This is a genomic window from Streptomyces sp. NBC_00523 (genome assembly GCF_036346615.1).
In the GTDB taxonomy this organism is placed as follows: Bacteria; Actinomycetota; Actinomycetes; order Streptomycetales; family Streptomycetaceae; genus Streptomyces.
The window spans coordinates 284,212-341,569 of record NZ_CP107836.1 but is presented as its reverse complement, the minus strand read 5'-3'; the positions used below and the strand labels follow the sequence as shown (position 1 = coordinate 341,569).

Annotated in this window: 47 protein-coding genes and 3 pseudogenes (2 of these 50 running past the window's edge); 22 read left to right on the top strand and 28 right to left on the bottom strand. The window is 70.7% G+C overall.

The features are described 5' to 3' along the window. Positions 1 to 116 carry the start of an NUDIX domain-containing protein gene (locus tag OHS17_RS01650; RefSeq protein ID WP_330310701.1) on the bottom strand. The gene continues 1,327 nt to the left of window position 1, outside the view, so 116 of the gene's 1,443 nt are visible here — the first part of the coding sequence; the start codon lies at positions 114 to 116; the stop codon falls past the left edge of the window. 38 nt (positions 117 to 154) lie between these two features. Next, the gene (locus OHS17_RS01645; protein WP_330310700.1) at positions 155 to 2,017 is read right to left on the bottom strand and encodes an ABC transporter ATP-binding protein; all 1,863 of its coding nucleotides are present in this window, start codon (positions 2,015 to 2,017) and stop codon (positions 155 to 157) included. Positions 2,018 to 2,349: 332 nt separating this feature from the next. On the opposite strand from OHS17_RS01645, the pseudogene OHS17_RS01640 reads away from it, so the two are divergent. Together OHS17_RS01640 and OHS17_RS01635 are read left to right on the top strand one after the other, a co-directional pair. Continuing rightward, positions 2,350 to 2,942, top strand: a pseudogene (locus tag OHS17_RS01640) (MSMEG_1061 family FMN-dependent PPOX-type flavoprotein); the annotation flags it as partial. A gap of 20 nt (positions 2,943 to 2,962) precedes the next feature. Beyond that, the gene (locus tag OHS17_RS01635) at positions 2,963 to 3,205 is read left to right on the top strand and encodes a hypothetical protein (RefSeq protein ID WP_330310699.1); all 243 of its coding nucleotides are present in this window, start codon (positions 2,963 to 2,965) and stop codon (positions 3,203 to 3,205) included. A gap of 26 nt (positions 3,206 to 3,231) precedes the next feature. Here OHS17_RS01635 and OHS17_RS01630 read toward each other — a convergent pair whose 3' ends face one another. Continuing rightward, positions 3,232 to 4,785 carry an alpha/beta hydrolase gene (locus OHS17_RS01630; RefSeq protein WP_330310698.1) on the bottom strand — a complete coding sequence of 518 codons (1,554 nt, stop codon included), beginning with the start codon at positions 4,783 to 4,785 and terminating at the stop codon, positions 3,232 to 3,234. A 275-nt stretch (positions 4,786 to 5,060) separates the two neighbouring features. Between OHS17_RS01630 and OHS17_RS01625 the strand changes: the two genes are divergently transcribed. Both OHS17_RS01625 and OHS17_RS01620 read left to right on the top strand, forming a co-directional pair. Beyond that, positions 5,061 to 5,705: a hypothetical protein gene (locus tag OHS17_RS01625; protein WP_330310697.1), complete on the top strand. Its 645-nt coding sequence runs from the start codon at positions 5,061 to 5,063 to the stop codon at positions 5,703 to 5,705. Positions 5,706 to 5,872: 167 nt separating this feature from the next. Then, on the top strand, positions 5,873 to 7,162 hold the full coding sequence (locus OHS17_RS01620; protein ID WP_330310696.1) for a hypothetical protein: 1,290 nt from the start codon (positions 5,873 to 5,875) through the stop codon (positions 7,160 to 7,162). Positions 7,163 to 7,185: 23 nt separating this feature from the next. Here OHS17_RS01620 and OHS17_RS01615 read toward each other — a convergent pair whose 3' ends face one another. The 3 genes and pseudogenes from OHS17_RS01615 to OHS17_RS01605 form a co-directional block, all read right to left on the bottom strand. Then, entirely contained in the window at positions 7,186 to 7,749 is a 564-nt protein-coding gene (locus tag OHS17_RS01615) for a dihydrofolate reductase family protein (protein ID WP_330310695.1), read from the bottom strand. Between the two features lie 57 nt (positions 7,750 to 7,806). Then, positions 7,807 to 8,427 carry a sigma factor-like helix-turn-helix DNA-binding protein gene (locus tag OHS17_RS01610; RefSeq protein ID WP_330310694.1) on the bottom strand — a complete coding sequence of 207 codons (621 nt, stop codon included), beginning with the start codon at positions 8,425 to 8,427 and terminating at the stop codon, positions 7,807 to 7,809. 124 nt (positions 8,428 to 8,551) lie between these two features. Further along, positions 8,552 to 8,653: pseudogene (locus tag OHS17_RS01605) on the bottom strand (sigma factor); the annotation flags it as partial. Between the two features lie 156 nt (positions 8,654 to 8,809). On the opposite strand from OHS17_RS01605, the gene OHS17_RS01600 reads away from it, so the two are divergent. The 3 genes from OHS17_RS01600 (at position 8,810) to OHS17_RS01590 (ending at position 9,822) form a co-directional block, all read left to right on the top strand. Further along, on the top strand, positions 8,810 to 9,313 hold the full coding sequence (locus OHS17_RS01600) for a lamin tail domain-containing protein (protein ID WP_330310693.1): 504 nt from the start codon (positions 8,810 to 8,812) through the stop codon (positions 9,311 to 9,313). A 106-nt stretch (positions 9,314 to 9,419) separates the two neighbouring features. After that, positions 9,420 to 9,587, top strand: coding sequence for a hydrophobic protein (locus OHS17_RS01595; protein WP_073969255.1), 168 nt, complete (start codon positions 9,420 to 9,422; stop codon positions 9,585 to 9,587). Positions 9,588 to 9,654: 67 nt separating this feature from the next. Beyond that, the gene (locus tag OHS17_RS01590) at positions 9,655 to 9,822 is read left to right on the top strand and encodes a hypothetical protein (RefSeq protein ID WP_330310692.1); all 168 of its coding nucleotides are present in this window, start codon (positions 9,655 to 9,657) and stop codon (positions 9,820 to 9,822) included. A gap of 78 nt (positions 9,823 to 9,900) precedes the next feature. On the opposite strand, the gene OHS17_RS01585 is transcribed toward OHS17_RS01590, so the two are convergent. The 9 genes from OHS17_RS01585 to OHS17_RS01545 form a co-directional block, all read right to left on the bottom strand. Continuing rightward, positions 9,901 to 11,175, bottom strand: a complete 1,275-nt coding sequence (locus OHS17_RS01585) for an alpha/beta fold hydrolase (RefSeq protein WP_330310691.1) — start codon at positions 11,173 to 11,175, stop codon at positions 9,901 to 9,903. Positions 11,176 to 11,223: 48 nt separating this feature from the next. Next, positions 11,224 to 12,291: a hypothetical protein gene (locus tag OHS17_RS01580; RefSeq protein WP_330310690.1), complete on the bottom strand. Its 1,068-nt coding sequence runs from the start codon at positions 12,289 to 12,291 to the stop codon at positions 11,224 to 11,226. A gap of 55 nt (positions 12,292 to 12,346) precedes the next feature. Next, a complete protein-coding gene (locus OHS17_RS01575; RefSeq protein WP_330310689.1) occupies positions 12,347 to 14,008 on the bottom strand; it encodes an OPT/YSL family transporter in 1,662 nt (553 codons plus the stop codon). Positions 14,009 to 14,147: 139 nt separating this feature from the next. After that, positions 14,148 to 14,981: an IclR family transcriptional regulator gene (locus OHS17_RS01570; RefSeq protein ID WP_330310688.1), complete on the bottom strand. Its 834-nt coding sequence runs from the start codon at positions 14,979 to 14,981 to the stop codon at positions 14,148 to 14,150. A gap of 155 nt (positions 14,982 to 15,136) precedes the next feature. Beyond that, complete coding sequence (locus tag OHS17_RS01565) at positions 15,137 to 18,226, bottom strand: alpha-mannosidase (RefSeq protein ID WP_330310687.1); 3,090 nt, start codon at positions 18,224 to 18,226, stop codon at positions 15,137 to 15,139. Between the two features lie 65 nt (positions 18,227 to 18,291). Further along, entirely contained in the window at positions 18,292 to 19,473 is a 1,182-nt protein-coding gene (locus OHS17_RS01560; RefSeq protein WP_330310686.1) for a glycoside hydrolase family 76 protein, read from the bottom strand. A gap of 66 nt (positions 19,474 to 19,539) precedes the next feature. Further along, complete coding sequence (locus tag OHS17_RS01555) at positions 19,540 to 20,370, bottom strand: carbohydrate ABC transporter permease (RefSeq protein ID WP_073865313.1); 831 nt, start codon at positions 20,368 to 20,370, stop codon at positions 19,540 to 19,542. Positions 20,371 to 20,372: 2 nt separating this feature from the next. Next, positions 20,373 to 21,311 carry a carbohydrate ABC transporter permease gene (locus tag OHS17_RS01550; protein ID WP_073865312.1) on the bottom strand — a complete coding sequence of 313 codons (939 nt, stop codon included), beginning with the start codon at positions 21,309 to 21,311 and terminating at the stop codon, positions 20,373 to 20,375. Next, entirely contained in the window at positions 21,308 to 22,624 is a 1,317-nt protein-coding gene (locus tag OHS17_RS01545; protein ID WP_330310685.1) for an ABC transporter substrate-binding protein, read from the bottom strand. The genes OHS17_RS01550 and OHS17_RS01545 overlap by 4 nt, the downstream gene beginning before the upstream one ends. A gap of 271 nt (positions 22,625 to 22,895) precedes the next feature. Here OHS17_RS01545 and OHS17_RS01540 point away from each other — a divergent pair, with 271 nt between their 5' ends. From OHS17_RS01540 to OHS17_RS01520, 5 genes are all read left to right on the top strand, one after another. Continuing rightward, a complete protein-coding gene (locus tag OHS17_RS01540) occupies positions 22,896 to 24,608 on the top strand; it encodes a class I mannose-6-phosphate isomerase (protein ID WP_330310684.1) in 1,713 nt (570 codons plus the stop codon). Then, positions 24,605 to 25,531 (top strand): ROK family protein, encoded by a 927-nt coding sequence (locus OHS17_RS01535; protein WP_330310683.1) that lies wholly within the window; start codon positions 24,605 to 24,607, stop codon positions 25,529 to 25,531. The genes OHS17_RS01540 and OHS17_RS01535 overlap by 4 nt, the downstream gene beginning before the upstream one ends. A gap of 55 nt (positions 25,532 to 25,586) precedes the next feature. Further along, the gene (locus tag OHS17_RS01530; RefSeq protein ID WP_330310682.1) at positions 25,587 to 26,603 is read left to right on the top strand and encodes a LacI family DNA-binding transcriptional regulator; all 1,017 of its coding nucleotides are present in this window, start codon (positions 25,587 to 25,589) and stop codon (positions 26,601 to 26,603) included. Between the two features lie 69 nt (positions 26,604 to 26,672). Beyond that, entirely contained in the window at positions 26,673 to 29,729 is a 3,057-nt protein-coding gene (locus OHS17_RS01525) for an alpha-mannosidase (RefSeq protein ID WP_330310681.1), read from the top strand. Positions 29,730 to 29,770: 41 nt separating this feature from the next. Continuing rightward, positions 29,771 to 31,006, top strand: coding sequence for a hypothetical protein (locus OHS17_RS01520; RefSeq protein WP_330310680.1), 1,236 nt, complete (start codon positions 29,771 to 29,773; stop codon positions 31,004 to 31,006). Between the two features lie 79 nt (positions 31,007 to 31,085). Here OHS17_RS01520 and OHS17_RS01515 read toward each other — a convergent pair whose 3' ends face one another. The 3 genes and pseudogenes from OHS17_RS01515 to OHS17_RS01505 all read right to left on the bottom strand — a co-directional run bounded on the left by OHS17_RS01515 (position 31,086) and on the right by OHS17_RS01505 (position 32,754). Continuing rightward, complete coding sequence (locus OHS17_RS01515) at positions 31,086 to 31,244, bottom strand: FG-GAP repeat domain-containing protein (RefSeq protein WP_330310679.1); 159 nt, start codon at positions 31,242 to 31,244, stop codon at positions 31,086 to 31,088. Between the two features lie 167 nt (positions 31,245 to 31,411). Further along, positions 31,412 to 31,480, bottom strand: a pseudogene (locus tag OHS17_RS01510) (hypothetical protein); the annotation flags it as partial. A gap of 491 nt (positions 31,481 to 31,971) precedes the next feature. After that, the gene (locus tag OHS17_RS01505) at positions 31,972 to 32,754 is read right to left on the bottom strand and encodes a calcium-binding protein (protein WP_330310678.1); all 783 of its coding nucleotides are present in this window, start codon (positions 32,752 to 32,754) and stop codon (positions 31,972 to 31,974) included. Between the two features lie 274 nt (positions 32,755 to 33,028). On the opposite strand from OHS17_RS01505, the gene OHS17_RS01500 reads away from it, so the two are divergent. Next, the gene (locus OHS17_RS01500; protein ID WP_330310677.1) at positions 33,029 to 33,634 is read left to right on the top strand and encodes a lytic polysaccharide monooxygenase auxiliary activity family 9 protein; all 606 of its coding nucleotides are present in this window, start codon (positions 33,029 to 33,031) and stop codon (positions 33,632 to 33,634) included. A gap of 64 nt (positions 33,635 to 33,698) precedes the next feature. Here OHS17_RS01500 and OHS17_RS01495 read toward each other — a convergent pair whose 3' ends face one another. Continuing rightward, a complete protein-coding gene (locus OHS17_RS01495) occupies positions 33,699 to 34,988 on the bottom strand; it encodes a haloacid dehalogenase-like hydrolase (RefSeq protein WP_383164252.1) in 1,290 nt (429 codons plus the stop codon). 102 nt (positions 34,989 to 35,090) lie between these two features. Further along, the gene (locus OHS17_RS01490; RefSeq protein ID WP_330310675.1) at positions 35,091 to 38,510 is read right to left on the bottom strand and encodes a CARDB domain-containing protein; all 3,420 of its coding nucleotides are present in this window, start codon (positions 38,508 to 38,510) and stop codon (positions 35,091 to 35,093) included. A gap of 336 nt (positions 38,511 to 38,846) precedes the next feature. Here OHS17_RS01490 and OHS17_RS01485 point away from each other — a divergent pair, with 336 nt between their 5' ends. Both OHS17_RS01485 and OHS17_RS01480 read left to right on the top strand, forming a co-directional pair. Next, positions 38,847 to 39,545, top strand: coding sequence for a TetR/AcrR family transcriptional regulator (locus OHS17_RS01485; RefSeq protein ID WP_330310674.1), 699 nt, complete (start codon positions 38,847 to 38,849; stop codon positions 39,543 to 39,545). 53 nt (positions 39,546 to 39,598) lie between these two features. Beyond that, positions 39,599 to 41,110, top strand: coding sequence for an FAD-dependent monooxygenase (locus tag OHS17_RS01480; RefSeq protein ID WP_330310673.1), 1,512 nt, complete (start codon positions 39,599 to 39,601; stop codon positions 41,108 to 41,110). A gap of 33 nt (positions 41,111 to 41,143) precedes the next feature. On the opposite strand, the gene OHS17_RS01475 is transcribed toward OHS17_RS01480, so the two are convergent. After that, on the bottom strand, positions 41,144 to 42,319 hold the full coding sequence (locus OHS17_RS01475; RefSeq protein WP_330310672.1) for an FAD-dependent oxidoreductase: 1,176 nt from the start codon (positions 42,317 to 42,319) through the stop codon (positions 41,144 to 41,146). 110 nt (positions 42,320 to 42,429) lie between these two features. Between OHS17_RS01475 and OHS17_RS01470 the strand changes: the two genes are divergently transcribed. After that, complete coding sequence (locus OHS17_RS01470) at positions 42,430 to 43,101, top strand: TetR/AcrR family transcriptional regulator (RefSeq protein ID WP_330310671.1); 672 nt, start codon at positions 42,430 to 42,432, stop codon at positions 43,099 to 43,101. Positions 43,102 to 43,139: 38 nt separating this feature from the next. On the opposite strand, the gene OHS17_RS01465 is transcribed toward OHS17_RS01470, so the two are convergent. Then, positions 43,140 to 44,741 (bottom strand): MFS transporter, encoded by a 1,602-nt coding sequence (locus OHS17_RS01465; protein WP_330310670.1) that lies wholly within the window; start codon positions 44,739 to 44,741, stop codon positions 43,140 to 43,142. A 128-nt stretch (positions 44,742 to 44,869) separates the two neighbouring features. Beyond that, positions 44,870 to 45,877, bottom strand: a complete 1,008-nt coding sequence (locus OHS17_RS01460; protein ID WP_330310669.1) for an NAD(P)/FAD-dependent oxidoreductase — start codon at positions 45,875 to 45,877, stop codon at positions 44,870 to 44,872. 86 nt (positions 45,878 to 45,963) lie between these two features. On the opposite strand from OHS17_RS01460, the gene OHS17_RS01455 reads away from it, so the two are divergent. Next, entirely contained in the window at positions 45,964 to 46,569 is a 606-nt protein-coding gene (locus tag OHS17_RS01455) for a helix-turn-helix domain-containing protein (RefSeq protein ID WP_330310668.1), read from the top strand. Positions 46,570 to 46,754: 185 nt separating this feature from the next. Here the strand turns inward: OHS17_RS01455 and OHS17_RS01450 are convergent, their stop codons facing one another. The 4 genes from OHS17_RS01450 to OHS17_RS01435 form a co-directional block, all read right to left on the bottom strand. Beyond that, entirely contained in the window at positions 46,755 to 47,306 is a 552-nt protein-coding gene (locus tag OHS17_RS01450) for a carboxymuconolactone decarboxylase family protein (protein WP_330310667.1), read from the bottom strand. A gap of 139 nt (positions 47,307 to 47,445) precedes the next feature. Beyond that, entirely contained in the window at positions 47,446 to 48,663 is a 1,218-nt protein-coding gene (locus tag OHS17_RS01445; RefSeq protein WP_330310666.1) for a putative PEP-binding protein, read from the bottom strand. Next, positions 48,664 to 50,565, bottom strand: a complete 1,902-nt coding sequence (locus tag OHS17_RS01440; protein WP_330310665.1) for an FAD/NAD(P)-binding protein — start codon at positions 50,563 to 50,565, stop codon at positions 48,664 to 48,666. 531 nt (positions 50,566 to 51,096) lie between these two features. Then, entirely contained in the window at positions 51,097 to 51,729 is a 633-nt protein-coding gene (locus OHS17_RS01435) for a DUF6221 family protein (RefSeq protein WP_330310664.1), read from the bottom strand. On the opposite strand from OHS17_RS01435, the gene OHS17_RS01430 reads away from it, so the two are divergent. From OHS17_RS01430 to OHS17_RS01420, 3 genes are all read left to right on the top strand, one after another. Further along, on the top strand, positions 51,728 to 51,952 hold the full coding sequence (locus tag OHS17_RS01430; protein WP_330310663.1) for a hypothetical protein: 225 nt from the start codon (positions 51,728 to 51,730) through the stop codon (positions 51,950 to 51,952). The genes OHS17_RS01435 and OHS17_RS01430 overlap by 2 nt on opposite strands. 82 nt (positions 51,953 to 52,034) lie before the next feature. Continuing rightward, entirely contained in the window at positions 52,035 to 52,526 is a 492-nt protein-coding gene (locus tag OHS17_RS01425) for a hypothetical protein (protein ID WP_330310662.1), read from the top strand. Between the two features lie 323 nt (positions 52,527 to 52,849). Continuing rightward, complete coding sequence (locus OHS17_RS01420) at positions 52,850 to 54,169, top strand: hypothetical protein (RefSeq protein WP_330310661.1); 1,320 nt, start codon at positions 52,850 to 52,852, stop codon at positions 54,167 to 54,169. A 401-nt stretch (positions 54,170 to 54,570) separates the two neighbouring features. On the opposite strand, the gene OHS17_RS01415 is transcribed toward OHS17_RS01420, so the two are convergent. Next, entirely contained in the window at positions 54,571 to 55,176 is a 606-nt protein-coding gene (locus OHS17_RS01415) for a helix-turn-helix domain-containing protein (protein WP_330310660.1), read from the bottom strand. A 143-nt stretch (positions 55,177 to 55,319) separates the two neighbouring features. Between OHS17_RS01415 and OHS17_RS01410 the strand changes: the two genes are divergently transcribed. Both OHS17_RS01410 and OHS17_RS01405 read left to right on the top strand, forming a co-directional pair. After that, on the top strand, positions 55,320 to 56,306 hold the full coding sequence (locus OHS17_RS01410) for an alpha/beta fold hydrolase (RefSeq protein ID WP_330310659.1): 987 nt from the start codon (positions 55,320 to 55,322) through the stop codon (positions 56,304 to 56,306). Positions 56,307 to 56,609: 303 nt separating this feature from the next. Further along, a protein-coding gene (locus OHS17_RS01405; RefSeq protein ID WP_330310658.1) for an FAD-dependent oxidoreductase crosses the window boundary here: on the top strand, positions 56,610 to 57,358 show its 5' portion. 112 nt of this gene lie beyond the right edge of the window; only the first 749 of its 861 coding nucleotides appear in the window; the start codon lies at positions 56,610 to 56,612; its stop codon lies beyond the right edge, outside the window.

Genomic DNA, 57,358 nt, shown 5'->3' with positions numbered 1-57,358 from the left:
GGATCGTCGGGGCCGTCCAGGAGGGACAGCAGCCCGGCGAGGGATTCTCGCTCGTGCGGGTGGCGCGCCAGGTACGCCTCGGTGGTGCTGCGGATGTGGGAGCGGGTGAGCGGCATGTCGTGACCTCGGGACGGCGGAAGGGGTGCGGGGCGGCTCACGCGGGGGCCTCGTGCTTGTCGTCGTCCGGTTCGGACGTGATCTGGTAGGACAGCAACTGCCGGAAGAGCCCGGGCTGTTCGGCGAGCTCGGCGTACGTGCCCTCCTGGACGACGCGGCCCCCGTCAAGCACCACGATGCGGTCGGCGACGGCCACGTTCGCGATGCGGTGGGTCACCAGCAGCACCGCCCGGTCCCGGGCCAGGGACCGCAGCCGCTGGAAGATGCGGAACTCGGCACGCGGGTCGAGATTGGCTGTCGGCTCGTCCAGCACCAGGAGTCCTGCCTGGCGGAAGAACGCCCTGGCCAGGGCGATGCGCTGCCACTGGCCGCCGCTGAGCTCCTCGCCGTTGAGCCATTCGCGGGCCAGGAGGGTGTCCAGACCCGCGCCCAGCTTGTCGACCACCTCGTCGGCGTCGGCCGCCTCGCACGCCTCGCGGACCGCCGCGTCGCCGCCGTCGGTGGGCTGCCCCTGGGTCACGTTCTCGCGCACGGTCAGCGGCCAGTGCGCGTAGTCCTGCGGTACGAGGGCGACGTGCCGCCACAGAGCCTGCGGGTCGGCCTCAGTGGTGGGGACGCCGTCCCACAACACCTGCCCGTCCGTGGGCAGATAGAGGCCGCTGACCAGCTTCGACAGCGTCGACTTCCCGGAGCCGTTGAAGCCGACCAGTGCGGTGACCTCGCCCCGGCGCAGGGTGAGGGACACCTCGGACAGGGCGTCGTGCTCCTTGCCCGCGTAGCGGTGCGTGACCGACTTGACCTCGATCGTCTCCGGCGGCGCGGGGTGGTGCCGGCCCCGGCGCATGCGGAAGCCGCCCGCCTTGTCGAGGAAACCGGTCCAGTCGTCCATGTACAGCCCCGTCCGCACGGCGCGCGCGCCGACCGCCACCAGGCCGCGGACCGCCATGCCGACGGTCTGCAGGGCGAAGACGGCCGTGCCCGCGTGGCCGACGCTGATCCGGCCGTTCGCGAGCAGCCACACGACCGCCGCCCACACCACTGCCGACCCCAGCCCCCCGCACACCGCTCCGGCCAGGGACATCCGCGCGCCCTGGTCGGCCGCGGCCCGGTCCTCGCGGTTGATACGGGCGACGGTGTGCCGGTACCGGCCGGACAGGAAGCCGGCCATGGTCCCCGCGCGGATCTGGTCGGCGGCGTCCTTGGTGTAGATGTGCCAGCGCAGCACGGACAGCATCCGGTTGTCGCCGTTGCTCCGGAGATTGGCCAGGTAGCGGACGCGCGCGGCGCTCACCTGGGCCACGGCCTGCGGCAGGCTCGCGGCGACGAGGAGCGGGAGCAGCACCCAGTGCACACCGGCGAGCACGACGGCCCCGGCGAGGAACGCGGCGGCCGAGGCGATCAGGTCCTGCCCCTCGTTGATCAGGTCGCCGGTGACCTGGGCGCCGCGGTCGGCGGCCTCGCGGTCACGGTTGAAGTCGGGGTCGTCGTACGCGCACAACTCGACCTCTGCGCAGCCGGTGAGCAGCATCTGCTCGGCCTCGCGGGACATCAGCGGACCCAGCCTGGAGGAGAGCCAGTTGACGGTGATCCCGAGGAGAGCGCGCACCCCCGCCGCCCCGGCGAGCAGGGCGACGGACGGCCACGCGTCGAGGAGCCGGTGGTAGACGTCCCCGTCGCGCAGCAGGGCCGTCAGGGTGCCCGCGATGGCGACCAGGCCCAGGGCCTGCATCACCCCGGTGACCAGTTGGCACAGCAACAGGCCGACGGTCGCCCGCCGGTCGACCCGCCACGCCAGGGCCAGCGAGCGGCGCACCAGCTGCGGCAGGCGACGGGCCATGTCGCGCATCCGGATCGACCGGCCGGCCGCCTCGCGGCTGCCGGTGAGATCGACGTAACGCATCTGCGGCTCGGGCTCGGGCGGTAAGGGGACGGATCGCGGTCCCGGAACGTCGCCGTTCGATTTCGGGAGGCTGTTGCGAGGGGGAGGGGTGGGGTGCATGGCGTTCCTCCGTCTGGGCGTCGATGTGGCACTGATGCTCTAAAAACGCGGTGGATCCGGTCCCGTAACGGCCGGATCGGAGGGCATTTTGTGAACGCAAGTTCTATTGGGGGATCAGGCCGTGGGGCCTCTGTGTCGTCGCCGCTGAAACTCGTTCGATCAGGTCGGGTCACCCCTGCGGGGGATTGCGGAGGCCCTGCGGCCGTCCGGGGCCCCACCCGTAAGGTCGCCGTATGACGACACTCTCCACGGGCAGCGCGTTCGACGCGCTCCGCGCCGACGCCGTACGCGATCACGAGGAGCTGCGCCGGACGTACGAACTCCCGAGGGACACGTCGCTGCGCAAGCAGACGACCGAACTCAACGAACAGACGAAGAAGTTGATCGCCTGCTCGGCACTGGTCCTGGTCGCCGGCGCGGACCCGGAAGGACGCTGCGACGTCTCCTCGCGCGGCGGGCCCCCCGGGTTCGTGGCCGTCCTGGACTCGTGGACGGTGGCGATCCCGGACGCGACCGGCAACAGGCGGCTGGACACCCTGCAGAACGTCATCGCCACCGGCGGGCCGGGCTGCTGTTCATCGTCCCGGGGCGCACCACGACGCTCCGGGTGAACGGCCGGGCATGCGTCGCCACACGCCCGGAACTGCTGGAGCAGCTGACCCCCGTGGGAAGGCCGCCGGCCAGTGCGCTGGTCGTGGGCATCGAGGAGGTCTACCCGCACTGCCCCAAGTCCCTTCTGCGCAGCGGGGCCTGGAAGCCGGAGCAGTGGCCGTCGGCGGACGACCAGCCGACCTCGGCCGAGGTGACGCTCGCCCAGCTGCGCATGGATGCGCGGTCTTCACCATCGTGACGTCGCCGTTGTACCTGTACTGGTCGGCTTTCGCATGGGCCGAGCACGGAGAATTCACCTCGTACAACAACGGGCTGCCCTACGGGGAAGACGGCTACAAGGACTGGGCCACGTACGACATGTCCGAGGGCACCATGGTGGGCCTGATCCTCCGCATCCTCGTGCTCCCCACCGTCGTGGCGACCGCCCTGTACGTGTCCCGGCTGACCGCGATGCAGCAGGCACGTCGCACCACCTGACGTCGGTGGCCCCCCGCGGATACAACTCAGGACATGTCGCCCCGGCACACCGTCCCCGGCGCCGGGGTGTGCCCCGTGCGGAGGTAGCGGTCGACCGCCTTCACGACGCAGCGGTTCTGCGGGTACGTCCCGTGGCCCTCCTCCCCGGCCGTCAGGAGCACGCCCACACCGTCGCCCAGTGCGCGGGCCATGTGCTGGGCCCCGCTGTACGGGGTGATCGGGTCACCGGTGCCGCCGACCACCAGGATGGGATCCGCGCCCTCGGCGTTCACCTGCGGGGTGACCCGCTCGCCGCCGAACGGCCAGTCGTAGCAGAGGTAGACGCCCGTGGACCAGGCCGCGCCGAAGACGGGCGAGGCGGCTTCGACGCGCTTCGCGGCCCTGTCGAGGCGGTCGAAGTCGGGGCGCAGGCTGGAGTCCGCGCAGGTGATCGCGGTGAGGGCGACGCGGCCGTTGTCGACCGGGGGCGCCGCCGGGTCGGCGGAGCCGGTGTGGTCCGAGCCCTTGTCCAGCGGGCGGCCGTCGTTGCGGTCGATCAGCGCGGCGAGCGCCTTGGCGAGGGGCTGCCACCCGTCCGTTCCGCGGGCGAGATGGTCGCCGACGTCGTACGCGAGGTCGTGGGAGTCGAGGGTCCTGCCGCCTCCGGCCGGGGCCGGTTTCCTCTCCAGGCGGTCCGCCAGCCGCGCCATGCGCCGGGCGGCCTCCGCGGGCCCGTCCCCGGTCGGGCAGTCGCGGATACGGGCCGCGCAGTGCACGGCGAACCGGTCGAACGCCGCCTGGACCGCTTCGGCCTGCGACACCTGCTCCTCGGCAAGGTCCTCGGTCGGATCGACCGACGCCTCCAGGACGAGCCGTCCGACGTGCGACGGGTACAGGTGGGCGTAGACCGCGCCGAGCGCCGTGCCGTACGAGACGCCGAAGTAGTGCAGCCGCTCGTCGCCCAGGAGGTAGCGCATCAGGTCGAGGTCGCGCGCGGTGTGCGAGGTGCCGATGTAGGGGAGGATCGCCCCGGAGTGCTTGGCGCAGGCGTCGCCCCCCTCGAATCCGGTATCGTCCGCCGTCTTCCCACAGCGCACGGGGATGGTCCGGCCCACGCCCCGCGGGTCGAAGGAGACCAGGTCGTAGCGGTCGCGCAGCGGCCCGTACTGGCGGAGGCGTGCGGGCAGTCCGCTCACGCCGGACACGCCGGGCCCGCCGAAGTTGAGGACGAGGGAACCGATGCGCCGGCTGTTCGGGCCCGTGGCCTCGAGACGTATCAGGGCGACGTCGATCGTCCGGCCCTTCGGCTTCCGGTAGTCGAGGGGGGCCTTCATGACGGCGCAGTCGTAGCCCTCGCGCGCGGCCGGCGGCGAGGTGCAGCGGGACCAGCGGAGGTGCTGACCGGTGGTGAGCGCGGCGGGCAGACCGGTGGGCGGGTTGGCCGCCGTGAACTCCGTACGCGGCTCCGCCTGCCGGTGCCGGGCGTCGCGCTGGATCCAGGCGCCGACGGCCCCCAACACGGCGAGGAGGAGGACCACGATGACGCGCGCACCGACCGAGAAGCCCGGTCCGCGGCTCCGTATCGGATGTGCGTCACTCATGGAAGCCCCCGCGTTCCGCCCCTGGGCGCCCGCCCCGTGCCGCACGCCCGAACTGATGTCCGTCGAATAAGCGCAGCGTACAAGCCGTCCACCCGCTCACAGGCGGCGCACAGTCGTCGCGTGGCTGTGCCGTCTCTGCGACGAGTCTGTGTCATTCCTGGCCCAGGGTGAGTAGGGCGTCGCGGCGCGCCTCATTGACGCGCTGCCGTCGCCGTGTTGCCCGGAACACCCTCCGGCTGCCGTACAACGCAGCTTCTACCGCGAGTTAGGTCAAAATGATACGTAAGGGACGCATCGTCACCGCAGTTGCCCTCACCACCCTGAGTCTCGGGCTCACGGCCTGCAACGATGACGAGGACCCGGCAGCGATGCCGGAATCGCCCTCGGCCTCCGCCCCGGCCTCGCCCGCCCCGAGCAGCGAGAGCCCGTCGGCGGACCCCAGCGACGACGCCGGCTCCAAGCCCAGTGGTGACGTCGCCGCACCCGGCACGAAGTTCAAGGTCGGTGACCGGGCGGTCGTGCCGTTCAAGTACGGGACGTCAAAGGAGGGCACGGTCGCCATCACGGTCACGGCGATCGAGAAGGGCACCGAGGCCGACATGGCCCCCTTCGGCGACAAGGCGAAGGGCATGACGCCCTACTACATCCGCATGAAGGTGGAGAACGTCGGCGGCACGGACCTCTCCTACTCGTCGCTGAGGCTGCGCGGCAATCTGGCGGGCGGCGCTCCCACGGGCGTCATCCTGATCGGCGACCTCCCGGGCAAGTGTGACAGCGAGACGGCCCCCCGCGACTTCACCACGAAGGGCGCCTCGTACGAGACCTGCTCCCTCAGCGCCACGAAGACCGACCCCATCGCGGTCGCGTCGTTCGAGGAGGGTGACGCGTACAGGGACAGCCCGGTCATCTGGAGCAACTGACCACCCGCTCCCACGACCGCGGGCCGGGCGTCCCGTCGCTGAAGGGGCGCCCGGCCCGAGAAGTGGTGTCACATCCATCATGACAGGTCAGAGGGCATTTTCGTAGGAGCAACGGCACAGCGGGCAAGCCTTGTTGGGCCCCTCCGGGAGCGCCCAGAATCTCCGCCATGAATCACTCGCGGAAAGTCGATCAGGACGACATCGTGCGAGCGCGGAATGTGCTGCTCGCCTCGGGGCGCCGCGCACCGCGCGAGGAAGTCGACGCCTACCGGGTGCTCGCTCAGGTCAGCCCCGCCTCCTACCTGCCGCGCCTGGCCAAGGCACTGCAGGCCCTGGGCTTCGAGAACGCCCACCGCCACACGCGTCCGGACCGCCTCGCGCTGTGCGAGGAGGCGGTCGCCGTGGCACGGTCCATCGACCCGGGCGAACCCACCCGTGCCGATGTTCTGTACGACGCTCTCGATACGTGCCAGAGAGTGCTGTACAGCCAGGGCCGACGCGAGGAAGGACTCGCCCTGCGCGCCGAGATGGTCGCCGTTGGCCGTGCACAGGCGGCAGTGAGTGGAAACCCCGTGGTCAGGGGGCTGGAAGTGTGGGCCCGCGGTCTTGCCGAGGAAGGCCGGTACGACGAAGCCGCCGATGCCCTGACCGAGTTGCTCATGGCGGACCGGCCCGAGACGCTGAACAGCGGGTCCCACGCCTGGTCACTCCTGGAGTGGATCGCCGTTCTCCACGACGCGGGCCGGTCCGGCGAAGCGCTCGCCGTGTTCGAGACACTCGTACGCATGGAACGGGAGGAAGTCGCGAACGACCGGGGAGCGATGGCCTGTTACCTCTACTCGCTCATCGGATACGCGCAGATGCTCGACACCCATGGCCGGGGCGAGCAGGCGGGCCTCGCCCGGCAGGAGGCACTCGCCCTGCTGACGGAGCTGGCCGACACCGGGGAGCGAAAGACATGGAGCGGCTATCAGAGGTCGTTCTGGGCCGTGTTGCTGTCCCTCCCCGGCGCTGAGGGCGACCGGCCCGCACCCCGAGGACCGCGTCCGCCCTCGGGCGCGGCGAACCTGCAATGGTCGCCCGATGTCAGGGAGCGCTACTTCGACAGCCGTCACGCCCTGCGCGAGGAGGTGGACGCTCTCGCTCCACTGGCCGCCGAGGATCCGGACCGGCACCTCGCCGACCTGGTCGGCCTGCATCGCGTCCTCACCATCCGCTCCGCCGTCCACGGGGAATCGCACCGTTGCCGGTACGCGGAGGATGTGCGCCACCTGTTCGACGAGGGAGTGGGGCTGGCCCGACGACTGGCCGAACACGCCCCGGCCGCCGGAACGCGGGAACTGGCCAGGGCCCTGATCGACCGGTCGACGTACCGCACCTCCGCCTTCCAGTACGGGCCCGCCCTCGATGACTTCCGCGAAGCGCTGAGCTGCCTGGGGACGGCCGGACCCACCTGATCCGCCCCCCCCGCCCCGGTCGGTCAGCGGCCGGCCCTGCGGTGGCGGGTCAGAACGGCGGCACCGGCCCGCTCACTGCCCAGGCACTCCAGGTCGGCGTGAGGCCCGTCCGCCGGGAACAGCGTCCGCCCGGTGCCCAGGACGGTGGGGAAGGTCAGCAGCCGGTACTCGTCCACCAGGTCCGCGGCCATCAGCTGCCGCACGACGCTCAGGCTCCCGGCGACGACCACGTCCCGCTGCTCGCGCTTGACGGCCTCGGCCGGATCGCCGTCGAGGAGGCGCGAGTTCGTCCAGACGGACATGTCGCCGGGGGCCAGGGAGCGGGAGGCGACCAGCTTGGGGACGGCGTTCATCCGTGCGGCGAACGGGTCGTCGCGGCCCGGCCAGATCCGCGAGAACAGCTCCCAGGTGGCGCGCCCGAGCAGCAGCATCCCGGCGTCCATGGTGCGGCCGAGCCGGAACTTGTCCCCGGCGACCGCCTCCGGGCCGTACCGGAGCGCCCAGCCGCCCAACGGCGTGGCCTGGGACCCGTCCGGGTCGGTCACGACTCCGTCCAACGTGATGAACTCGATGACGACGACGCTCACGATGAGACTCCTCTCGGTTCGGTGTTCACCGGTATCTACCGGCGGCCCCGCCCCGACTCATCGCTCCCGGTGGAGATTCTTCGCGGAAATCTCGCGCGGCAGGCCGAAGGCGTCGAAGACGCGCGGATCGGCGAAGACCACGTTGTGCGCGACTTGGCCGTCGATGACGGCGAAGACCTGCAAGGTGTGCAGCCGGTGCCCACCCCCGGGCTCCGGCGCGTACGCGGCGAGCGCGGGCTGCCCGTTGGCGGTGAGCTCCCGCACGGCCCAGCCGGTGCCGCGCATCGCGAAAACCCGCTCCATGAACCGGCCGTAGTCCCCGCTGCCCCGGTACCACAGCGGCACCGGCGGCATCTCCAGCACGGCGTCCTCGGCCAGCAGGCGAACCAGCGCGGGCACGTCCGCCGCCTCGAACGCCCGCACGTACCGCTGGACGACCGCCCGCACCCCGGGATCGTCCGGCTCGGCGACCGCACCGGCGTCGGCCACATCGGCGAGCGCGGCACGGGCCCGCTGCAGTGCGCTGTTGACCGCCGCGACCGTCGTCCCCAGCTGCTCGGCGACCTCGGCGGCGGTGAACGCCAGCACCTCGCGCAGCACCAGCACCGCCCGCTGCCGGGCCGGCAGCACCTGCACCGCCGCCACCCAGGCCAGCCGCAGATCGGCCCGCGCCTCCACGTCGAACCGCGCGTCGGGGAACGGCTCCAGCCACGGAACGTCCGACGCCGGACGGCAGCGGACGGCGCCCGCGCCCCTCCAGGGCGGTCAGGCACACATTGGTCGCGATCCGGTACAGCCAGGTCCGCACCGACGCGTGCCCCGGGTCGTACCGCTCCCGGGCCTTCCACGCCCGCAGCAACGTCTCCTGCACCAGGTCCTCGGCCTCGTGGAACGAGCCCGGCATGCGGTAGCAGTACGCCATCAACTCGCCCCGGAACGGCTCGAAATCCACGCCCCCATGATGCCGGTGTCCGCACAATCTCCTGGTTCCGTTCACCGTATGGTCACATTATCGGTAGGCTCTGGGGCGCTCCATCCGCACCACCAAGGGGGAACCGCCATGCGCACCCGTCATGCCCTGACCACCGCCGCAACCATGGCCTCGGTCGTCTCGCTCGGCCTTGTCGCCGGCACTCCTGCCCAGGCCGCCGAGTACTCCTCGGTCCTGAAGATCAAGGGCGTCCAGTACGACGCACCGGGGCGCGACTCCAACAAGTGCTCGGGCGGCAACGCGGCGAGCGAGTACCTGACGATCAAGAACTACTCGCGGACCACGACGGTCAACCTCAAGGGCTACGTCGTCAAGGACGCCACCGGGAACAAGTTCACCTTCACGAAGTCCCACACGCTGCAGCCCGGCGACTACGTGAAGCTCCGCGGCAACCGGGGCACCGACTCCGACGCCAGGAACGTCGTCTACCGCCAGAACTGCAACTTCATCTGGAACAACGACAAGGACACGATCTACCTCTACAAGCCCTCCGGCGCCCGCGCGGACGTCCACGCCTACACCAAGAAGGCCAACGACCGCGACGGCAACGGCTACATCACGTATCACGGGTGACCCGGATGCCCGCCATCGAGCGATCAAATCGCCCATAAAATTTATGTAAGCTCAGGCGAGTGAAGTCGAATCTCCGGGGCACAGGACGTCTCGGAGGTTGATAATCATGGTTCCTGTCATTCTTGTTCTGCTGCTCGCCCTGCTTCTCTTCGGTGCCGGATTCGCGCTGAAGGCCCTGTGGTGGATCGCCGTCATCGTGCTGGTGGTCTGGCTTCTCGGATTCGTGATCCGGCCGACGGCCAACGGTAAGCGCGGCCGCTGGTACCGATGGTGAATTCCCTGCTGACCGTTTCCGTTCCAACGGCGTAAGAGGAATTCCACTTCCACGAAAGGAGCTTGCCATGCTCGGCATAGTCGCTGCGGTGTTGTTCTTCATTTCCTTCCTGATCAACGCTGCGGACATCAGCACCAACGATGTCTTCTCCTCGACCAACGTGATGCTGCTGGGGCTCACGGCCCTGGCCCTCCACGTGGCGGGGATAGGCAGTGGCTGGTCCCGCAGGCGGTGACGTGCCGCCTCGCGTCCCTGGCCGTGGACGAGCCCTCGACTTCGCAGTCGGGGGCTCGTTCCGCGTCCGGCGGCTCCCCTACGACAGGGACAGAAGGCGGTCCAGGACCGCCGGGTCGGCCTTCACCCCGTCGTGCAGATGGGTCTCGGAGACCCAGGTACGCAGGCCCCGCACCCGGGACGCCGTGGTCAGCGCGTGGTCGTGGTCGACGTACATGTCCTGGCGGTACACCGCCGCGGCGACCGGCACCGTGTTGGCCGCGAGGCGGTCGAGGTCGTAGAGGGCGGGCCAGTCGGTGCGGTGGGCGAGCGCGTCCGCGGCCGCCTTCAGCGGGACGAGGGCCGGATCCTCGTCGAACATCCAGGGGTACATCATCTCGCCCGTGAAATGCAGCGGCCCGCCCGCGGAGGCGTCGAACTCGGGGAACTCCGTCCGGACCCGGTCGGCGGACCATGCCGTGGGACGGCCGCCCTGCGCGTAGATCGCCTCGTGCAGGACCGCGTACAGCGGACGCGGCGCGAGCGAGACGACGGAGTCGACGCCCCGCAGGAACGTGTCGGAGAGGACCGGCCCGCCGCGTCCGGGTACGAAGGCGCCCTCCAGCAGATAGTGCAGGGAGTCGAAGGCCGACGCGGTGCCGAAGGTGATCCCCAGCGTCTGGAACCGTCGTACCGACAGGCGTTCGCCCGACGGCATCCGGACGTCACGGTCGGCCAGATGGGCGGCGACCCGCCCGGCCAGGGCACGGTCATGGGGGTACCGCTCGAAGTAGCGGGCGTTGGCGGCGAGCGTACGCCGGTACGCCGCCCGGTACACGTCGTCGGCGTGCCCGGTGAGAGTGGGCAGACCACCGGTGATCAGGGCCCGGTCCAAGCCCTCGGGGGCGAGGCCGAGATAGCTGAGCGTGGCGAAGCCGCCGAAGCTCTGCCCCAGGACCGTCCAGGGCCGGTCGCCCTGCAGCCGGCGGCGCAGCAGCTCCGCGTCGCGGACGATCGAATCGGCCCGGAAATGCGTGAGGTACCGCGCCGCGTCGGCCCGGCCGGCCAGGGTGGTGCGGTCCGCCGGGGTGGACCGGCCGGTGCCGCGCTGGTCCAGGAGGACGACGCGGAACTCCTTCAGGGCGCGGCGCAGCCAGGCGCCCGCCGCGTTGGGACGTTCGGCGCGCCCGCCCGGCCCGCCCTGGAGCCAGACCAGCCGCGGCAGCTCACGGCCCTCCATGCCCTCGGCGACGACCTCCCGTGCGAAGACGGAGATGCCGGGCCCGTCGGGGCGGGCGTGGTCGAGTGGTACGTCGAGGGTGTGATCGGTGCAGACGAGGCCGCTGTGGCGGTACGTGATCTGGTCGTCGGTCAAGTCCGGCTCCTGGGGCGGGGTGTACGGGGGCGTGCGGGGGAGCGGCGGTCAGTAGCCGGCGACGCCCAGCTCGCGGCAGATCTCGACCAGCTCGGGGTGCACGTACACGCCGTCCTTCTCGATGCACTCGCCGTCGAGGAAGAGCGACGGGCCGAGGACCGAGCCGTCGGTGTGGGCGGCGGAGACCCACGGTTCGCCGCCGATCCAGGCACCCTTGGTGCCGATGCCCAGCTCCACGCAGCCGAAGACGCGCTCGTCCTCGACGATGCGGCCGGTCGGCGCCGGCACACCCGGGTTGAAGCCCAGGGACCAGTGGGCGACGCGGAACATGTTCGGGTCGTCCCAGGACTCCATCCAGCGGCGGAAGATCTCCGCGTCCTGCCCCTCGCCGTCGATCTTCGTGACGACGCCCTTCTCGACGGTGCAGCGGACCGGGGTGCGCAGCAGACCGAGCTGGTCCGGCGGCCACAGGGCGCCGTCGAAGACGAGCACGCCGTCCTGGGTCTCCTCCAGCGGGTTCCAGGAGATCTGGCCGGAGAGCATGACCGTCTCGCCGGGATTCTCGGCGGGCTTGCCCCGCAGGTTGATGGGGCGGTCGCCGTTGCGGCCGGTGATGTCGGTGCCGTTGGCCGAGGTGATGCGCACCTCGTCCGCCTGCTCCAGGAGGCGGACCAGCGCCTTGCCGAGCTTGATGACGCCCTCGAAGTCGGGGCGGCCGACCGTCGCGACGAGCATGTGCACGTCCATGGCGGTGAGGTTGGTGTAGCGGCAGCCGTTCGCCATCGCACGGCGGAACGCGTCGGAGTGCATCACGTACGAGACGGCGAACTCGATCCACACGTCGGCGTCGGCTATCGCACCGGCGACGGGGCGCGGCGGCTCCATGGAGGAGCTGGGCATCGTCTCGTACCAGACGACGACGGGGTGCGCCCCGGCCGCCGCGACGGCCTGGGCGGTGGCGTCCACGACCCGGCGGTCGCTGCTGGTGTCGCCGGTGAGGACGACGTGCTCGCCGGGCTTGACGAGCATCACCTGCTCCACGAGCTTGCGAGCGGCGAGGGCGAGTTCGTAGCTCAGGTACTCGGACCGGGGTTCGAGCCGGCTGAACATCTCCATGGATCTTCTCCTTGCGGTGGTGCGGGTGAGCGAAGGTGGTAATGGGGGAGCGGGGTCAGCTCGCCTTGATGATCTGGGCGGAGTCGCCCAGGGAGCTGCCCGCGATGAGGCCGGCGCCGACCAGGTTCAGTTCCTCGTCGGCGGCGGGGCCGCGCCACTTGCGGTAGCCGACGCGCACGGCGAGCGCGCCGAGGACCATCCAGCAGGCGTTCGGGGTGAGGATCAGCAGGCCGGTCGCGAGCATGACGCCCATCTGCCGCCTGGTGCCGCCGATCAGCTGGATGGCGGCGCCGGGGATGGCCCACAGCAGTAGGGTGCGCAGCACACCGGGCTCGCCCAGGCCGTTCTTGACGGTGTCGGCGTAGACCTTGGCGACGGGCGGGATCAGCCCCTGCCTGAAGTACGACTGCCACAGGACGGCGACCACGACGAGGGCCGCGGCGAAGCCGATGAGGGCGGCGCGGAACTGCTCACGGCGCCCCTCCCGCTCGTACGGGTCCCAGGGCCGGTGGTCGCGGCGCAGCAGCCAGCCGGCCTTGAGGTCGTAGCCCATGTCGGCGAAGGCGGGGCCGGTCGCCGACACGTAACCGACCAGCAGCGCGAGCGGCACCGACGGGATGCCGATGAGCAGCCCCAGGACCAGGAAGATCAGGGTGACGGCGAACGACGGGAACCAGCCGGACTGCATCGCTGCGAGCCCGACGATCAGCTCGTGCACCAGAGCCGCGAACGCGGCGAACAGTACCCAGCCGAGCAGCCCCAGCGGACTCATGTCACCGATCAGCCCACCGAGGACGGCGAGCAGCACGGCCCCGCCGACGAACAGGGCGTAACCGCGTACGAGCGACCGGCGCAGTCCCTTCTCGTCCACGGTGTACGAAGTCGTCTCGTCGTGCCCCGCCACGGTTGCCGCAGCGGGCTGCTGCGCGGAGCGGCGGCGGACCAGCAGCACGACCGCCTGGCCGAGGGCGACGACGCCCGCGCCGACCATCACGCCGTGCGGTACGTAGCCGGCGCCGAGGTCGGTGTGGAAAAGATCGGGGCCGAACTCGCGCAGACCGAGCCCCACACCGAACATGAGCAGCGCCCAGACGTTGCCGAGGAAGGCGACACCGGCGGCGGACAGCGGCAGGCTGAACAGGGTGCCGCCGAGCCCGACGAGCGTGCCCGCGCCGAGCACCAGGGCCCGCTTGCCGCCCTTGTCACCCGCCTTGATCGTCTCGGCGGCCGCCTGCCCGGGCGGCCAGGCCGCGTCGGCGGGCAGCAGCCGGGAACCGAAGGAGCGGTAGAGCACCCAGGTGTCGATGAGCAGGCCCACGAAGGAACCGGCCAGCATCGGCCACACCAGGTCCTCGCGCCCGAAGACGTACGGCACCGCGATCGAGGTGAGCAGCGCGTTGGCGGAGGCGAAGGTGGCGGCTGAGATCGCGCTCTGGGCGAGGTTCTGCCGGTGCACGGAGCGCATCGAGCGCAGTCCGGCGAGCGGGATGCGCCCGATGAGCATGGCGATCAGCGCGCCGACGACCGAGGTGTTGGCGGATATCCCGAGCTTGGCGACCAGGTCCGCGCCGATGACGGCGCCGACGACGGACAGCACGGCGAGGACGGCGAACACGACGGGTTCGCGGACGCGGGGATGGCCGGCGCCGGAGGATGCGGCGGGGCCGGAGTCGGAGGGCGGCGGCGCGGTGGCCGACGGCGAGGTGTGATGCGACACGGAACACCCCTTGGTGGGTGGGCCCTGCCCCGGGACGGGGAGGGACTTTTCGGGCAGGCTGCGGCGATCCGCGTACTCCGGCACGACGCACGTCGTACGGATGCGGGGCCCGCCGGACAGCGCCGCCGGGCCGGGCGGGTCAGGAGCCGAAGGCGGCCGTGGCCTCCTCGGCCCCGGCCAGAACGAGTTCGGTGATGCGGTCGACGGCACGGGTGACGCGGTGCGCGGGCCCGATGACGGTGAGCGAGGCGGCGATGGTCCCGGCCTGGAACACGGGGGCGGCCACGGCGGCGACGGCCTCGTCGTACTCGCCGTGGCTGACGCTGTATCCCCGGGAGCGCACGTCCGCGTACCGGGCCAGGAGGGTGTCGAGGCCGGTGACGGTGTGATCGTTGAAGCGCTGGAGCGGGGTGGCTCCGAAGAGGCGGCGGATCTCCGGCTCGGAGTAGTGGGCGAAGATGGCGTGGCCGGAAGCGCCGGCATGGCCGGGCATCACGGCACCGACGATCGCGGTGTAGCGGACCGGACCGGTGCCGTCGACAGCGGCGGCGCACCGGTATCCGGCGCCCTGCGGCACGTTCAGCACGACGCTCTCGCCGGTCTCCCGCAGCAGCCCGGCGAGGATCGGCCGGACCAGCGACGGCAGCACCCCGCTGTGCTCCCCGGCGCGCGCCAGCCGGGACACGGCGGGGCCGAGCCGGTAGCGGCGGGTGGTGGTGTCGCAGGTCAGGAAGGAGCGGGAGGCGAGCGTGGTGAGGATGCGCTGGGCGACGGCCTTGTCCCAGCCGTGCCTGCGCGCCATCTCGCTCACCCCCCACTCGGGGCGCCGCTCGGTGAACGACAGCAGGGCGAGCAGGGCGCGGTCCGCGCCCTGCAGAACGCCGGGCTGGGGCGGGGCCAGGACGTCCGCGTCGTCGCGCCGGCCGGCCTCGTGGGCGGTGGAGCCGGCGGACGCGCCGTTCACCTCGTTCATGGCCTCGTCCCTTTCCTCGCTGATCTGGTGCGCTGAGCGCAACGCCGTTGCGCTCAGCGGGGAGAACTATGTGATCAGCGGGACGTGGTGTCAAGGGTGTTCTTCGGCACGGGGATGGTCCGGACGAGGCCGCCGGCCGAAACCCGGGCCGTCGGCTACAGCCGCAGCAGCACCGCCCTGGTGCCCAGTACGGGCATGTCGACAGTCGTCGCGCCGTCCTCGTCCGGCGTCAGGAGGTCACCGGAAGCCCCGAGGTAGTCGGCCGTGCGGGCCTCGGTGACGGAGAAGCCGTGGGTGATCCGGCAGGCGACCGGTTCCTCGGCGAAGGACTGGAGCCGGACGAGCACCTGGCCGGGGGCCGGGACGGTGAGCCCCACGACGCGCACGCGCCGGTCGCTGACACTCAGCAACCCGTACGAGGCGTCCGGGGCCGGACTCTCCTCGCCCAGAGCGCGGACGGCGAGCAGCGGGCGGCTGCCCACGGCCGCGGTGTGCATGCCCAGCACGGGCCCGCTGATGTGCGGGGTCTGTCCGAAGGACACGCTGTAGCGGAACACATGGTCGAACGCTTGCTCGGAGGGGAAGTTGGTGTCCCAGATGTTGTTGTGCACCCAGGAGAAGAGCGTGCCGGGCTCGTCCTGGGCCAGCGACTGCGGATACGGCGCGTACGGGACGGCGATCCCGCCCACCTGGACGAGCGGCGCGTCCTGCGTGGCGACGGCCGCGACCACCTCGTCCTCCGCGAAGCTCACCCAGCGCCGTACCGCGCGCATGTGCTGAGCGGACCCGGGCACGACCGGCAGCCCGGTACCCGTCATGCCGCCGGTCGCCTCCATCCGGACATCGGGGCGGCGCATCGCGAAGGGGAACGCGAAGAACGCGCTCTCCTTGGTCAGCGTCGCGGGCTTCGCGATCCGGTTCTCCAGATCGATCCGGGCCTGCCCGTGCGGCAGATGCACCCGCACCCGCAGCCGCTCGGTGCCGGCCGGGGCGCACTCGTAGACCAGCGTCTCACCCGTCGCGTCGCGGAAACGGTCCACCAGCGCGGCCGGGGGTGCGGCTGTACGGGAGGCGAGGAGATGCATCGACCCGTTCGCCGTGGTCTTGCTCGACTGATGGTTGAAGCCCCCAGCCGTGGCGTACTCGTCGTACACATAGGCGTTGAGCCCCACCGTGGCGTCCTGGCGCACCAGCTCGCGGCCGGTGCGCTTGTCGACCACCGAGCCGATCCACGCCGACCGCAGGTCCACCCGCACCCGCAGGAACTCGTTCTCCAGGACGGCAGGCTCCTCGGAACGGCTCTCCGGGGCGGCCGGCGGCTCCTGTCCCGGGACGACATCCACCCGTACCGCGCCATGCGCCGGCACCTCCGTGAGCCGGAACAACAGGAAGCGGCCCGCGGCCCGGTGCAGCTCGTTGGACTGCGCCTCCTCCGTGTGCTCCAGCACCGAGCCGTCGCGCGCGTCGAGCACCCGGACCGGGTCCTCCAGGGCGACCGTGCTCTCGGGAAGGAACAGCCGGACCGTCTCCGACCGCGGCCAGCTGCACGTATTGGTCACGTAGAAACCGGCGAGCGTCCCCTCGCGAGGGGAGAGCCTGCCGCCGAGCGCCGCACCCGCGCCGTCCAGGAGCGTCTTCGCGTCGTCGTGGGCGCGCAGCGCCTGGGCGTACTTCCAGTGCCACTGACGCTCACCGGAGGCGTGGCCGTGGTCGCCGTGCGTCCAGGGGTCGCCACCGCCCCAGGTGTGCTCGTTGAACAGGGAGGCAGCCCGGTAGACCTCGGGCGCCGAGGCCGTGGTGCCCGAACCCGCCGCGCCGAGGATCTCCGCGTGCCCGGCGACCGTCTGGGCGTCGGCCAGCGCCGCCTGACCGTCACGGGTGGCGGCCAGCGGGACCGCACCGGCACCGACCCCGTCGACCCACCAGTCGCTCCAGTCGCCCTCGAAGGTCTCCAGACGGTCCCCGTAGCGGGCTTCCGCGTCGAGGAAGAAGTCCTCGTTGCGTGAGGTTCGCAGGGCGGGGAAGGCCCATTCCTCGTTCCACCTGCGTACGGTGTCCGCGATGACACGGCGCGGCGGGCCGTTGTCCGCGAACTTGCCCAGGACCCGCAGGTGCAGGACGTCCCACGGGTACGGGTCGCCCTTGAACTCCTCGTCCAGGACCGGGAATCCGGGGATGCCGCGCCCCTCGTGCGGGTACTGCCGGGTGGCCAGCGCGGACAGGTAGTGCGGCAGCAGGTCGTCGACCCGGTCGTAGGACTCGTCGAAGCCCAGGATCGAGCCTTCCATGTACGCCAGCCCGTGCGGGGTGTCGGTGCGCCACACCAGCACACTGCGTCCGCCCGGCGCACGCCACCGGAACAGCCGGGGCAGCGCCCCGCCGCCGGTGTGGTGCGGTACCGCCCGGCCCGCCCAGTTGTGGGCGACCGAGAGGTAGCGGATGCCGCTGTCGGCGAGCACGTCGGGCAGGCCGACGACCTGACCGGGGACATCCGTCTGCATGGCCGTGGTGACGTCGATGCCGTGCCGGGCGCGCAGTTCGCGCACCGGGCGCAGCAACTCGTGCAGTTCGTCCGTCGAGCAGGTTTCCGTGTGCAGGTTGAAGGGCATCGCCGTCAGCTCGATACGCCCCTGACGCACCCGCTCCAGGAACTGCGCGACCTGCTCCGGCGGCCGGTTCGCCGACCAGTTCTCGAAGCTGAAGAACCCCTCGACGGCCCAGCGGAACTTCGAAGCGTCGGGCCGGTCGTCCGTCGTACGGCACAGTTCGAGCAGGGAGTCGAGGTACTTGCGGCCCTCGGCGAGCACAGTGCCCTGCGGGTCGGTGTAGCCGATGTCGAGATGGGCGTGCTGCACCAGGTGCAGTGTCCAGTGCCGCTGCGGGGTCAGCAGTACTTCGACCTGTTCGCCGGGAGCCAGGTCGGGCAGCTCGACGAGTACCGGCAGCGGAGCGTCCACCTCCGGGACCAGCATCCGGGTCTCGCCGGCCGGCCCGGGTATCAGCTCGCTGCGGACGGAGGCGCCGGACAGGGTGGTGACCACGGCCCGGGTGAGGGGGCGGCCGGCCTGGACGCGCACGGACTGCAGCAGCCCGCCGTCACCGTCGTGGCGCAGCAGCGGTTCGCAGGAGAGCCGGACGGGGTGTCCGCCGAGGACACCGGTGGCGCTCACGCCGCGGTCGCGCAGGATGTCGCGGGCGATGTCGGAGTCCCACCAGGAGGGGCGGGACAGATCGGGGCGGGGCATGGAGAGGGTTCTCCGCTCTGGCAGGGTGCCGGGTCGGTGCGTGGGGCGGGCGGGAAGGTGCGGGGTCAGGAGGTCTTGGTGGCGAGGCCTGCGAAGATCTGGACCATCGCGGACTGTTCGAGGGTCTCGGCGGAGGCGGTCGGTTCGTAGTCGCCGCCGCCCGAGGGCTGGAAGCGGAAGAGGCCGTTGGCGGGCTCGCGGTTCTCCTTCCAGACCCGCTCCGCGTAGGCGCTCTCCGTCTGCCGGTAGGCCGGGTCGTGGCGGATCCCGTCCAGCATCCGGAGGTTGTCGAAGTAGATCGCGTTGAAGATCGCCGGCTGGTCGTGCAGCCGCTCGCCCTCCTTCCAGTACGCGAGCGACCCCTCGGCGTCCTGCACGGCGCGACGCAGATACGTGCGGTCCCCGGTCGCCTTGTAGAGGGTGGTGGCGGTGCCGATCATGGCCCCGGAGTTGTACGTCCACAGCGTGGAGTTGACGGAGCCGTCGTCGCCGAGGCTGTTGCGGTACAGCCCGGGGGACTGGCGCAGGCACGACCAGTTCCACTCGTACCACTGCTTCGAGCTCGTCAGGTAGCGGCCCTCGTGCGTCTCCTGGTGGAGCCGGGCGGCCAGCTCCGCGGCCAGGCCCGTGACGTTGGCGGCGCGCATGTCGTTGGCCGGGGAGTCGACCCAGTGCATCCCGCCGGGGCACGCCTTGGCCGGGTCGTCGTCCCAGCCCCGGCTGACGATGTCGAAGGCCAGCTCGGCCCGGTGCAGGTAGGCGGCGTCCCCGGTGGCCTCGTACTGGTCCAGCAGGGACAGCCCGACGACGGAGTTGTCGTCGTAGAAGACGTCACCGCCCTGCCCGAGCGGTGCCGGGAGGTACGAGTCGTAGCCGGGCCTGCCGTCGCGCGGCTCGAAGTACAGCTCCAGGGTGGAGAAGCGTTCCGCCGCGTCCGCCGTGTAACGCCGGCCCGATCCGGGAAGGCCGGCCATGTCGACCGTCGCGGCCGCCGCCTCCCGCATCGGCCACAGATAGGAATGGGCGTTGTCGGCGCTGCGGGGCGGGGTCGCCTCCTGGTAGAGGCCGTGGTTCTCCGCGCCCTGGTACAGATGGCGCTGGAGCGCGTCGTACGTCCGGACGGCACGGTCCTTCCACGGGCCCGACGGCGCCGGGCGGCCGGCCGCGAGGGCGGGAGAGGGGCAGAGGGCGGCGCAGAGCAGGGGTGCTGCGGCGAGGGCGAGAGCGGTGCGGGCGGAGAGTTTCACCGGGATGCCTTTCGGGAATCGGCTCGGGGCGTCGGTGCGCGTGCCTGATCGGGGGTGCGGCGGGGCTCAGCCGAGCTTGAGGCTGCTGACGAAGAACCGCTGCGCCGCGAAGAAGAGGACGACGGTCGGCAGCGAGACCAGCAGGGCCCCGCCCAGGACGACCGGGGGCCCCACGTTGGAGTAGTTGCCCTGGAGTTCGGCGAGCGCGGCCATCACCGGGCGGATGTTGCGGCTCGTGGACAGGGTGATGCCGAAGAGCAGGTCGTTCCAGACGGCGACGAACTGGAAGACGAACGCGGCGATCATCGCGGACCGGGACAGCGGTACGTGGATCTGCCAGAACACCCGCCACCAGGAGGCGCCGTCAAGGCGCGCCGCCTCGATCACCTCCGGGGGCAGCGTCTGGGCGAAGTTGCGCATGATGAAGTACGCGAACGGGATCGCCACCGCCGCGTAGATGAGGAACAGCCCGATCTGCGCGTCGTAGAGGCCGGTGTTGGCGTACGCGAGGAAGAGCGGTCGCAGGAAGACCTGGAGGGGCAGCAGCGTGCCCGAGTAGATCAGCCAGAACCACAGGGTCTTGCGCTTGACCGGCATGATCACCGTGGCGAACGCGGCGGTCGTGGCCACCACGATGGCCGCGGCCGAGCTGGTCACCGCGTACAGCAGGCTGTTGCCCATAGCGGGGCCGAGCCGGGCCCGGGACCATGCCTCGGACATGTTGTCGAACAGGCCGAACCCGCCGTGCGGCAGCCAGTGCGGCGCGCCGCCGTATTCGGCGGCCGGCACCAGCGCGTTGACCAGCAGCAGCCAGGTCGGGACGGCCCAGAGGAGCGAGACGAGCACCAGGACCGTGTTGCGGACGGCGGTGCCGGCGGAGACGCGGCGTATGGACATGCTCAGGCGCCTTTCGGAGTGAGCTGGCGCCGCAGATACAGCCAGGAGGCCAGCAGCACGATGACGGTGAGGACGACGGCGACCGCCGCTCCGGCCCCGGGGCGCAGCGCGAGGAAGGTCTCCTGGTACATGGAGACGGCGAGCGTCTCGGAGCTGCGGCCCGGGCCGCCCTGGGTGAGGACCCAGATCAGGTCGAACGACTTCAGCCCGTTCACCAGACTGCTGCCGACGACGATCACGGACACGGTCCGCAGCTGCGGCAGCACCACGTACCAGAACTTGCGCAGCCCGTCGGCGCCGTCGAGCGACGCGGCCTCCAGGGTCTCCGGTGGGATGGTCTGCAGACCGACCAGGAAGAGGATCACGGCCACCCCCGTGGCCTGCCAGGTGTTGGCGACGATCATGACGAGGGTGTTCCCCGGCCACTCCAGCAGCCAGCCCTGGGCGAAGGACCCCAGCCCCAGCGATTCGAGCGCCTGGTTGGCCGCCCCGTCCGTGGTCAGGAGGAAGTTCCAGACGACGGCCACGGCCGAGCCGGAGATCGCGTACGGCAGGACCACCAGCAGCCGGGGAATCCGGGACCACCCGGAACCGTTCGTCATCACCGCGATGCCGAGTCCCAGGACCAGCGGCAGCGCCACCGTGCCGACCACCCACATCAGGGTGTTCTCCACGGACTTGGCGAGAACCGGATCGCTGAAGAACAGCCCGTAGTTGGTGAACCAGGTGAAGCCGGAGACCCGGCTGTCGCTGAAGAAGCTCCGGTACAGCGTCACCACGAACGGTGTGAGCAGCAGGCCGGCGACGAGCAGGACGGCCGGGGCGAGGAAGCCCGCCGAGGCGAACCGGTCCCGGAGCCCGCGTGAGGGCTTGCCGGCCGGGGGTGCGGGCGGGGCCGTGGGACCGGTGGAGGTGCGACGCGTGTCGAGGGCGGATGTCATGACTCGTCCTTGTTCCACGCGGCCCACTCCTTGGTGGCGCGGCTCGCCATGCTGCGCAGCGTCGCCTCGGGCGACATGGCATGCGTCATGAAGGCTCCCAGGTCATCGGTGTTCCCCTGCATGAGATTGGGCGGCCCGGACTGGCCGTAGCGGGGCAGCTCGGTCCAGTGCTCGTCCAGCGCCCGCTTCCTGAGCCGGGCGAGCACCGGGTTGGAGGTGACCGCCTTCGGGTTGGCCGAGCCGTCCTGGAGGAAGTCGGTCCACACCCGCTGGACCGAGGGGTGCAGCCAGTGGCCCGCGTTGGCCATCGCCGCGTCGTGCGAGACGGCCTTCTCCGGGACGGCGAGCACGCCCGCCTCGGTGATCACGGACCGCTTGGTGGAGGCGTCGACGGGAGGCAGGACGAAGGCGTCGAAGTCCTCACCCGGCTTCATGCCCGCCGCCGCCAGTCCCTGGGACTGCCAGGAACCGTGCAGGAACATGCCGACCTTGCCCGTCTTCAGCGCGGCCGGACCGTTGTTCTGGTCGAAGTCGGCCGGGGTCATCCAGCCCTTCTTCATGAAGTCCTGCCAGATCTGCATGGCCTTGTGCGCCTGCGGATCGGTGTACCGGGCCCGGCCCGCGATCAGATCCGCGTAGAACACCGGGTCGACCTTGCTGATCAGCTCCTCGAACCACTCGTAGGCGGGCCAGTTTCCGCTCTGCGTGGCGACGAAGGGAACGACACCGGACTTCTTGAGCACCTCCGCGGTGTGCAGCAGCTCGTCCCAGGTCTCCGGCGCCCGCAGGCCGTGCTTGTCGAAGACGTGCGTGTTGTAGAAGAGCACGTAGTACGACTGGTACAGGGGCATCCCGTACACCGCGCCCCGATAGGACATCGAGTCGCGCAGGGACTTGGTCACCCAGCCCTTGCGCTCGTAGGCGTCCCACAGCTGCGTCAGATCACTGAGGCTGCCCGTGCGGGCGAGCTGTTTGAGGTTGTAGCCCGCCTGCCACTTGATCAGGTCGGTCGCCTTGGTCGTCTGCAGGGAGATCTGCGTGACCTGGGTGTACGCGGTCGGATTCGGGTTCGACAGCGGCCGCAGCGCGTAGCCGGTGAGCTTCTTCAGCTCGTGTCCGGCGGCCACGTAACCGTCGTCCCAGGTGGCGTTGTCGTTGGCCAGGGACGTCGTCCCCGGCTTCGCGGCGGTGCTGTCGCCCCGCGCGCAGCCGCCGGCCAGCGCGGCGGCAGCGCCGGCCCCGAGGCCGGCCAGCACGGTGCGCCGGCGGAGCGGGTGAGACGACTGCGCCGTCGTCTCGCCGGTGGATCTCATGGGCTCACTTCCCTCTGGACCCCGGCGGGGATGCCTGGGCTCCGGTATGCGGTGGGGAGGCCGCCGGAGGCGCGTACGGCGTGCGTCATGGCGCTCCGGGTTGCGAGGATGTTAACGACACCATGTGGCTGAAACAAGGGGTTCTCTTGGCTGAACCAGAAAAGTCCTGTCAGGGAAGGGTTTCGTGAACCGATTCGATAGCCGCCTTGTTCGACCAAGGGTGTTATCGATACCATGCCGATGCTTGCCGGTCCCTTCTTCAGGAGCTTCTGTGCACCAGCCCCGTCCCTATGAACGCAACCCCCGGTACGCCGTCACCGGCGGCACCGTCGTCACCGGCTGGGCCGCCGCGGTCGCGGACGTGCCCACGGCGCCCGTCGTCCTGGCCCTGGACGGCCCCGCCGCACTCGACTGGGAGGCGACGGCCGACGCCCTCGCCGCCGCTCTGCGCGCACGGGGTACGCAGGTCGCGATGTGCGATGTGCGCGCCCTCTGGTCGGACGACGCGGTTCAGCGGCTCTGCGTGCCCGACGCGGACGCCGACCCGTTCTTCCTGCCGCTCGCCGGGTTCTCCATGGACGACCTGTTCGAGACGCCTCCCGTCCAGCCGCGTCCGGCCGACGGTGTCCTGCTCGTCTTCGGCCCCGGCGCCGCGCTCAGCGAGCCCGACCTGCTGTGGTGGGCCGACCTGCCCAAGCGGTACGCGGAGGAGGCCGTCACCCGCGCCGAACTGCCCCTCGGCGTCAACCTGGGCCGCCCCGGCACCCCCGGCGAGCTGCGCAGCCTCTTCTACACCGACTGGCCCGTAGGCGACCGCCACCGCGACCGCCTGGCCCCCCGCGTCGACCGCTGGATCGACCTCCAGGGCGCACACGGCCCGGCCTCCCTGGACGGCACGGCGGTCCGGGCCACCCTGGCCGCCCTCGCCTCCGGCCCCGTACGCAGCCGGCCCTTCTTCAACTCCACCCCCTGGGGAGGCCGGTGGGCCGCCCGGGAGCTCGGTTTCGAACCCCGCCACGGCAACACGGCCCTCGGCTACGAGCTGATCGCCCCCGAAGCCGGAGTCCTCGTCGGCCAGGACGAGACGGCACAGGTGGAACTGCCCTTCCAGCTGCTGTGCGCACTCCACCCCGAGACATTCCTCGGGCCGGACGTCCACCGCCGCTTCGGAACCTCCTTCCCGATCCGCTTCGACTACCTCGACACCATGGGCGGCGGCAACCTCTCCCTGCACCTGCACCCCCGGGAGCAGTACATGCGGGAGGCCTTCGGGTGGCCCTACACCCAGCACGAGACGTACTACGTCACCGCGTGCGACCCCGGTGCGCGGGTCTACCTCGGGCTGCGGGACAGTACGGACGTGACTGTCATGCGCGAGGAGGTCGAGGCGGCCGCGGCCCAGGGCACCCCGCTGCGCGTCGAGGACCACGTGATGACGCACCCGTCGGAGAACGGGCAGCTCTACATGATCCCGGCCGGCACCCCGCACGCCTCCGGTGAGGGCAATCTGGTCCTGGAGATCAGCGCCACCCCCTACCTCTACTCCCTGCGCTTCTACGACTGGCTGCGCAAGGGCGTCTCCGGTGCGCCGAGGCCCCTCTCCTCCGCCCACGCCTTCGCCAACCTCGACACCGCGCGCCGCGGCGACGACGTCCTCAAGGAGCTCGTCCAGGAGCCGAGGACCCTGCGCGAGGGCCGGGGCTGGCGCGAGGAGGTCATCGGGGCACTGCCCGAGATGTTCTACGCGGTGCACCGCTTCGTGATCGAGGGGCCCGGGCCCGCCGAGGACGACACCGAAGGCCGCTTCCACATCCTCAACGTCTCCTCGGGCGGGGGTGTCGTCGTGGAGACCGACCGGGGGGACCGGCACGACCTGGCCTTCGCCGAGACCCTCACCATCCCGGCGGGCGTGGGCGGTTACCGGCTGCACCCGGTCGGCAGCGAACCGGTGCACGTGGTGAAGTCCCTGGTGGCCCCGGCATGAGCCACGTTCCTGTACTGGAGATCGGCGGCACCCATGTGACGGCCGCCGTCATCGACACCGCGTCCGCGCGGCCGGCGCCCCTGACCGTGGTCCGGGAGCCGGTCCCCGCCGACGCACCCGCCGGTGAGCTCCTCGACGCCATCGCCGCCGCCGGCGCCCGGGCCGAGGCCCCGGCGGGCGCCCACTGGGGCGTCGCGATACCCGGCCCCTTCGATTACGGAACCGGGGTCGGCCGCTTCCGCGGCATCGGCAAGTTCGAGTCGCTGCACGGCGTCGACGTCGGAGCGGAACTGCTCCTCCGGCTCCCCGGAGCCCCCCGCCGCATCAGCTTCGTCAACGACGCGGACGCCTTCGCCCTGGGCGAGTACCGGGCGGGCGCGGCGGCAGGGCGGCGCCGGGTCCTGTGCGTCACGCTCGGAACCGGCGTCGGCTCCTCGTTCCTGGACGGCGGGCGGCCCGTGACCGACGGACCCGACGTACCGCCCGGCGGCCGCGCCCACCGGCTCACCGTCGACGGGCTTCCCCTGGAGGAGGTGGTCTCGCGCCGGGCCATCCGCAGGTTCTACGCCACCGCCGCGGCCCTGCCCGGAGACGGGCCCCTTCCCGACGTGCACGAGATCGCCGGCGCGGCCCGGGCCGGCGACGAGCCCGCCCTGCACGCGATCAGGCACTGCTTCGGCGCCCTGGGACGGGCCCTCGCGCCCTGGTGCGAGCGGTTCCGGCCGGACCTGATGGTCGTCGGCGGCTCGATGGCCGGCTCCTGGGACCTGCTCGGGCCCGCGGTCCGCGAGGGCATCGCAGCATGCGCACCGGGCGCCGCGCCCCCGGCCGTCACGGCGCGGCGCTCGGCCGACGCGCCCCTCATCGGCGCCGCGCACTGGACCCTGCGCGGGGCCGCCGTCGCTCCGCGGGCACGGACCTAGAATGACCGCGTCACCGACCCACGAGCCCGTCCACCGATCCGCAGGAGAACCGCACATGGCACAGCACCGCGCGGGCGACAACGGCGCCCCCACGATGCGCGACGTGGCCGCGAGCGCCGGTGTCAGTGCCATGACCGTCTCCCGCGTGCTCAAGGACGACGCCCGGGTCAGCGGCACCACCCGGGAACGGGTACTGGCCGCCGTCGAAGCGCTGGGGTACCGGCGCAACGAAACGGCACGCAGCCTGCGCCTGGGCGGCAGCGGGATGATCGGACTGGTCGTCACCAACCTCGCCAACCCGTTCTACTCCCGCCTCGCCCTGGGCGTGCAGGAGGTTGCCTCCGAGCACGGCCTGCGGGTCCTGCTCAGCAACACCGCCGAGCAGGTCGACAAGGAGCGGGGACTCGTCGATGACCTGACCGCCCGTCAGGTCGACGGCATGATCGTCGTCCCGGCCGGCAGCAGCCACCGGCACCTCGCTCCGGCGGCGCTGCGCGGAATGCCGATCGTGCTGGCCTCCCGGCCGCCGGCCGGAATGGACGCCGACTGTGTCCTGGTCGACGACTTCGGCGGAGCCGAGCAGGCTGTCGGGCAGCTGATCGCGGACGGCCACCGCCGCATCGGCTTCCTCGGCAACCCGCCCGCCCTGTACACCGGAGCGGAACGGTTCCGCGGCTACTGGGCGGCCCACGAAGCGGCCGGGATCGAACCCGCCGAGACCCACGTACGCCGCGGCCTCACCGACGTACCCACCGCCGAGGCCGCCGCACGCGCGCTGCTCGATGCCCCCGACGCGCCGACGGCCCTCTTCTGCACCAACAACCGGCTGACGCAGGGCGCCATCCGCGCCGTGCACGGCCTCGGCCGCCCCGTCGCGCTCGCCGGCTTCGACGACTTCGACCTGGCCGACGTCCTCGGCCTGCCCCTGACGATCGTGTCGTACGACGCGGACGAGATCGGCCGACGCGCCGGCCAGATGCTCATCGACCGCATCAACGGCTCGTCCGCCGAGCCGATCCCGGCCCGCAGGACCGTCGTACCCACCCGCGTCATCCGCTACGGGACACGCTGATCCGGACCCCCCGCCACTCCCACGGCACCGGTCTGCCCTCCTGCCCCGCCTTCCTCCTCCGGAGCACCCATGCACCACGACCGAACGGTCACCGAAAGCCGGCTGGCCCGCCTCCTCGACCTGCGCCTGAGGCCCGCCGTATACCCCGAGAGCCTTCCCCTCGACATCGCCGTCCGGCCGGTCACGGGCGAACCCGTACCCGTGGCCGAAGGTATCGGCGCGCCGTACGAACCGGTGCGCACGGGTGACCTGTGGGGGCCCGCCTGGTCCACCACCTGGTTCCGGATCAGTGGCACCGTCCCCGCCGGCTGGGCCGGGCAGCGGGTCGAAGCGGTGCTCGACCTCGGCTTCGGCACCACCCAGCCCGGCTTCTCCGCCGAGGGCCTCGTCTACCGCCCGGACGGTAGCCCGGTCAAGGCACTCAATCCCCGCAACGCATGGCTGCCGATCACCGAACGCGCCGAGGGGGGAGAGGAGTTCGTCTACTACATCGAGGCGGCGGCCAACCCGGTCATCTTCGACTCGGGAAGCGGCAGTGACCCGTTCGTCCCCACCCGGGCCGGCGGAGTTCCCCCGTGGCTGGGCGGCGAGACCGCACCCGACACACCGCTCTACCGCCTGAACCGGATGGACCTGGCCGTCTTCGACCCCACGGTCTGGGAACTCGTACAGGACCTGGACGTCCTCTCCGGGCTGATGCACCAGCTGCCCGAGGACTCCACCCGGCGCTGGCAGTTGACGCACGCCGTGGACCGGGCGCTGGACGCGATCGACCTCCAGGACATCGGGGGAACGGCCACACGCGCGCGCGAGGTGCTCGCCCCGGCACTCGCCTCACCCGCGCACGCGGGGGCGCACCGCGTCTCCGCCGTGGGCCACGCGCACATCGACACCGCCTGGCTCTGGCCCGTACGGGAGACCGTCCGCAAGGCGGCCAGGACCGTCTCCAACGTCACCGCCCTGATGGACGACCACCCCGGCTTCCGCTTCGTCATGTCCCAGGCCCAGCAGCTCGCCTGGCTCAAGGAGCAGCGGCCCGAGGTGTTCGCCCGCGTCGTGGAGAAGGTGCGCACCGGGCAGTTCATCCCCACGGGGAGCCTCTGGATCGAACCCGACACCAACCTCTCCGGGGGCGAGTCGCTGGTACGCCAGTTCGTCCACGGCAAGCGCTTCTACCTGGAGGAATTCGGGGTGGAGACCGAGGACATGTGGCTGCCCGACACCTTCGGTTACAACGCCGCCCTGCCCCAGATCATGAAGCTGGCCGGCATCAAGTGGTTTCTCACCCAGAAGATCTCCTGGAACGCGACGAACCCCTTCCCGCACCACACCTTCTGGTGGGAGGGCATCGACGGCACCCGCATCTTCAGCCATTTTCCGCCCGTCGACTCCTACAATGGAGACCTCTCGGGTGCCGACATCGCACACACCGAGCGCAACTTCAGGGACAAGGGCGCCGCCAACCGCTCACTCGTCCCCTTCGGGTACGGAGACGGCGGCGGCGGCCCCACCCGCGAGATGCTGGCCCGGGCTCGCAGGCTGGAGAATCTGGAGGGCTCGGCCCGCGTCGAGATGGAGAGCCCCGAGGAGTTCTTCACCAAGGCACAGGCGGAGTACACGGACGCCCCCGTGTGGTCGGGCGAGCTGTACCTGGAGCTGCACCGCGGCACACTCACCAGCCAGCTCGCCACCAAGCAGGGCAACCGGCGCAGCGAACACCTGCTCAGGGAAGCCGAGTTGTGGTCCGCGACAGCGGCACTGCGCACTGGCCTGCCTTACCCCCACGAGCTGCTCGACCGGGTGTGGAAGACGGTCCTGCTCCACCAGTTCCACGACATCCTGCCCGGCACCTCGATCGCCTGGGTGCACCGGGAGGCCGAGACCGTCTACGCCGAGACCGCCCGGGAGCTCGGCGCGGTCATCGACTCCGCGCAACGCGCCCTGGCGGCATCCGGTGCGGAGGGGACGGCCCGCGAAACCGTGTTCAACGCCGCACCGCACACCCGCGACGGCATTCCCGCGCTCGGCGGGTCCCCGCGGGCACGGGCCGCCCGGCCGGTCGAACCCCACCCCGCCGAGGGCGGCGGATTCGTGCTGGACAACGGCCTCGTACGGATCACGGTGGACACCCGCGGTCTGATCACCTCCGCATACGACCTGACCGTCGGACGCGAGGCGCTCGCTCCCGGCACGGTCGGAAACCTCCTCCAACTGCACCAGGACTTCCCGAACCAGTGGGACGCCTGGGACGTCGACGCCTTCTACCGCAACACCGTGCGGGACCTGACCGACGCGGACGAGGTCGTCGCCGTCCCCGGAGGCATCCGAGTGGTACGAGGCTTCAACGCCTCCCGCATCACCCAGGTACTGCGCTTGGAGGAGAACAGCCGCCGGCTGGACGTCGAGACCGACGTCGACTGGCAGGAGTGCGAGAAGATCCTCAAGGCGGCCTTCCCGCTCGACATCAGGGCGGCGGAGTCCAGCGCGGAGATCCCCTTCGGTCACGTCCGGCGTCCCACGCACACCAACACCTCCTGGGACAGCGCCCGCTTCGAGGTCTGCGCCCACCGCTATCTGCACGTCGAGGAACCCGGCTGGGGTGCTGCCCTCGTGAACGACTCCAACTACGGCCACGACGTCACGAGGGACGTCCGCCCCGACGGCGGAACCACCACGACCGTACGGCTCTCGCTGCTGCGCGCCCCGCTCTTCCCCGACCCCGACTGCGACCGCGGCGAACACCGCCTGCGCTACGGACTGGTCATCGGCGCCGGTCTGCGGGACGCGGTCCGCGAGGGCTACCGCTTCAACCTCCCCGAGCGCGTCGTGCCCGGGGGAGCGCCTGTCGAACCGCTCGTCCGGGCATCCGGAGGTGATGTCGTCATCGAGGCGGTCAAGCTCGCCGACGACCGCTCGGGCCGTGTCATCGTCCGCCTCTACGAAGCCGCGGGCGGCCGCGCGCGGACGACGCTCAGGACGGGCTTCCCTCTGGCCGGCGCGCGGATCACGGATCTGCTGGAACGGGAACTGACGAATGAGCCCGCGCCGGACGTCGACGGCCAGGACATCCACCTGACCTTGCGCCCGTTCCAGATCCTGACCCTCTGTCTGACCCCGGGCGCCTGACGGCTGCGGACGGTCCCGCACGAGATCGTTAGGATCCCGCCATGGCAATCGAACCCGGGATCGAAGCCCTCATCGAGGAACTGGACACCGGCGACTCGGCACGCGTGACCGCGGCGGTGGAACGGCTGGCGGCCCACGGCGAGAACGCGCTGCCGAGGGTGCTGGAAGCGGTGTGCGCCGACCAGTCGTCCCAGCGTCTCAAGGTGTACGGGGAGGTGCTGAGCCGGATCGGTCCGCCGGCCTTCGACGCCGTCCTCGCGGCGGCGGGCGCCGGGGAGCTGGACGAATGGCTCAGGGGCCGGCTGCTGCGTTTCTTCGACGAGCGTTGTGCCGGGCGGTACGCGGCACTGGCCCTCGACCCCGACCGCTGGCTGTCGAACGTCGGCTACGCGGGATTGCTCAGGCTGCGCGTGGACTCCGAGGCCGGGTTGCGGGCCCTGGTGGAGAAGGCCGCCCGGGGCGGCGACTTCTACGGTGAGCCCGGCAAGTACCTCCACGCCATGTGGGACTCGTACGCGCCGCGCCTCCGGGAACTGTGCCGGGACCCGGCTTCCTCCCGGCCGGTACGCCGGGGCGCGCTCGGTCTCCTGATCGAGGGCGGCGGCCTGGACGCGCTCGACGAACGCGACCGCATGCTGGTGGAGCGGCTGGTACGGGTGAAGCTCCCGGGCGGCGTTCGAGCGGTCCCCGACACCCAGCTCAGCGCCTGGTGGCTGGCCGTGCCAGGGGCGACGTACGAGGGCGTCTTCGAAGCGCTGGGCCTGTACGACCCGCGCCCCGTGACGGTGCAGACGGGTGTGGCGGCCGCGATGTGCGAGGAGGTACGGAGTCCGAGCCCGAAGGCCCCGTCCCGTGGCATCAGCCGGGCCTTCGTGACACCGGAACTGGACGGCTGGCGCCTGGTGTTCGGCCAGTTCCGCCAGCTCGTCGGCTACGACGACTGGAACGACATGGTCGCGACGGTGGAGCGGGTCAGCGCCGCGTGCGGCAAGGCCCAGCTGTTCTTCGTGGACGACGCCGGCGGCGCGGACATCTGGTTCGCCGCCGAGGACGGCCGGATGGTGCGGCAGTACGCGGCCGAGGGGGGCTGGGGCGAGGACGACGACGAGGCCGAGGACGACGACATCACGGGCGGCGTCCGTGACGTGTGCGGGGACCTGTCGGTCGACCCGGACCTGGTGGGTGTCCTGGACACGGTCGTGCGCGGCCACGGCTGGCTGGCGGTCACCGCACCGGACATGGGACACGGGCAGTTCCCGGGCCTGCTGCCGGTCTGACCCCTGCCTGCAATGACGGCAGGACGGAGATCGCCTGCTTCCGCCGAGCCGCTCAGGTGCGGCGGAAGCAGGCCGGCCGTCAGTACAGCCCGGTGTAACTGCTCCAGCCACTCGTGCCGATGGTCGCCGGGCCGGACAGGGTTCCCGTGCCGGTGCCGCTGAAGCGGTACAGCTTGCCGCTGCCGTCGCGGGCCACGATGTCGGCGCGGCCGTCACCCGTGAGGTCACCCGCGCCCACGACCGTGGTGTAGGCGGAACCCCAGTCCGACGCGACCTCCGTGCGCGCGGTGACGGCACTGCGGCCTTGCCGTAATAGCGCCAGAGCGCACCGGACTTGTCGACCGCGAGCAGGTCACCCCTGCCGTCGCCGTTCAGGTCGCCGGCTCCGACGATCTTCGTGTAGAGCCGCCAGTCCGTCCCGATCCGGACCCGGGTGGTGAGCTTGTGCGTCGAGGTGCCCGCGTAGAAGTACATGTCGCCGGTGGTCGTCTGGCGTGCCACCAGGTCACTGATCCCGTCACCGTCGACATCGCCCGGTGAGGTGATGACGTCGTACTGCGCCCAGCCGGAGCCGATGAGTGTGGACGGGGACGACGCCGACACGATGCCGTCGCAGCCGGGCCGGTAGGCGCGCAGTTCGTTCCCTTGACGTACGAGCACGTCGTTGCAGCGGTCACCGTTCGTGTCGCCGAAGGGGACGAGGAGCGTGCCCCCGGGGAACCGGTCGCCCACCGCCTCCTGCCTGGCCCGCAGCCCACCGGTCCCGTTGCCCTGGTACGAATACACGAGGCCGGCGGGGTGAATCGCATGGAGATCAAGGTCCGCAAGAGGACGTGAAGGCCGCGGGGTTCCAGGTCCGAGAGTCCGCTGCCGGATCCACCGAACCGTGGATCCGGGTGCGTGGCCCCGCTGGGGAGGGGAGGAGCATCGGACGCCACTCCTCCCCAAGGGGAACCCGCGTTCACCTACGGGAGGACGATGTCGCGGCCGTCCCCGCCGTCGAGGGTGTCCTTCCCGGTGCCGCCGCAGACGAAGTCGTCGCCGCCCTCGCCGTTCACCACATCGTCGCCGGAGCCGCCGAGGAGGATGTCCCGGCCGTCCCCGCCCATGACGTGGTCGTCGCCGGGCCCCCCGTACACGATGTCGTTGCCCTCGTAGCCCTCGATCATGTCGTCGCCGGGGCCGCCCCACATCCGCTGGTTGTCGCTGTCGCCCATGAGGTGGTCCATGCCGTCGCCGCCGTAGAGGGTGGCGGGTCCCATGACCATGTCGTCCCCCGCATCACCCAGCACCGTGCGGGCGGTGTGGGCGTGCAGCACGTCGTCCCCCGGGCCGCCGCTGACGGTGTTCATTCCGGGATCGAAGGCGGCGATCGTGTCGTCGCCGTCGCCGAGGAACACGTCGATCCTGTCGGGGCGTGCGCTGTCGGCGGGCAGTTCGCAGACGACGACGGTGAGGTCCTCGGGACTGGAGTACGCGCAGTGTTCGCCGGGCTCCAGTGGGACCGCGTCCCTGAAGCCGATCCGGCGGATCCCGTCGCTCGTGTACATCGGATAGATGTTGAGGTCGTTGGTCTGCCCCGCGGCGGCGGTGAAGACGATCGACTGCGTCTCCCAGTCGGCCCCGACGCGTGCCTTCGCCCCGGTGACAGGGGCGGCGACGGAGCCGGCGGCCGCAGGGCCGACGGTGAGACCGGCGGATAACAGGGTCACTGCGAGAGCGCTGACGGCGGCTCGGTTGCGGTTCATGAGTCCTCGTCTCAAGGGGCGGCGGTGGGGCGGGTGGTGAAGGCAGTCTCCCGTTCCCGTCCGAATCCGCAAGAGCGCAAACCGGGCGGTGTCACATGGCCCGGCTCATGATCGACTTGGTTTGTTTCATTGACATGTCCTGTGAAAGTCGTACCGTTGGGAGCGCTCCCACGATAGCTTTGCCACTGGAAGGAGTTCCCCCCACATGAACAACAGGATTCCGTTAACCGGGCGTTCGAGGTCGCGCCTCCGCCGCCCCCTCCAGTCACTCGTCATGCTGTTCGCCGTCGTCATCGGCGCGCTGACGTGGTCGACCCCGGCCCAGGCCCACGGCACGATCGTCGATCCCGCCAGCCGCGCGTACAAGTGCTGGGAGACGTGGGGCAGCAACCACACGGACCCGGCCATGCAGACGCAGGACCCCATGTGCTGGCAGGCATGGCAGGCCAACAGCGACACCATGTGGAACTGGATGAGCGCGCTACGGGACGGCCTCGGCGGTCAGTTCGAGGCGCAGACCCCCGACGGAACGCTCTGCGGCAACAACCTGTCCCGGAACGCCAGCCTGGACAAGCCCGGGGCGTGGAAGACGACCACGGTCGGCGACAACTTCTCGGTGCACCTGCACGACCAGGCGTCCCACGGCGCCGACTACCTCAAGGTCTACGTGAGCAAGCAGGGCTTCGACCCCACGACCCAGACCCTGGGCTGGGGCAACCTCGACTTCATCACGCAGACCGGCTCGTACGCGCCGGCCCAGGACATCACGTTCCCCGTCCAGACCTCCGGCTACACCGGACACCACGTCATGTTCGTGATCTGGCAGGCATCCCACCTCGACCAGGCGTACATGTGGTGCAGCGACGTGAACTTCGGCTGAGCCGGGGTGCACCGCACCGAGCCCCGTCGGAGCAGGGACACCCTGCCCCGGCGGGGCTTCCCGCTCAGTACACCGTGTCCCGCTGGTCCGGAACGACGCTGCCGTCCCCACGCCGCACCGGACCGAGGGTGCCGTCGGGCTCGGTGTAGGCGGCGGTCGAGCAGGGATAGGCCGTGGTCCTGCGGGGCAGCGGCTCGATGAACATGGGGTTCACGACCCAGCGCCCGTCGGCGTTGTCGTAGGCGCGGCACATCAGCTCGTTCTTGTTGCGGTTGAGCACCAGGTGCGCGCCCGTGGCATCGCCGACGAACGTCACGTCGGTGTCGGCGTCACCGCCGCCGAGCGCGATCCGCCGGTGGGGAGCCTGCTGGTTCCAGGCGGCCCGGCCCTTGATCCCGAAGATCTCCTGGTTGATCCAGCAGCGCTTGCCGTCGATGTACGGGATGGCCTCACCCTTGGTGACGCCCACGCCGCCGCAGCCCTCGTTGCTGGTCGTGATGCGGCCCCTGCGGTCGAGCACGGACCGGATGGCGACGGTGTGCGCCCGGTCGATCCCGATGCCGCGTGACCACACCTCGGTGACCGGCTCGGAGCCCGCCGAGACGATCCAGACGTCGAATCCGGCCTTCTGGAGCGTCCGGACGAGGTCCCGTTGCTGCTCGTAGTACCGCACATAGGCGGGAAGGACGTGGGTGCCGACGGTACGGGTGGCGCCGACCGGCGCGGCGAGGGCCTCGGCGCGCGCCGCCTCGGTGTACGCACGCAGCTCGGGGACGGTGTGTCCGGCGAAGAGCTGCGGCACCCACGCGTACTGCGGCACGGTGCGCCGGTGGTCCCACTTCCCCGCGAAGGCGGCCTCGCCGCTCATCGTCGTGCCGTCCTCACGGATCTGGAGGATCTCGTCGGCACAGCGGGCGTTGGTGGAGGTGGGCAGGGGCGCCCCCACCTTGACCTCGGTTCCGCAGGCGTCGGTGAGCGCCTTGTTCGCGGTGCTGGTCAGCCACTTGCTGGTGTCCTTCCAGCTGGCGGGCCGAAGGATCTTGTCGTGCCGCAGAGACCAGCTGATGGTGGCGTCGGTGACGTCGTTCTTGGTGATGGTGTTGTCCCAGTCGAACGCCGCGACCGGGCGCGGCCCCCCTCTGCCGTGGCAGGTGCCGCGCTCATCGATCATGCGCTGCAGTTGGGCTCTGTTGTCGCCGTACCAGGGAAGATCGTCGGAAAGCTGAGGGCAGCGGGCCGTCGGCGCAACGCCGCCGGGGTGGGCCGGGGCGGCAGCCACGGGGCCGGTCGCGGCCACGACCGAGAGTGCGGCCGTCACAGCTGAGGTCCATGCGAGAACAAGACGGATACGCATGCGAGTGGACGGTACATCAGTATTTCAGCGATGTAGAGAGGGCACGCGGTGCCGTCCGCGCCCCCTCGGGGACGCGGACGGCACCGGTACACGGGTGACGGATCAGCGCTTGGCGGCCCCCTTCGTGGGGCTGCCCGTGAAGGTGAACTGCGAGCCGGGCTCGACGAGCAGGTCGCCGTCCCGCGAGTTCGTGATCGTCACGTTGGAGAGGGTCGCGTCACCGCGCGCACCGCTCATCGCGAGGATGCCCGAGCCGTTGTTCGACTGGTCGATGCGTACGTCGGAGATCTTCGTCCCGGTGTACTGGCCGCCGCCCGTCTTGAACTGGATGCCGTCGTACGTCGAGTCGTGGATGTCGGTGTCCCGGATCGTGACGCCGGGGATGCTCGTCGCCTGCGCGAAGAGCGTGATGGCGCCGAACTCCTGGTCCTCGTTCCAGAACGCCCCGCCGGTGCGGTTCAGCGTGTTGCCCGCGATGAGCGTCTGGCCGCTGAAGGGGATCGGGTCGTGGTCGGTGGCGAGCATGATGCCCGGGTAGTTCATCGTGTCGGAGACGACGTTGTTCTCGATGGTGTTCCCGAAGCCGCCGTAGACCGCGATCCCGTTGGCCCGCCAGGGCAGTTGGATCGTGTTGTTGCGGAAGTGGTTGTTGGAGCCGACGTCGACCGAGGTGTCCTTGACGTACTTGCTCGACCAGACGGCGAGCGAGTCGTCGCCCGTGTTGCGGAAGGACGAGTTGTAGACGGTCGAGTTACGGGTGCCGTTGGTGAAGTTGATGCCGTCCGCGTACGTGTCGCGGATCCGCATCCCGCTGAACTCCAGGCCGTCGCCCGGCCCCCACAGCTCGGGGATGTTGGAGTAGTCGCGGCCGACCCAGACACCGACGTTGGCGTGCTCGATCCACACGTTGGTGATCTTGGTGTTCTTCCCGAGACGCCCGTTGATGCCGACGCCGCCCTCCGCGTTGCCGTCGCCGCCGCGGATCCGTCCGGAGCCGAAGATGGCCAGGTCGGAGATCTGCGTGTTGTCGTCGATGTCGAAGCCGAAGTTGCCCTCGTGCGGGTGGTTGATGCCGCCGGCGTCCTGCGGCTGGGTGAGTGTGTAGAGCTGTGAGTACCACATGCCGGCGCCCACGATTTTCACGTTCTTGATGCCGACCTGGTTGTACTGCCCGCGGTGCTGCGGGTCGGGGGTGAGGATCTTCTGCTCCTGGCGCCACTGCCCGGCGGGGATCCAGACACAGGAGATCTGACCGGACTGGTCCGCCATGACGGCGCGCTGGAGGGCGTCGGTGTCGTCGATGCCGTCGTTGGGGACGGCGCCGTACTCGGTGATCGAGGTGCACTCGGAGGGCTTCGTCTTGGCCGGGGCGACCTGCTCCAGGTCGACCAGGTCCACGATGTAGAAGGCCGCGGAGTCCCCGGCGTCGCGCTGCAGCCGGAACTTGGTGCCCACCGGATAGGTCTGGGCGAGCAGCGCGTTCGACTCGTCGAAGAGGCGTCGCGCGTCTCCGCCGGGGGTGTTGGTCAGGCCCTCGGGGTCGTCGGTCGAGCCGTAGAGCCACGAGTGCTTCGAGGAGAGGTCGAGCTTGCGGACGAACTTTCCGTCGGCGTAGAGGCTGAGCGTCGCGGACTGCCCGCCGCCCGCTGCGGCGTCCGGGATGGAGTTGCGGACGACGATCGAGTTGGTCGGATTGGTGGAGGTGAACTCGACGTACTCACCGGTGTTGTCGAGCCGCACCGACTTGCGCCCGCTGGACTCGGTGGCGAAGTTGGTGTGCCCGAAGGTGCGCTTGGCGTCGGTGGTGAGGAGCTTGCCGGTGTACGTGCCGTTCTCGGCCTCGTACTCGGTGTACGGCACGGCGGCGCCCCGGCCCACGACGATCGAGCGGGCGAAGGTGTTGTTGTTCTCGTCGGTCTCGGCGACGGTGTTCGTCGCGTCGGCGCTCGCGGTGAGCGTCGCGCCGCCGTCGGTCGCGGTCCACGTGCCGGATATCGGCACCTGGACGGAGGCGCCCGCCGCCACGGCGGGGGTGGTGCCGTTGAGCGTGGTCGTCCCGGCCGTCAGCCGGGTGACGGTGCCGGCCGCGACGGCGCTCGTGCCGCGGTTCTTCACGGTGACGGTGAAGCTGACGCTCGCCCCGCTCGCCGGGCTGTCCGGGTTGGTGGCGATGCCGGTGACCTGGAGGTCGGGGCCGGGGCTCTGCGCGACGACGAGCGGCGTGGCGCCGGCCCGGCTGTTGTTGCTGTCGTCCTGCTCGACGACGGTGTTGTCCGGGTCCACGACGGCGGAGACCGCGTAGGAGCCCTGCGGGTGCTTGCCGGTGTCCACCGTGACGGTCGCCGAGGCGCCCGCGGCGAGCGCGCCGACGGCGGCGGTGCCCGCGACCGTGCCGTCCAGGCTGACGGTGACGGTCGTGGCCGGGGAGGCGGCCGTGCCGGCGTTACGGACGGTTGCCTTGACGCCCACCGCGTCCTTCTCGGACGGGGAGGCGGGTGTCCAGCTCAGGTCGGTGAGCGTGAGATCGGGGTTGGGCGCGGCGGTGCCGACGACCTCGACCTCGGCGATCTGGCCTCCGGGTGCACCGGAGTTGGCGCCGATCGCGAGCCGGAGGTCGGCGGCGCGGCCGGAGACCGGGATGGTCACGGTGTTCTTGTTGCCCGCCGGGCTGAAGTCGTAGTTCGCGCGCGCCTTGAGCGTGGTGAAGGCGGAAGCGTTCTGGCCACGCCCGCTCACCTCGATCGCCTGCGTCCGCGCGCCCCACGCGGAGTCGGGGTTGAGCTTGACGACGACGGCGGAGAGCTCCGCGTCGGCGCCGAGCTTCACGGTGAGCTGCCCCGGCAGTCCGGCGGACTCCCAGTACGTGTTCACATCCCCGTCGTTGGCGTTGGCCGGGATGAAGGTGTGGACGTAGCCGTTGGCCTCGACGGGCTTGCTCTTGGCGAGGTTGGTGCCGGTGGGCGGGGTGCCGGGGTCACCCGGGTCGCTTCCGCCGCCCGCGCCGCGGACTTCCAGCTCCGAGAGCTGCGCGGCCTGCCAGCCGGTGTTGGCGGTGACCTGCACCCGGACGTACCGGACGTCGGTGGCGCCGAAGCCGAGGGTCACGGCGCCGGCGGCGGCGGGCGTGAAGGTGCGCTTGGCGGAGCCGGCGAGGGTGCTCCAGGTGTCGCCGTCGGTGCTGCCCTGCACGGTGAGCGTCTCGTCGCGCGCCTCCCACGTCGTGGGGAGCTTGAGGGTCACCTCGTTGACGGACGTCCTGGCGCCGAGATCGACACGGACCCACTGCGGGAAGGAGCCGCCGGGGCCCTCCCAGTAGCTGGCCTGGTTCCCGTCGGTGACGTTGCCCGCGCCGTACTCGCCGTTGGCACCGCTGGCGGTGGCCGGGCGGCCCAGCGCGAGGTTGGGCCCGGCGACGGCCGCGGGCGCGGCGGCGTGCGCCGTGGCGGGGACGAGTCCGAGGGGGATCAGACAGGCCGCGAGCAGCCCGGTGACCAGCCGTCGGGCGGATGACTTCCGTCTCATGCTGTCCTCTGTTCGATGAGGGGTGGGGAGAAGAGGCGGGACGGTTCGTGGAGCGTGGAACAGGTGGGGCGAAGTCCCGCGCCCAAGAAGGGCTGTGATGAGTTTTTGAGTGAATGAGTCAAGGATTTGCAGCTACGTGGAGATAGATTTCTGACAGGTTAAAGATTTGTCAACGGTTCTGACGGTGTTGTGACGCTCGGCGGTCGGGAATGACGCACGGTGCGGCAAGCGGAATGAGGGCTTCGAGGCGAGGTCCACGTCGTGCGCCGCTGGGCGTCGAGTTTTGGATCACTGAACTAAATTGGTGCGTCGTACCAAATGTGGCGGCATGGAGGTATGACGACGCGAGCACGCCGCACCGAGCGGCGTAACCAGGTGCTTTCCCGGGAGCAGATCATCGAGGCCGCGGTCGCGCTGCTCGATGCGGGCGGGGAGCGTGCGCTGACCGTCCGGGCTCTCAGTGAGCGGCTGTCCACCGGGTCCGGCGCGATCGCCTATCACGTGGGCAAGCGGGACGACCTGCTGGACGCGGCGACGGAGACGCTGGTCATGGCGGCCCTGGAGGCGGAACCCGCCGGGGCGGGGACGTCCCCCGAGGACGGGATCCGCGGTGTCGCGCTGGCCGTGTTCGACGCGATCGACGAGCACAAGTGGCTCGCCACGCGGCTCATGCTGCAGATCGTCCGCAATCCGATGGGCCCGGTGACGGTGGGGCTCTTCGAGCGGATCGGCGGGCAGATGGATGCGCTCGGCGTGCCCGAGGACCGCTGGTTCGACGCGGCCTCCACGCTCGTGCACTACATCCTCGGCGCGATCAGCCAGAACGCGGACATCGCGGGAGACGCCTCGGGACTCGACGCCGATGCGGACCGCGAGGCCTTCTTCGGCGCGGCTTCGGCGGCCTGGGAAGAACTCCCCGTCGCGGACTACCCGTTCATGCACGCCGTAGTCGGCCGGATTCGCGAGCACGACGACCGCGAGCAGTTCCTGACCGGCATCGCCGTGGTCCTCGACGGGCTCACCCGCCTGCGCTGACCGGTCACCGCGCTGCCATCCCCCTCACCCCTTCACGGCAGGGAAGTACCCCCATGCATGACGTCATCATCGCGGGCGCGGGCCCGGTCGGCCTGTTCGTGGCCGGCGAGCCGGCGCTGGCCGGCTGCACCGTCCTGGTCCTTGAGCAGGACCCGGATTCCGCCCCGCAGCTGAAGGCGCTCCCGCTCGGGCTGCGGGGCCTGAACGCCGGATCCGTCGAAACGCTCTACCGCCGAGGTCTGCTGGAGGCCGTGGCGAACGCCTCCGGCGTCGACCCGCGACGGCTCGGCGCCGACCGCGAGGCCACCGAGGCCCCCGCTCCCCGGGATCTGAGCCACTTCGCCGGGATGACCCTCGACGCGGCCGGTGTCGACACTGCCGCCCTGGACTTCCGGCTGCCCAGCCCGGCCATGGAGGGCTGTATGACGAGCTTGGAGGCCGTCACGACGGTCCTGGCCGCACACTCCCGCGACCTCGGAGTGGAGATCGTGCGCGGTGTCCCCGTCACCGCCGTCGCCCAGGACGACGACCACGCCCTTGTCACCGCCGGCGGCCAGGAGTACCGGGGGCGCTACCTGGTGGGATGCGACGGAGGCCGCAGCGCCGTACGCCGCCTGACCGGTTTCGACTTCACGGGCACCGAACCGCTGTTCACCGGCTACGTCGCCCAGGTCACCTTCGCCGGTCCCGGCCGGCTGCGCCTCGGGTTCAACCTCACCGACAACGGCATGTACTTGCGCACGCCTCTGGAAGGCCACCTGGGCATGATGGACTTCGACGGTGGCGCCTTCGACCGCTCGAAGCCGCTGACCCGCGAACACCTGCAGTCCGTCCTGTGCCGCATCTCCGGCACCGACGTGACCCTGGAAGCGGTTCACCTGGCCTCCAGCTTCACCGACCGCGCCATGCAGACGACGACCTACCGCAACGGCCGTGTCCTGCTCGCCGGCGACGCCGCCCACATCCGTTCGCCGCTCGGCGGCCAAGGACTGAACCTGGGCATCGGCGATGCGATGAACCTCGGCTGGAAGCTCGCCGCCGCCGTCCACGGCACCGCCCCCGAGGGCCTGCTCGACACCTACACCAGCGAACGCCACCCCATCGGCGCCGGAATACTCGACTGGTCGCGCGCCCAGGTCGCGACCATGAAGCCCGGACCCCACGCGCCCGCCCTGCGCACTCTGATCCACGAGCTGATGAGCACCTCCGACGGCACCACCCACGTCTATTGCCGGACCTCGGGCCTGTTCCACCAGTACGACCTGGGCGGCGGGCACCCGCTCGTGGGCCGCAGCGCCCCGGACTTCCGCTTCGAGGACGGCACCCGCCTCGGCCACCTTCTGCGCCACGGACACGGTCTCCTGCTCGACTTCACCGCCGACCAAGCGCTCAGCAAGGCGGCCCAGGCGTGGCAGGGCCGTATCCGGTACGCAGCCGGCCCCGTGCGGGACAGCCTCGGGCTGGCGGCCGTACTCGTCCGACCCGACGGGGTCGTCGCCTGGACCGGGGCCGGCCCCCATGCCCTCGAACAGGCGGCAGCCCGATGGTTCACCACGCAGGGCTGACGAGCGATCAACTCCCCGGTCCCGCAGGACTCGTCACCCCTGGGCGGCCTCTCCGAAGAAGTCGATGAGCCCGTGGGGCGCGCTCTCGCCGATGACCAGGTCCATGATCTCGTGGGCGTCGGCGAAGAAGGACGCGGAGCGCGGGAACATGGCCTCCTCGTAGACGGCGAGGGCCTTCTCGGCGTCGTCGGGGTGGGCGGCGATCGCCTTGGCGAGTTCCGCGCCGTCGAGCATGGCGAGGTTGGCCCCGTCGCCGGACGGCGGCATCAGATGCGCGGCGTCACCGATGAGGGTCACTCCGGGCACGCGGTCCCAGCGGTGCCCGTCGGGAAGAGTGTGGATCATGCGCGCGACCGGGGCGGTCTCCGTACCGGTGATCAGGGCCAGCAACTCGGGCGCCCACCCCTCGAATTCGGCCGCGATCCGTGCCGTACCGATGGCGCCGTCGCCGTCGGCACCCGAGTCTGCACCGCTTCCCGCTCCGGTGCCCGGAAGGCCGAGCTCCGCGACCCACTCGGCGGAGCGCGCCAGCTGCACGTACGTATGCAGGACCCCGCCCGCCTCGCGGTGGGCGGTGATCCCCTTGCCCGGCGTCAGCGCGTACATCGCGCCGGGGCCGACCAGGCGGGCCGTCGCAGGGTGCCGCTCGTCCACGTCGTGGAGGTAGGTCTCGATGAACGTCTTGCCCGTGTACGTGGGGCGCGCGTCGGAGACCAGGGGCCGCACCCGGGACCACGCGCCGTCGGCGCCGACGAGGAGGGCGCTGACGACGGTCGAGCCGTCGGCGAAGGACACCTCGTGTCGCCCGTCACCGAGGCACCGGACCCCGGTGACCTTGGCACCCCAGCGGACGGTGTCCTCGGGCAGCGAGTCGAGCAGGATGCCGCGCAGGTCGCCGCGGAGCACCTCCGGGCGGGTCTCCCCGTCGTCCCCGGGGATGTTGAGCAGCAGCTCCCCGTCCTGGTCGAGGATGCGGGCCGCGTCGGCGCCCTCATGGATGATCGCGCGGAAGGCCTCGGTCAGTCCGGCGGCGGCGAGCGCGAGCTGACCGCTTCCGGGGTGGATGTCGAGCTGGCCTCCCTGGGTCCGGGCGGCCGGGGATGCGTCGGCTTCGTAGACCGTCGCGGGGATGCCGTGGACGTGCAGGACGCGGGCCAGGGTGAGACCGCCGAGTCCGGCACCGACGATCGTGACGGGTGTGGTGTTCATGGCCCTGCCTTTCGGGGTTCAGGGTGCGGGGAGCGCGCGAAGCACCCGAATGGAACGGCGTTCCATCCATCTAGGGTGGAACGCCGTTCCATTCATGTCAAACTGTTCCCGTGACCACCAGGACCCAGCGAGCCGACCGACGCACCGAGGCGCTCTCGAAACAGCGCATCGTCACGGCGGCGATCGACATCCTCGACGAGGGCGGGGAGAAGGCGCTGACCTTCCGGGCGCTGGCGACGCGCCTGGCCACCGGGAGCGGGGCGATCTACCACCACGTCGCCGACAAGGACGCCCTGCTCAAAGCCGCGGTCGACGAGGTCATCGCCCGGGTCACGACCGGAACACCGGGCGACGGCGACCCCCGGAAAGCCGTACGGGCGGTCGCCCTCGGAGTGTTCGACATCATCGATGCCCGCCCCTGGGTGGGCACCCAACTCTCCCGCGAACCCTGGCAGGACGCGGCACTGCGCATCCTGGAAGGCTTCGGCGGGCCGCTCGATGCGCTCGGCGTCCCCGAGCACGCCCAGTTCGACGCCGCGACCGCGCTCCTCGGCCACGTGCTCGGCCTCGCCGGACAGTACGCGGCGGCCGCACGCCTCCTGCCGCCCGGTTCGGACCGGAATGCGGTCCTCTCGACGTTCGCCGGCCGGTGGTCGCGGCTGGCGCCCGAGGAGTACCCGTTTGTACGGCGCATGGCGGACCGGATGCCCGAACACGATGACCGGGCCCAGTTCCTCGCCGGGATCGACCTGCTCCTCACCGGGATCGCCGCCACCCCCTGACGCCGACGACCGCTCGTCATACGGGCTTCGCGCGAAGGTCAGCGGGCGGTGACGTCTTCGGTGGCTGCCGCTGCGAGGACTGCCTGCTCGCCGGTCTGGCGAGCACTGGTGTTCTTCGGGCCGCGCAGGGCGACGTGGACGAGCAGGGCGGCCATGACGGCGACGCCCGCCCACATCGCCTGCTGCCAGCCGTCGACGAAGGACTGCTGAGCGGCGTCGACCAGTTCCTGGGCGTGGCTGCCGGTACCGGGTGCGATTTCAACCGCGTTGGCGATGCCTTCGCGTGCGGTGTCGGCGGCGCCTCGGGGGATGCCGGCGAGTTTGCCGTCGATGGCGCCGCGGTAGCCGTTGGCCAGGAGGGCGCCGAGCAGGGCGACGCCCAGAGCGGTGCCGAGTTCGCGGGTGACGTCGTTCAGGGCGGAGGCCACGCCTTGCTTGGCGCGGGGGAGGGAGCCGGTGATCGCCTCGGTGGACGGGGTCATCGCCAGGCCCATGCCGATGCCCATGGCGAGCATGCCGGGCAGGATGGAGAGGTATCCGCCGTCCACGGAGACGAACAGCGCCATCAGAGCGAGGCCGAGGGCGGACAGGGCGATGCCGACGCTCATGGTGGAGCGGGCACCGGTCTTGGCAGCCATCTTGGGGGCCAGCCCGGAGGCGATCATCATCATGACGGCCATCGGCATCATCGCCACGGTGGACAGCAGCCCCGACCAACCGAGGACGGCCTGGAAGAAGGGGAAGAGGACGACGGCGATGCCGGCCTGGACTCCGAAGACGACGAGCAGGGTGACGGAGCCTCCGGCCAGGCCGCGCTCGCGGAAGAGGCGTACGTCCAGGAGCGAGGCATCGCGTCGGCGCAGTTCCCATACGACGAACACCGCTGAGGCGATCACGCCTACGGTGAGGCCGGCCAGCGTGACCGGGTCGGTCCAGCCGCGCTCGGGGCCCTCCTGCAGCACGGAGATCAGCCCGACCACGGCGACGACGGAGAGCAGCGCGCCGACGGTATCGAAGGGGTGCACTGCGTCCTCGCGGGAGTCGGGCACCGACTTGAACGTCATCACCAGGGCGACGGCGCCCAGGACGACAGGCAGCACGAACAGCCACCGCCAGTCGGCGACGTCCACCAGCAGGGCGGAGAGGAACATGCCCAGGATGCCGCCCCCACCGGCGACGCCGGTCCACACGCCGATGGCCTTGCCACGCTCCTCCTCGGGGAAGGTCGAGGTGATGACGGACAGCGTGATCGGCATGATCATCGCGGCGCTGACCCCGGCGGCCACACGGGCACCGATCATCACCGCGGCCGAAGGGGCGAGCCCGGATACGACGCCTGCCGCGCCGAAGACGACAAGTCCGGTGATCAGCATGGGCTTACGGCCCAGCCGGTCGCCGATCGCGCCGAGCGGCAGGAGCAGCGCGGCCAGGGCCAGGGCGTAGATGTTGATGATCCACAAGACGGTGGTCTGGGAGGCGCCCCACTCGACGGCCATATGGGTCTGGGCGACGTTCAGCCCCGACACCGAGGCGATGACGGCCATCAGCGCGATCGAGACGGTGACCAGGATCGCGCGGAGCTGCCGCGTGTCCGGCGCGCCCCCGTCGCTCGCCTGCTGAGGTGGCTGGTTGATGCTCATGTCTTCCTTCCGAAAAGGGCATGCGGGTTCGGCGCCGGAACAGGTCCGGTCGCGAAGGGTGAAGGTGGAGCGGGGCACCGGCCGCGGCCACCACGAAGAGTGGTGCCGCGGCGAGGGTGCGGGAGGGGTCAGGCGGGGAAGGTCCCGGCCGAGGCGGAGGTGAGGGCCGCTTCGGTGTCGGCGGTGGCGAGGACGGCGTTGATGTGGGCACCGGCGAGGGCGCCGGCCGCGGCGGCGGCCCCGACCTGGGCGGTCGGATCGGTGGCGTTGCCGGCCACCCACACCCCGGGGACGTCGGTGGTCCCCGCCATGGCGGAGGAGAACCGGCGCCCCATGGAGTCGGGCAGGTCCTCCATCGGCAGCTTCAGCCCGTCGAGGCCCTCGGTGCGGGCTTGCATCCGCGTGGCGACGGCGATCACCCGCCGGGCGACCACCGTTCCGTCGGCGAGCCGCACCCCGGACAGCGCGCCGTCATCGTCGACGATCTCGGTCACCGGAGTGTCGATGACGCGGATGTTGCGGGCGGCGAAGCGGGCGCGGGTGTCCCGGTCCACCTGCGTGCCGTTGGAGAAGTAGACCAGGTCGTCGGTGAGTTGCCGGAACAGCAGCGCGTGGTGCAGGGAGCCGGGGCCGGTCGCGAGGACCCCGATCGGCTCGTCGCGCACCTCCCAGCCGTGGCAGTAGGGGCAGTGCACCACGCCGCGCCCCCAGTGCCCGGCCAGGCCGGGCACGTCCGGCAGGACGTCCCGCAGCCCGGTCGCCACCAGCACCCGGCGCGCGCTCACGCGGCGGCCGTCGGCGAGCGCGAGGGTGAACCGCAGATCGTCGGCGACCGGCTCCGCGGGCTCGACGGAGGCGACCTCGCCGAAGACGACCCGCCCGCCGTAGTGGCGGACCTGCTCCCGGCCGCGCGCGAGAATCTCCGACGGCGCGGTGCCGTCCAGAACGATGAACCCGTGCATGGCCTCCGCCGGGGCGTTGCGCGGCGTACCGCTGTCGACGACGAGAACGGAACGCCGGGAACGCGCGAGCATGAGCGCACCGTTCAGACCGGCCGCACCACCGCCGATCACCACGACGTCCACCGTGCCATCGGGCCAGGAATCGCTGCTGTAGTACGAGGTCTGCGCAGGCATGTCGCGCCCCTTTCGTTCAGGCCCCCGGTTCCCCATCCGGCTCCGACACTAGGCCCGGTTTGCGAGAAAGGCATACACTGTTGCCTATGACGCAAGAAGATGGAGCGCTGGACGGCCTCGTACGCAAACGCATCCGGGCCCTGCGTGTCGCGCAGGGCTGGTCGCTGGAGGAGCTGGCCACCCGGGCCAAGCTGAGCCAGTCCTCGCTGAGCCGGATCGAGAACGGCCAACGCCGTCTCGCCCTGGACCAGCTCGTCACTCTCGCCCGCGCCCTGGACACCACGCTCGACCAGCTCGTGGAGAACGCCGCCGACGACGTCGTCGTCAGCCCGATGATCGACGGCGCCCACGGCCTGATGCGCTGGCCGATCAAGGGTGACCCCGGCATGAGCGTCATGCGGCAACGGATGACCGAGCCGCCGCCGGACAACCCCGCCCGGATGCGCGCCCACCCGGGCCGCGAGTTCCTCGTCGTACTCTCCGGCACGGCCATCCTGATGCTCGGCCACCGCCGCTTCCGCATCGAGACCAATCAGGCCGCCGAATTCCCCACGATGATGCCGCACGCGATCGGAGCCGAGGGCGGCCCGTGCGAGATCATGGGCATCTTCGACCGCGACGCCCGCCGCGGCCACCGCGACATCACCGACACGACCACCGACCGCGACGCCGCCGAAGCGCCCCGCCGGTAGGCGGCCTCGACGAGCTCACTGAAGTAGCTCGTCGAGGCCGCCATGGGCGCCCGGTCTGGAGCGGGCATACGCCCGTCAGCGCTCGTACGTACGCGGCCTCCGCCTCGCCGAGCAGCCCGGCCCTGGCGATGGTCGCCGGTGCACCGGGACGCCGGGGCTGCCGCCGCGCGTGTTTACCGTACGGCTCAGCCCGAGACGCTCACGGCCCGGCCGTAGCCCACGGTCGTGATCCGGTGCGCGGACTTGAGGTAGTAGTCGTCGGACGCCGGCAGCGCGGTGTCCAGGCAGCTGACGTACCGGTTGAACATGCAGAAGGACGCCGCGATGAGCACGGTGTCGTGCAGGTCCGCGTCGCTCGCGCCCGCCCGCCGGGCCTCCGCCACCGCCTCGTCGGAGACGGCCCGGGCCGCCGCCTGCACCTCGGCTGCCACAGCGAGCAGCGCGCGCAGCTTGGCGTCGATGGGGGCGGTCGCCGGGTCGGCGAGAACTGCCTCGACCAGAGCTTGGCCCTCCACCAGCTGTGCGGCGGCGAAGGCGGAGTGCGAACCGGCGCAGAACGGGGTCCGGTTGAGGTGGGAGACGTACGCGGCGATCAGCTCCCGCTCGCCCTGGGGGAGCGAGGCGGGCGCCCGCAGCAGGGTCTCGGCGAGGTGGTTCAGCGGGGCGGCGGTGTCCGGCCGGTTGGCCATCAGGCCGGTGATGCCGGGGAGGTCGTTGTCGAGCGCGATGTGCGTCATGGGAAGTCCTTTCGCGGCGAGGTCGGTGTGCAGGGGAGGGGATCAAGGGTGCCTGGGCCCGTGAAACCAGAGCGCCGGCGCCCGACGTCACGAACCCGCCCCCAGGAGAGGAAGCAGGCGGAGCGCCCGGAGCGGGGCATCAGGCGGAGGGGAGAAGCAGCTGCCGGAGTTCCGCAGTGCACATCATGTAGCCGTCAGGCGCCGGCAGATGTTCGAGGTAGTGGTCGAGGTCCGATGCCAGGGAGAAGACCCGTACCGGAGTGCCCATGGCGCGGGCGGACTCCACGACACTGCGTACACCGTCCAGGACCGCGGGGTGGCGGGTCCGGTAGGAGTCGGCGACCAAGTGGTTGCCCCGGTCGGCGGCGAGGTAGAACTGCACCAGGTCCTTGAGGCCCACGAACAGCTCACTGGCGCCGGCGGCACACATCGCGGACGTGGCGTGGACAGCGGAGGGCGTCTCGACGAACGCGGACAAGGGCGTGCCGTCGGGTAAGGCAAGATGATCTCTGAGCTGCGCGAACTCCGTCTCGTCGCTGACGAACGGCACCGACAGCCCCACGCGTTCCGCCTCGTCGCCGAGGCGTTTGCGCAGGGTCGCCAGCACCGTGTGGAGCGCGTCACGGTAGCCGGTGGAGCCGCGGAGCCAACGCGCACCGTGCAGGCCCATCTCCGGGTTGGGCTCGACGGCGACGGGGGCGGTCTCGGTGACGTCGGCCGCGTGGTCGGAACGCAGGTCGAGCATCCGCAGGACGAGTCGCTGACCGGGCAGAAGCGCTGTGACGAAGTCGCAGAGGCGTTCTCCGATGGCCTGCCCGTACGCGGTGATGGCCGCGGCGTCGCCGGCCATGGCGTCCAGCGGGCGCAGCCCCAGTGCGAGGCAGAGGAACTCCTCCCGGATGAAGAAGGACTCCACCCGTGCGGCATGGGGGCCGCAGGAGTTGATGGCCGTGATGTCCTGCAGGTCCGCGATGACGGCACACGCCGAACCGATGGCGTCCAGGGTGGAGTTGCCGGTCCCGGGCAGCGGGGCCGTCCGCGGTGCGACGACGATCGACGCGCTCTCCAGGTAGAGCGTCACCTCGCCGATCAGATCGGCGAGGTCCGCCTCGTCCACCCGGAGGACGGGAATTCCCCTGCCGCGGCACAGGGACTGCATGTGACCGGTGAGTCCGCCGGAGCCGCACACCACGGCCCGTGCGGCCACAATGGCGTCGTAGAGCCCCGCCTCCAGCGAAGACGCGACGAGGATGGCCCCCTCCTGTGCGCTTCGTGATCTGTTGCAGGTGCCCCGGAGAACACTTTCGGTACCGCCGGCCAGCAGTGTCCCCAGGATCCTTCGCCCGTTCCCGTTCAACTATTCCTCCGGAAGTTCGGCATGCTCCAGCCCCAATTGCCGACGTAGCTGTCGTGGTGTGACAGAAACGTTGTTGAGCCGTTCCACGGCCACCCGGTTGACGACCGCCCTGAGCAGGCGTTCATCGCGGGGGACGCCCGCAGGAAGCACGGGAAGACCGCCCATGGAGCGAATGCGGGCGTGCAGACGGGATTCCAGCGCCTCCCTCCTGTCGCGCTCACGGCTGGCAAGCCGCCGCACTTCCAGTTCCACAGACTCCTCCAGCGCTCCCCGAACCGCTTCCTCTGTGTTGCTGACATAGCTCCTGTACTGGGGGTGCCGTGCGGCGAGCTGGTGAAGGCCGTCCCGCCGCAGTTCAAGCTGCTCGACGACGTGGGCGGCGACGGCGACGGAATGGTTCTTGATGGCCGCGAGGTTGAACGCGAAGGCGCCGGTCCGACCGTGCCTGACGATCTCGTCGCCCTCCCTCGGCACACCGACGGCCGAGATCGGCCCGGCCGGATTCGCGTGGGAGTCCAGCAGCGTCCCGCACTCGTCGACCTCCACGCCTCGTCCGGTACGTGCGTGAGGGGTCGCGACGCCGCTTCGGACGAGGCTGCGCCAGAGCGGATGCCCGACCTTGGCGTAGTCGGACTCCCTGCCGAAGTTCGATACCACGAGGTCTGCCTCGAAGCTGTGCCGCTCATGCTGAGCGGCCAAGGAGACGGTCAGCCGCCCGGACGGCGCGGGGGTGATCTCCCGCACCCGGCCGACGACCAGTTCCACGCGCCCGTCCTCAGGCCGCATCGCTCGCTCGATGATCTCCATGGTGTACTCCACGGCCCCGACTCTCAGGGCCGCGATGCCGGTCGAGAACTCGTCCAGCAGGCAGCGCAGTTCCTCGCTCGGAATGAGGTCAATAGCCTCGGGAAGGTACGGTTCCCAAGCCTTCGCGACTCGTTCGGAGACGACCACGGTGTCGATCTCGGGGTGCCGTTCCCTGACGGACGAGCACGCCTCCTGCCAGGCAGTTTTGACACGAGCAAGGAATTCCTCGCGCCCGCGATAGGGCTCCATCAGGATGCCGGGGCGCGGCAGCCGCACGACTCCGTGTTCGTGGCCGCCGGGGTAGGTGCGGAACAGCGTTCCGGATCGGGACACCAGGCGTACGGGGCCGGTGTGCCCATGGCGCAGCAGCAGGCCGGCCGTGTCGTACGCGCTCAGCACGGAGCCCACGATGACCACAGAGGCATCCGCCGGGAGCGCGGTCAGTTCGCGGATGGCGGAGGCGGAGTACGGGTTACGGATGAACTGGGGGTGACCCGCGACGCCGGCCGCGAAGGGCGGCTCCCTGAGTTCGAGCCCGGTGGCGAGCACGACGTGGTCGGCGTCGAGCAGCAAGGTGTCCGCGAGGGGGCCGGGGCGCAGTCCCTCGGTCACATGCGGAGCGAGACCTCGCACGGTCACCTCGAAGCCGCGGTCGCAGCGGCGCGCATCGAGCGCTTCGCCGTCCGCTTCGACAAGGACTACCCCGGAACAGGACTCCCGAGCGGCCTCCGCCAGCCGGTCGTCGAGGTAGTCCTGGAAGATGCGGCGGGGGGCGGGGCCATGCTCCGTGAACGTCCAGGACGCCCAGCGCCGAGGCCACTTCCGGCGGTCGGCCTCCTGGTTGGCCCAGTTGACGAAATCGAGCACGTCTTCGCGGAACACCGACATCCGGCCCGCCTGGATATTGAAGACGTAGTCCCAGGGATTGCCGTCACGGTGGTAGGCCACTCCCGCCGAGCGGTAGTCCGCCCGCCGCTCGAGCAGGATGATCTCCAGCGGTCGTCTCGCGAAATGGAGCAGCCTGATCGCTGTGGCCGTGCCGGCCAGGCCCGCCCCCACAACAAGCACCCTGGGGCGCGCGCCCGCCTTGCTCATGAAGCCTCCCCGCCGTCCCAGGGGGCGCCCGTGCGCCGGCGGTCGCCGTCTTCGTCGACGGGAAGTCCCCTGTGCGGACATCAACTAGCTTGAGATACCGAGGTGTTGCGCGTACTTCTGACGCCGGAACAGGGCCGTGCACGATCGTGGCGCCGACGATACCCGAAGACACCGCAGCCGGCGGGGCGAAGCGGAACCCCTGAGAACAGCCAGCGGTTGAGATCGGTCGCGGAAGGGGTGTTGGTGTCGCGCACTCCTCCTTGCGGACGAGTGCGCTTCGCGGTGGTGTCTGTTTGAATCGATCGCTGGAGGGTCGGGGTCGTCGGGGGTGGCGTGTGCTGGGTGTGCTGCTTGAATTCGTTGTCGGCGGTGCGCTGAGTTGGGGTGATGAGAGGCGAAAGGCCAGGAAGAAGGCCCGGAGTTTCGAGGAGGGGGCAGAGGTCGGCTTCCTCGCCTGCGTCCTTGGCGACCGTCCGTACTGCCGGAATGAGGCGTTGGTTCACCTCTGGGCTACGGGTTCCATGCTCCATGTCACTCCGACGGAGTTCCGGGACCTTCACCGCAGTCCGCTTCCCGCGGCGCAGTGGGAACTGGTTCGGGTTCGATCGAAAGACCGTACGGATTCGAGGTTGGTGCAGAGCGGCTGGCAGGTGGTTGAGTGCCGTGACGGTGATGCTGTGGTGCTGGTCGGGTGTTCCCCGGATTCGATGCGGTACCTGACGGCTGTTGTGAACCCCGGGAGCAGCGGCTGAGGGCTGCGCTGTCCCGTAAACGATCTCGGTCTCGGGGCTGCCGGGGGTAGTCGGAGTGGTCGGCGTAAGGTGACGCGAGGTCGAGCAGGTCATCGCAAGGCCAGGTCTCGCCGCCGTACTGGCAGTCATCGCGGTTGTCCCACGGGAGTTCGGGGTCGCCCGTGGCAGGACCGAGGACGTGGCGGGAGAGCACGCGTCGCTTGGCCTCGACCTCCCGCAGGGCGCGAGCCGGGTCGTACGCCGCGACGTGCAGGGCGATCGTGGGATGGAAGCCGGAGAGTACTCCTCGGCTGAAGTCGACCGTGTGCCCGTGAGCAGTCCACTCCGCGCAGCCGTCACCGTCGCAGCGTCGGGCCAGGTCGGCCTCCTCGTCCAGCCGTGCGTGGAGGAACGTCACAAGGCCTTGGCTCATGGGTAAGGCCATCCGCGGAGCCTCGCGTGGGAAGACCGGCTACCTGGTCGGCAGGCTGTCGAGCGAGCAACGGAGCGAACTGCTCGATCTCCTCGGGATGATGGCCGAGAGCGAGTCCGACCCCGCACGCCGGGAGTTCCTGGAAGGATTTCCGGAAAGCTTCGGGCTCCTTGATGATGCGGTTCGACCTGTGCATCGGCCCGGCCGGACATCTGGCGCTTGAGCATCTTGGCCGTGCGGGACAGGCTCCGCACCCTTCTGATATCGGAGTGCGCACGGCCCGGGAGAGTGCCACAGTCACTGCCGTGACCTTGCTGAACGTGCTCGTCGACTTCGCCCGAACCGGCCGGATCGGGCCTTTGAACTGCGGAATGTCCCTGGTCGAGGCCGAAGAGCTCCTCGGCCCGGGGCGCCCGCACCCTGCCCACATCATGAAGGGGCCCGATATCGACGGCTACCCCTACTCCTGGAACGGGTTGCAGTTGGTGGTCACGCAGCGCGCCGTCAGCGGAATCTGGATCAACCTCCGGCCTGGTTCGACGGCCAGACTCCCGCCGCTCGTTCTGCCTGATTCCGAGTCCTTCGAGGCCACCGTGCTCCGCGAAGAACTGATCGCTGCCCTGGACACAGCAGGCTGCCACCACGAGGTCAACCCTGTCCTGACCTTCGGCGAGCAGTCGAGCATCATCACCCAGCCGGCCGAGGTCTGCACTGTCTTCAGCGTGCCTGGCCGGGACCACCACGTCCCGCACCGCGATCGGCACTACCTCGACGTAATGCACAAGTACACAGCTTGACAGCGGTGGTTCCAGATAAGGATCCGCGTGACATGGCCTTCGACCGCCCCGAGCTCCAGGGCATGGTCGGACCGACGATGACGGGATCGAGGTTGCCGTTGATGCCGGCGGCACGGGGATGAAGGCTGGGCGGATCGTCCTGTCGACCGGCGGCGAGCGAGTCCGAGAGATGTTTGCTCAATGAGGTCGCGCAGCCGCTGCACGCGGAGTCTGGATAGCGGACGGCGGTGTTCAGGGCGCACGCGGCCGGCTACGCCGTGTCCGCTCTCGTGGGCTGGAGCGTTCCGGGCCGACTGTCAGAGCCGTGATGCAGGATGAAGCGCATGATCCAGACTCTGCCCCTGGCCCTGCCGGACACCCTGGTGGACCACCACCGCCTTGACCTGACCGCCCTGTACTCCACGGGCTGGGGGCTGAGCCTCTTCGACCTCTCAGGGGCCCCGAACGGCGAGGTGTACGCCCTGTACGGCGTTTCCCGATATACCTACGGCGTCGCCGACGAGGAACGGGACCCGCAGACCGCGAACTTCGGATACACGATCATCACCCGGTACTCCCAGGAGGGCGAGCTCCTGGGCAGCGCGCAGTTCCGCACCGATGGCGCGGACGAGGGAGACTCGGGCGTCGCAGACGGCGGTGACATCGGCTTGTGTGTCCTGCCCGACGGGGTCCTCGCCATCACCGCAACGCCGGACAACACCACGCTCGTCGCTCCGGACCTGAGCCGGATTCTGGCCGTCTACGACTCGAAGGACGGGCGACCCTACCGCGAGTTCACTCCGGGCGAGGGCGACCCCTTCGCCGGGTCCATCAGCGTCACCCCGTCGGGCCGACTGCTGTGCACCCTCGCCGAGTACGGCGTGTGGGGATACGGCAACGTCCTCACCAACCTCGTCGGCATCGCCGAGGGATCCTTGACCGCCGAATCCAAGCCGGCCATCCGCGCGCTCGCTTCGCTCGACCCCGAACCGGCACGCCACAGCGCCGTCGACCTGCGCCCCCACGCCACGTACCAGGGCGCCCCTGTCGGCATGGCGAACCGCCCCCGCCCCGCACTCACCGAACTCGTCGCTGCCGAGGACCGCCTCTCGGGCTGGAACCGGTCCCACCTCGGCCGCCCGGTCCCGCTCTCCGACAGCCTCTTCGTCGTCCCCGTTTACGCCAAGACGTTCCGAGGTGGCAGCCGAGGCCAGCCCTTCGTCTTCGCCCTCGTCAACGACCAGGGCGAGATGACCGGACGACTCCACGGCCTGCATGAGTGGCGCGATTCGCCCTTCACCGGCTTCTGCTTCAACCTCGCCGCCGACCCGCACCGCGGCCACGCCTTCCACCTCAACCGCTACGGCCTCTACGCCTGGAACAAAGCAGGAGTACTCCGAGCCAAGCTGGACACCGACACCAAGACGTTCAAGGCACTGACCCACTTCACCCTCGGCTCCTGCGCGCCCAACGGCGACCTGCTGTTGGCCCACACCAAACAGCACCTGATCCTGCGCATCCCCGCGCCGGACGACCTGACCGACCTCGCGGCCGCGGTCGAGGAGGCACTGCGGGCGTACGCCCGACAGCGCACTGCCCTGAAGAAGCAGTGGGGCCCGGTGAACTGGCACTGGACGCACTCCGCGCCACTCCACCGGCTTTGACCATCCCAGCGACGGCCCTCCAGCCACCCTTCCCGCCCGGGGGCCCGGTTCTGTCCGACCCCGCTCAGAGGCGCCAGTGCCCGTCTCGGACCGAACCGGCCTGGCCCTGCCCTGACCCTCAACGACGCCCAGCGGTCGGACGAGGCGGTGGCCGAGTCGCTCACCGTAGTCACCGTCCATGCTGAGGCCACCGACCTCGGACGCTGGGCGGCCGGGCTGCGCGGCCTTGCCCAGTGGCTCGCCGACGGCCGTCCCGACCAGGGCTGGCGGCGCCGAGCCTGTCCGGGCTCGGTTCCGCGCGGCGATGCCCGGTGACCCCTACGCCGGCCCTGCCGGCTCCGGCGGAAGAGGCCCGACATCCTGCGCGTATCCGGGACGTCAGGCCGTTCGTTCGCTGCTCGCTACCGGGCCCTGGGGCCGGGGGCGGGCGGGGTGCGCGGTCGCAGGCGCTCCCCCTGCGGCCCGAACATGATCAAGTACTCGACCGGACCACCGGGGCCGGCGTTGGCGACCCCATGCGGATCGCGGGTGTCGAACTCGGCGACTTCCCCGGCGCTCAGGACGAGGTCCTGGTCGCCGAGTGCGAGCCACAGCCGCCCGTACAGGACGCACAGCCATTCCCAGCCGCCGTGGGAGACCTGCCGGGGCCGCGCGGGCGGCTCCTGGATGGCGGGCAGGACGTGTTTGTGGGCGTGCAGGCCTCCGACGTACCGGGTCAGCGGCAGCACCACCTTGTCGTCGCCGAAACGTTGGAGCGCGGAGGCGCGGGGCCCGGCGGCGGGAGCGGTGCCGGCCAGCTCGTCCAGGGAGACCTCGTACTCCTTCGCCAGCTGCAGCAGCATTTCCAGAGTGGGCTTGCGTCGGCCGGTCTCGATCCGCGACAACGTGCTCGGGGAGATGCCGGTCGCGCAGCTGACGCCGGTGAGCGTGGAGCCGCGGTCTTGACGTGCGGCCCGAAGCCGGCGGCCGATGGCCGCCGACGTGTCGGCCTGGTCATCGTCCGTCACCCGCTCCGCCCCCTTCCGGACGTGTCACTCCACCATCCTGCCCTGCAAGTTTGCCAGATTGGCAAGGGTGATCGCGGCGGACGGCCCCTGCGCCGCATGATCGATGCGTACCCGTGTCCACCCGTGAACCGAGAGAAGACCCGATGCAGCCCGAGCCGTCCGCCGCACTCCGTCACCGCACCGTCGAGGCCCCCGCCGGGCGCCTGCACCTGGTCGAGCAGGGAACCGGCCCGCTGGTCCTGCTCGTGCACGGCTTCCCCGAGTCCTGGTACTCCTGGCGCCGCCAGCTCCCGGCCCTCGCCGCGGCCGGCTACCGGGCGGTGGCGCTCGACGTGCGCGGCTACGGCCGCTCCTCCAAGCCCGCGGAGACCGATGCCTACCGGATGCTGGACCTGGTGGAGGACAACGTTGCCGTCGTACGCGCTCTCGGAGAGGAGAGCGCGGTGGTCGTCGGCCACGACTGGGGCTCCAACATCGCCGCCACCTCCGCCCTGCTCCACCCCGAGGTCTTCCGGGCCGTCGCCCTGCTGAGCGTCCCGTACGCGCCACCCGGCGGCCCCCGCCCCACCGACGTCCTCGGCCGGATCGGCGGCCCCGAGCAGGAGTTCTACGTCTCCTACTTCCAGGAGCCCGGCCGCGCCGAGGCGGAGATCGAGCCCGACGTGCGGGGCTGGCTCGCGGGTTTCTACGCTGCCCTGTCCGCCGACACCATGCCCGCCCAGGGCGAGCCCGACCCACACTTCGTCGCCCACGGCGGTCGACTGCGTGACCGTTTCCCCGCCGGCATCCTCCCGGGCTGGCTGACCGTAGACGACCTCGACGTCTACGCCGGAGAGTTCGAGCGCACGGGCCTGACGGGCGCCCTCAACCGCTACCGCAACATGGACCGCGACTGGGAGGACCTCGCCCCCCTCCACGGCGCCCCGATCAAGCAGCCGTCCCTGTTCATCGGCGGCACCCTGGACGCCTCCACCACCTGGATGTCCGACGCCATCGACGCCTTCTCCACCACCCTCCCCGGCCTGACCGCCTCCCACCTCCTGGAGGGCTGCGGCCACTGGATCCAGCAGGAACGCACTGAGGAGACCAACCGTCTGCTCACCAGCTGGCTCAGCTCCCTCACGGGCTGAACCGCCAGGCGCGGTGGCAGCGTGCTCCGCCGAGCAGTGAAGTGCGGGCGTCCGTGCGGAACGTACTGGGAACTCGGTGTCCGGTCGGGCTACCTGCCGTACGGTCTGCTCGCGAGGCCGACACCGAGCTAACGTGAGTCCGTCGCGAAAAGCGAAGTCCCGCGGGCTCTTCCGCAGGACATCGTTCGTACATCGATGCAGCGGGTTCTCATCGTTGAGCGTCTCCTCGCCGAGACCGGGGCACCCGTCCTCTCCCGGCGCCGACCACCGCCGACGCGTGTCGGCGTCAATCAGGAGCGCATCATGAACGAGACCATCGCCGTCATCGGAGCGGGACCGGGCGGCCTGACGCTCGCCCGGGTGCTTCAGGCTCACGGCATCGCCGCGACGATCTACGAGAGCGAGACCTCGGCGACGTCCCGTGCGCAGGGCGGCCTGCTCGACATCCACGAAGAGACCGGGCAGATCGCACTTCGGGCCGCCGGCCTGTACGACGAGTTCCTCGCTCCGGTCCGCCCGCTGCTCACCCCCGCCCGGCGGCCTGTCTACAGCGGAACCTGCTTCGTCGAGATCGCTCTCGCCCCGGACGGCCGGAACAATCGGGCGCGCGTCACCGCGATCGGCAGCGGGACGCTGATGGCGGTCGCACCGGGCAAAGGGATCATCGCCCATCGCTACGCCGACGGGCACCTGCGCGGATACGTGGCGCTGAACAAGCCCGAGGACTGGATGAGGTCGCTCGACTTCATCCAGCCCTCGGGCCTCCGCCGGATCGCCGACGAGTTCGACGGATGGTCGCCGCTGCTCACCGTCTTCGTGGCGGAGAGCGACGCAGAACCGTGGCTCCGGCCCATCCACGCCCTCCCCGTCGGACTCGCATGGGACAGAGTGCCCGGCGTGACGCTCGTCGGCGACGCCGCCCACCTGATGTCGCCCTTCGCCGGCGAGGGTGCGAACCTCGCCATGTACGACGGTGCCGATCTGGCCCGCGAGTTGGTCGAGCAACCCGACAACGAGGCCGCGTTCGCCGCCTACGAAGAGCGGCTGTTCCC

Bases quoted from the DNA above. Each gene is read 5' to 3' on its own strand.
- OHS17_RS01645 (WP_330310700.1), bottom strand. From the start codon at position 2,017: ATGCGTTACGTCGATCTCACCGGCAGCCGCGAGGCGGCCGGCCGGTCG.
- OHS17_RS01630 (WP_330310698.1), bottom strand. From the start codon at position 4,785: ATGAGTGACGCACATCCGATACGGAGCCGCGGACCGGGCTTCTCGGTC.
- OHS17_RS01625 (WP_330310697.1), top strand. From the start codon at position 5,061: ATGATACGTAAGGGACGCATCGTCACCGCAGTTGCCCTCACCACCCTG.
- OHS17_RS01620 (WP_330310696.1), top strand. From the start codon at position 5,873: ATGAATCACTCGCGGAAAGTCGATCAGGACGACATCGTGCGAGCGCGG.
- OHS17_RS01600 (WP_330310693.1), top strand. From the start codon at position 8,810: ATGCGCACCCGTCATGCCCTGACCACCGCCGCAACCATGGCCTCGGTC.
- OHS17_RS01595 (WP_073969255.1), top strand. From the start codon at position 9,420: ATGGTTCCTGTCATTCTTGTTCTGCTGCTCGCCCTGCTTCTCTTCGGT.
- OHS17_RS01590 (WP_330310692.1), top strand. From the start codon at position 9,655: ATGCTCGGCATAGTCGCTGCGGTGTTGTTCTTCATTTCCTTCCTGATC.
- OHS17_RS01580 (WP_330310690.1), bottom strand. From the start codon at position 12,291: ATGGAGATGTTCAGCCGGCTCGAACCCCGGTCCGAGTACCTGAGCTAC.
- OHS17_RS01570 (WP_330310688.1), bottom strand. From the start codon at position 14,981: ATGAACGAGGTGAACGGCGCGTCCGCCGGCTCCACCGCCCACGAGGCC.
- OHS17_RS01565 (WP_330310687.1), bottom strand. From the start codon at position 18,226: ATGCCCCGCCCCGATCTGTCCCGCCCCTCCTGGTGGGACTCCGACATC.
- OHS17_RS01555 (WP_073865313.1), bottom strand. From the start codon at position 20,370: ATGTCCATACGCCGCGTCTCCGCCGGCACCGCCGTCCGCAACACGGTC.
- OHS17_RS01550 (WP_073865312.1), bottom strand. From the start codon at position 21,311: ATGACATCCGCCCTCGACACGCGTCGCACCTCCACCGGTCCCACGGCC.
- OHS17_RS01545 (WP_330310685.1), bottom strand. From the start codon at position 22,624: ATGAGATCCACCGGCGAGACGACGGCGCAGTCGTCTCACCCGCTCCGC.
- OHS17_RS01535 (WP_330310683.1), top strand. From the start codon at position 24,605: ATGAGCCACGTTCCTGTACTGGAGATCGGCGGCACCCATGTGACGGCC.
- OHS17_RS01530 (WP_330310682.1), top strand. From the start codon at position 25,587: ATGGCACAGCACCGCGCGGGCGACAACGGCGCCCCCACGATGCGCGAC.
- OHS17_RS01525 (WP_330310681.1), top strand. From the start codon at position 26,673: ATGCACCACGACCGAACGGTCACCGAAAGCCGGCTGGCCCGCCTCCTC.
- OHS17_RS01520 (WP_330310680.1), top strand. From the start codon at position 29,771: ATGGCAATCGAACCCGGGATCGAAGCCCTCATCGAGGAACTGGACACC.
- OHS17_RS01505 (WP_330310678.1), bottom strand. From the start codon at position 32,754: ATGAACCGCAACCGAGCCGCCGTCAGCGCTCTCGCAGTGACCCTGTTA.
- OHS17_RS01500 (WP_330310677.1), top strand. From the start codon at position 33,029: ATGCTGTTCGCCGTCGTCATCGGCGCGCTGACGTGGTCGACCCCGGCC.
- OHS17_RS01495 (WP_383164252.1), bottom strand. From the start codon at position 34,988: ATGCGTATCCGTCTTGTTCTCGCATGGACCTCAGCTGTGACGGCCGCA.
- OHS17_RS01490 (WP_330310675.1), bottom strand. From the start codon at position 38,510: ATGAGACGGAAGTCATCCGCCCGACGGCTGGTCACCGGGCTGCTCGCG.
- OHS17_RS01485 (WP_330310674.1), top strand. From the start codon at position 38,847: ATGACGACGCGAGCACGCCGCACCGAGCGGCGTAACCAGGTGCTTTCC.
- OHS17_RS01480 (WP_330310673.1), top strand. From the start codon at position 39,599: ATGCATGACGTCATCATCGCGGGCGCGGGCCCGGTCGGCCTGTTCGTG.
- OHS17_RS01475 (WP_330310672.1), bottom strand. From the start codon at position 42,319: ATGAACACCACACCCGTCACGATCGTCGGTGCCGGACTCGGCGGTCTC.
- OHS17_RS01465 (WP_330310670.1), bottom strand. From the start codon at position 44,741: ATGAGCATCAACCAGCCACCTCAGCAGGCGAGCGACGGGGGCGCGCCG.
- OHS17_RS01460 (WP_330310669.1), bottom strand. From the start codon at position 45,877: ATGCCTGCGCAGACCTCGTACTACAGCAGCGATTCCTGGCCCGATGGC.
- OHS17_RS01455 (WP_330310668.1), top strand. From the start codon at position 45,964: ATGACGCAAGAAGATGGAGCGCTGGACGGCCTCGTACGCAAACGCATC.
- OHS17_RS01450 (WP_330310667.1), bottom strand. From the start codon at position 47,306: ATGACGCACATCGCGCTCGACAACGACCTCCCCGGCATCACCGGCCTG.
- OHS17_RS01440 (WP_330310665.1), bottom strand. From the start codon at position 50,565: ATGAGCAAGGCGGGCGCGCGCCCCAGGGTGCTTGTTGTGGGGGCGGGC.
- OHS17_RS01430 (WP_330310663.1), top strand. From the start codon at position 51,728: ATGGGTAAGGCCATCCGCGGAGCCTCGCGTGGGAAGACCGGCTACCTG.
- OHS17_RS01435 (WP_330310664.1), bottom strand. From the start codon at position 51,729: ATGAGCCAAGGCCTTGTGACGTTCCTCCACGCACGGCTGGACGAGGAG.
- OHS17_RS01420 (WP_330310661.1), top strand. From the start codon at position 52,850: ATGATCCAGACTCTGCCCCTGGCCCTGCCGGACACCCTGGTGGACCAC.
- OHS17_RS01410 (WP_330310659.1), top strand. From the start codon at position 55,320: ATGCAGCCCGAGCCGTCCGCCGCACTCCGTCACCGCACCGTCGAGGCC.